General features: G+C 73.2%; 53 protein-coding genes and 2 tRNA genes (1 of these 55 cut by a window edge). 30 read left to right on the forward strand and 25 right to left on the reverse strand.

What is annotated here, in order from left to right; genetic code table 11:
- Positions 1-111: 111 nt before the first annotated feature.
- The 3 genes from ABGB06_RS19200 to ABGB06_RS19210 form a co-directional block, all read right to left on the reverse strand.
- Positions 112-1,566, reverse strand: coding sequence for a TerD family protein (locus ABGB06_RS19200; protein ID WP_347590938.1), 1,455 nt, complete (start codon positions 1,564-1,566; stop codon positions 112-114).
- Positions 1,567-1,613: 47 nt separating this feature from the next.
- Positions 1,614-2,795 carry a low temperature requirement protein A gene (locus ABGB06_RS19205; protein WP_347590940.1) on the reverse strand — a complete coding sequence of 394 codons (1,182 nt, stop codon included), beginning with the start codon at positions 2,793-2,795 and terminating at the stop codon, positions 1,614-1,616.
- A 64-nt stretch (positions 2,796-2,859) separates the two neighbouring features.
- The gene (locus tag ABGB06_RS19210; RefSeq protein ID WP_347590942.1) at positions 2,860-4,500 is read right to left on the reverse strand and encodes a DASS family sodium-coupled anion symporter; all 1,641 of its coding nucleotides are present in this window, start codon (positions 4,498-4,500) and stop codon (positions 2,860-2,862) included.
- Positions 4,501-4,643: 143 nt separating this feature from the next.
- On the opposite strand from ABGB06_RS19210, the gene ABGB06_RS19215 reads away from it, so the two are divergent.
- The 5 genes from ABGB06_RS19215 to ABGB06_RS19235 all read left to right on the forward strand — a co-directional run bounded on the left by ABGB06_RS19215 (position 4,644) and on the right by ABGB06_RS19235 (position 11,059).
- Positions 4,644-5,699 (forward strand): hypothetical protein, encoded by a 1,056-nt coding sequence (locus ABGB06_RS19215; RefSeq protein ID WP_347590944.1) that lies wholly within the window; start codon positions 4,644-4,646, stop codon positions 5,697-5,699.
- A gap of 86 nt (positions 5,700-5,785) precedes the next feature.
- A complete protein-coding gene (locus ABGB06_RS19220; RefSeq protein ID WP_347590946.1) occupies positions 5,786-7,087 on the forward strand; it encodes a pyridoxal phosphate-dependent aminotransferase in 1,302 nt (433 codons plus the stop codon).
- A gap of 246 nt (positions 7,088-7,333) precedes the next feature.
- Positions 7,334-8,590, forward strand: coding sequence for a nucleotide sugar dehydrogenase (locus ABGB06_RS19225; protein WP_347590948.1), 1,257 nt, complete (start codon positions 7,334-7,336; stop codon positions 8,588-8,590).
- On the forward strand, positions 8,587-10,104 hold the full coding sequence (locus ABGB06_RS19230) for a glycosyltransferase (RefSeq protein WP_347590950.1): 1,518 nt from the start codon (positions 8,587-8,589) through the stop codon (positions 10,102-10,104). Before ABGB06_RS19225 ends, ABGB06_RS19230 begins: the two co-directional genes overlap by 4 nt.
- A 148-nt stretch (positions 10,105-10,252) precedes the next feature.
- Positions 10,253-11,059, forward strand: coding sequence for a polysaccharide deacetylase family protein (locus tag ABGB06_RS19235; RefSeq protein WP_347590952.1), 807 nt, complete (start codon positions 10,253-10,255; stop codon positions 11,057-11,059).
- Positions 11,060-11,085: 26 nt separating this feature from the next.
- On the opposite strand, the gene ABGB06_RS19240 is transcribed toward ABGB06_RS19235, so the two are convergent.
- Positions 11,086-12,015 carry a MurR/RpiR family transcriptional regulator gene (locus ABGB06_RS19240; RefSeq protein ID WP_347590954.1) on the reverse strand — a complete coding sequence of 310 codons (930 nt, stop codon included), beginning with the start codon at positions 12,013-12,015 and terminating at the stop codon, positions 11,086-11,088.
- Between the two features lie 137 nt (positions 12,016-12,152).
- On the opposite strand from ABGB06_RS19240, the gene ABGB06_RS19245 reads away from it, so the two are divergent.
- From ABGB06_RS19245 to ABGB06_RS19255, 3 genes are all read left to right on the forward strand, one after another.
- Complete coding sequence (locus ABGB06_RS19245; RefSeq protein ID WP_347590956.1) at positions 12,153-13,667, forward strand: M28 family peptidase; 1,515 nt, start codon at positions 12,153-12,155, stop codon at positions 13,665-13,667.
- Between the two features lie 66 nt (positions 13,668-13,733).
- Positions 13,734-14,030, forward strand: a complete 297-nt coding sequence (locus ABGB06_RS19250; protein ID WP_347590958.1) for a type II toxin-antitoxin system VapB family antitoxin — start codon at positions 13,734-13,736, stop codon at positions 14,028-14,030.
- 100 nt (positions 14,031-14,130) lie between these two features.
- Positions 14,131-14,802 (forward strand): LytR C-terminal domain-containing protein, encoded by a 672-nt coding sequence (locus ABGB06_RS19255; protein WP_347590960.1) that lies wholly within the window; start codon positions 14,131-14,133, stop codon positions 14,800-14,802.
- A gap of 502 nt (positions 14,803-15,304) precedes the next feature.
- Here the strand turns inward: ABGB06_RS19255 and upp are convergent.
- Entirely contained in the window at positions 15,305-15,937 is a 633-nt protein-coding gene (gene upp, locus ABGB06_RS19260) for a uracil phosphoribosyltransferase (protein WP_347590962.1), read from the reverse strand.
- A 233-nt stretch (positions 15,938-16,170) separates the two neighbouring features.
- Between upp and ABGB06_RS19265 the strand changes: the two genes are divergently transcribed.
- From ABGB06_RS19265 to ABGB06_RS19275, 3 genes are all read left to right on the forward strand, one after another.
- Positions 16,171-16,698 carry a hypothetical protein gene (locus ABGB06_RS19265; RefSeq protein WP_347590964.1) on the forward strand — a complete coding sequence of 176 codons (528 nt, stop codon included), beginning with the start codon at positions 16,171-16,173 and terminating at the stop codon, positions 16,696-16,698.
- 112 nt (positions 16,699-16,810) lie between these two features.
- Entirely contained in the window at positions 16,811-17,248 is a 438-nt protein-coding gene (tadA, locus tag ABGB06_RS19270) for a tRNA adenosine(34) deaminase TadA (protein WP_347591074.1), read from the forward strand.
- A 71-nt stretch (positions 17,249-17,319) separates the two neighbouring features.
- Positions 17,320-17,406, forward strand: a tRNA-Ser gene (locus ABGB06_RS19275).
- Between the two features lie 119 nt (positions 17,407-17,525).
- Here the strand turns inward: ABGB06_RS19275 and ABGB06_RS19280 are convergent.
- Complete coding sequence (locus ABGB06_RS19280) at positions 17,526-18,119, reverse strand: tetratricopeptide repeat protein (protein ID WP_347590966.1); 594 nt, start codon at positions 18,117-18,119, stop codon at positions 17,526-17,528.
- A gap of 235 nt (positions 18,120-18,354) precedes the next feature.
- Between ABGB06_RS19280 and ABGB06_RS19285 the strand changes: the two genes are divergently transcribed.
- The 5 genes from ABGB06_RS19285 to ABGB06_RS19305 all read left to right on the forward strand — a co-directional run bounded on the left by ABGB06_RS19285 (position 18,355) and on the right by ABGB06_RS19305 (position 21,940).
- Positions 18,355-19,110, forward strand: a complete 756-nt coding sequence (locus ABGB06_RS19285) for a chitinase (RefSeq protein WP_347590968.1) — start codon at positions 18,355-18,357, stop codon at positions 19,108-19,110.
- A gap of 99 nt (positions 19,111-19,209) precedes the next feature.
- Complete coding sequence (locus tag ABGB06_RS19290) at positions 19,210-19,761, forward strand: DinB family protein (protein ID WP_347590970.1); 552 nt, start codon at positions 19,210-19,212, stop codon at positions 19,759-19,761.
- On the forward strand, positions 19,758-19,928 hold the full coding sequence (locus ABGB06_RS19295) for a hypothetical protein (RefSeq protein WP_347590972.1): 171 nt from the start codon (positions 19,758-19,760) through the stop codon (positions 19,926-19,928). The genes ABGB06_RS19290 and ABGB06_RS19295 overlap by 4 nt, the downstream gene beginning before the upstream one ends.
- A gap of 137 nt (positions 19,929-20,065) precedes the next feature.
- Positions 20,066-20,845 carry an RNA polymerase sigma factor SigF gene (locus ABGB06_RS19300; protein WP_347590974.1) on the forward strand — a complete coding sequence of 260 codons (780 nt, stop codon included), beginning with the start codon at positions 20,066-20,068 and terminating at the stop codon, positions 20,843-20,845.
- 222 nt (positions 20,846-21,067) lie between these two features.
- Positions 21,068-21,940, forward strand: coding sequence for an RNA polymerase sigma factor SigF (locus tag ABGB06_RS19305; protein ID WP_347590976.1), 873 nt, complete (start codon positions 21,068-21,070; stop codon positions 21,938-21,940).
- Between the two features lie 80 nt (positions 21,941-22,020).
- Here ABGB06_RS19305 and ABGB06_RS19310 read toward each other — a convergent pair whose 3' ends face one another.
- The 4 genes from ABGB06_RS19310 to ABGB06_RS19325 form a co-directional block, all read right to left on the reverse strand.
- The gene (locus tag ABGB06_RS19310) at positions 22,021-22,257 is read right to left on the reverse strand and encodes a hypothetical protein (RefSeq protein WP_347590978.1); all 237 of its coding nucleotides are present in this window, start codon (positions 22,255-22,257) and stop codon (positions 22,021-22,023) included.
- 68 nt (positions 22,258-22,325) lie between these two features.
- A complete protein-coding gene (locus ABGB06_RS19315) occupies positions 22,326-22,991 on the reverse strand; it encodes a zf-HC2 domain-containing protein (RefSeq protein WP_347590980.1) in 666 nt (221 codons plus the stop codon).
- A complete protein-coding gene (locus ABGB06_RS19320) occupies positions 22,988-23,509 on the reverse strand; it encodes a sigma-70 family RNA polymerase sigma factor (RefSeq protein ID WP_347590982.1) in 522 nt (173 codons plus the stop codon). Before ABGB06_RS19320 ends, ABGB06_RS19315 begins: the two co-directional genes overlap by 4 nt.
- Entirely contained in the window at positions 23,506-23,916 is a 411-nt protein-coding gene (locus ABGB06_RS19325) for a hypothetical protein (RefSeq protein ID WP_347590984.1), read from the reverse strand. The genes ABGB06_RS19320 and ABGB06_RS19325 overlap by 4 nt, the downstream gene beginning before the upstream one ends.
- Positions 23,917-24,075: 159 nt before the next feature.
- Between ABGB06_RS19325 and ABGB06_RS19330 the strand changes: the two genes are divergently transcribed.
- From ABGB06_RS19330 to ABGB06_RS19340, 3 genes are all read left to right on the forward strand, one after another.
- Complete coding sequence (locus ABGB06_RS19330; protein ID WP_347590986.1) at positions 24,076-24,564, forward strand: Rieske (2Fe-2S) protein; 489 nt, start codon at positions 24,076-24,078, stop codon at positions 24,562-24,564.
- Between the two features lie 64 nt (positions 24,565-24,628).
- Complete coding sequence (locus ABGB06_RS19335) at positions 24,629-25,519, forward strand: LLM class F420-dependent oxidoreductase (RefSeq protein WP_347590988.1); 891 nt, start codon at positions 24,629-24,631, stop codon at positions 25,517-25,519.
- 130 nt (positions 25,520-25,649) lie between these two features.
- Positions 25,650-26,288, forward strand: a complete 639-nt coding sequence (locus ABGB06_RS19340) for a small secreted protein (RefSeq protein ID WP_347590990.1) — start codon at positions 25,650-25,652, stop codon at positions 26,286-26,288.
- Positions 26,289-26,644: 356 nt separating this feature from the next.
- On the opposite strand, the gene ABGB06_RS19345 is transcribed toward ABGB06_RS19340, so the two are convergent.
- Both ABGB06_RS19345 and ABGB06_RS19350 read right to left on the reverse strand, forming a co-directional pair.
- Positions 26,645-27,094, reverse strand: a complete 450-nt coding sequence (locus ABGB06_RS19345) for a DUF2752 domain-containing protein (protein WP_347590992.1) — start codon at positions 27,092-27,094, stop codon at positions 26,645-26,647.
- A 23-nt stretch (positions 27,095-27,117) separates the two neighbouring features.
- The gene (locus ABGB06_RS19350; protein ID WP_347590994.1) at positions 27,118-27,612 is read right to left on the reverse strand and encodes a TM2 domain-containing protein; all 495 of its coding nucleotides are present in this window, start codon (positions 27,610-27,612) and stop codon (positions 27,118-27,120) included.
- Positions 27,613-27,864: 252 nt separating this feature from the next.
- Between ABGB06_RS19350 and topA the strand changes: the two genes are divergently transcribed.
- The 3 genes from topA (at position 27,865) to ABGB06_RS19365 (ending at position 35,436) form a co-directional block, all read left to right on the forward strand.
- Positions 27,865-30,792, forward strand: coding sequence for a type I DNA topoisomerase (gene topA / locus ABGB06_RS19355; RefSeq protein WP_347591076.1), 2,928 nt, complete (start codon positions 27,865-27,867; stop codon positions 30,790-30,792).
- 212 nt (positions 30,793-31,004) lie between these two features.
- The gene (tmk, locus tag ABGB06_RS19360; protein WP_347590996.1) at positions 31,005-33,911 is read left to right on the forward strand and encodes a dTMP kinase; all 2,907 of its coding nucleotides are present in this window, start codon (positions 31,005-31,007) and stop codon (positions 33,909-33,911) included.
- A gap of 766 nt (positions 33,912-34,677) precedes the next feature.
- Positions 34,678-35,436: a murein L,D-transpeptidase gene (locus ABGB06_RS19365; RefSeq protein ID WP_347590998.1), complete on the forward strand. Its 759-nt coding sequence runs from the start codon at positions 34,678-34,680 to the stop codon at positions 35,434-35,436.
- Between the two features lie 111 nt (positions 35,437-35,547).
- Here the strand turns inward: ABGB06_RS19365 and ABGB06_RS19370 are convergent, their stop codons facing one another.
- On the reverse strand, positions 35,548-36,522 hold the full coding sequence (locus tag ABGB06_RS19370) for a choice-of-anchor P family protein (protein WP_347591000.1): 975 nt from the start codon (positions 36,520-36,522) through the stop codon (positions 35,548-35,550).
- A gap of 214 nt (positions 36,523-36,736) precedes the next feature.
- On the opposite strand from ABGB06_RS19370, the gene ABGB06_RS19375 reads away from it, so the two are divergent.
- The gene (locus ABGB06_RS19375; RefSeq protein ID WP_347591002.1) at positions 36,737-37,936 is read left to right on the forward strand and encodes a DNA polymerase III subunit delta'; all 1,200 of its coding nucleotides are present in this window, start codon (positions 36,737-36,739) and stop codon (positions 37,934-37,936) included.
- A 60-nt stretch (positions 37,937-37,996) separates the two neighbouring features.
- Positions 37,997-39,646: an alpha/beta hydrolase gene (locus tag ABGB06_RS19380; protein ID WP_347591004.1), complete on the forward strand. Its 1,650-nt coding sequence runs from the start codon at positions 37,997-37,999 to the stop codon at positions 39,644-39,646.
- A 307-nt stretch (positions 39,647-39,953) separates the two neighbouring features.
- Here ABGB06_RS19380 and ABGB06_RS19385 read toward each other — a convergent pair whose 3' ends face one another.
- The 5 genes from ABGB06_RS19385 to ABGB06_RS19405 form a co-directional block, all read right to left on the reverse strand.
- Positions 39,954-40,577, reverse strand: coding sequence for a hypothetical protein (locus tag ABGB06_RS19385; protein WP_347591006.1), 624 nt, complete (start codon positions 40,575-40,577; stop codon positions 39,954-39,956).
- A 439-nt stretch (positions 40,578-41,016) separates the two neighbouring features.
- The gene (locus ABGB06_RS19390) at positions 41,017-42,336 is read right to left on the reverse strand and encodes an SPFH domain-containing protein (protein WP_347591008.1); all 1,320 of its coding nucleotides are present in this window, start codon (positions 42,334-42,336) and stop codon (positions 41,017-41,019) included.
- The gene (locus ABGB06_RS19395; protein WP_347591010.1) at positions 42,333-43,979 is read right to left on the reverse strand and encodes an SPFH domain-containing protein; all 1,647 of its coding nucleotides are present in this window, start codon (positions 43,977-43,979) and stop codon (positions 42,333-42,335) included. Before ABGB06_RS19395 ends, ABGB06_RS19390 begins: the two co-directional genes overlap by 4 nt.
- Positions 43,980-44,177: 198 nt before the next feature.
- Positions 44,178-44,345, reverse strand: coding sequence for a hypothetical protein (locus tag ABGB06_RS19400; protein ID WP_347591012.1), 168 nt, complete (start codon positions 44,343-44,345; stop codon positions 44,178-44,180).
- 57 nt (positions 44,346-44,402) lie between these two features.
- Positions 44,403-44,876 carry an ATP-binding protein gene (locus tag ABGB06_RS19405; RefSeq protein WP_347591014.1) on the reverse strand — a complete coding sequence of 158 codons (474 nt, stop codon included), beginning with the start codon at positions 44,874-44,876 and terminating at the stop codon, positions 44,403-44,405.
- A 174-nt stretch (positions 44,877-45,050) separates the two neighbouring features.
- On the opposite strand from ABGB06_RS19405, the gene ABGB06_RS19410 reads away from it, so the two are divergent.
- Together ABGB06_RS19410 and ABGB06_RS19415 are read left to right on the forward strand one after the other, a co-directional pair.
- Positions 45,051-45,905 (forward strand): helix-turn-helix transcriptional regulator, encoded by an 855-nt coding sequence (locus tag ABGB06_RS19410; protein ID WP_347591016.1) that lies wholly within the window; start codon positions 45,051-45,053, stop codon positions 45,903-45,905.
- Positions 45,906-45,909: 4 nt separating this feature from the next.
- Positions 45,910-46,155 (forward strand): DUF397 domain-containing protein, encoded by a 246-nt coding sequence (locus ABGB06_RS19415; RefSeq protein WP_347591018.1) that lies wholly within the window; start codon positions 45,910-45,912, stop codon positions 46,153-46,155.
- Here the strand turns inward: ABGB06_RS19415 and ABGB06_RS19420 are convergent.
- Positions 46,082-47,071 carry a hypothetical protein gene (locus ABGB06_RS19420; RefSeq protein WP_347591020.1) on the reverse strand — a complete coding sequence of 330 codons (990 nt, stop codon included), beginning with the start codon at positions 47,069-47,071 and terminating at the stop codon, positions 46,082-46,084. The genes ABGB06_RS19415 and ABGB06_RS19420 overlap by 74 nt on opposite strands.
- A gap of 469 nt (positions 47,072-47,540) precedes the next feature.
- Here ABGB06_RS19420 and ABGB06_RS19425 point away from each other — a divergent pair.
- A tRNA-Thr gene (locus tag ABGB06_RS19425) sits at positions 47,541-47,617 on the forward strand.
- A 566-nt stretch (positions 47,618-48,183) separates the two neighbouring features.
- Here the strand turns inward: ABGB06_RS19425 and ABGB06_RS19430 are convergent.
- On the reverse strand, positions 48,184-48,435 hold the full coding sequence (locus ABGB06_RS19430) for a hypothetical protein (RefSeq protein ID WP_347591022.1): 252 nt from the start codon (positions 48,433-48,435) through the stop codon (positions 48,184-48,186).
- A gap of 577 nt (positions 48,436-49,012) precedes the next feature.
- Between ABGB06_RS19430 and ABGB06_RS19435 the strand changes: the two genes are divergently transcribed.
- Together ABGB06_RS19435 and ABGB06_RS19440 are read left to right on the forward strand one after the other, a co-directional pair.
- Positions 49,013-49,648 (forward strand): GAP family protein, encoded by a 636-nt coding sequence (locus ABGB06_RS19435; protein ID WP_347591024.1) that lies wholly within the window; start codon positions 49,013-49,015, stop codon positions 49,646-49,648.
- Positions 49,649-49,776: 128 nt separating this feature from the next.
- Positions 49,777-50,232: a hypothetical protein gene (locus ABGB06_RS19440; protein WP_347591026.1), complete on the forward strand. Its 456-nt coding sequence runs from the start codon at positions 49,777-49,779 to the stop codon at positions 50,230-50,232.
- Here ABGB06_RS19440 and ABGB06_RS19445 read toward each other — a convergent pair.
- The gene (locus tag ABGB06_RS19445) at positions 50,169-51,113 is read right to left on the reverse strand and encodes an SDR family oxidoreductase (protein ID WP_347591028.1); all 945 of its coding nucleotides are present in this window, start codon (positions 51,111-51,113) and stop codon (positions 50,169-50,171) included. The two genes, ABGB06_RS19440 and ABGB06_RS19445, sit on opposite strands and share 64 nt — an antisense overlap.
- Positions 51,114-51,198: 85 nt before the next feature.
- On the opposite strand from ABGB06_RS19445, the gene ABGB06_RS19450 reads away from it, so the two are divergent.
- Positions 51,199-51,756: a TetR family transcriptional regulator gene (locus ABGB06_RS19450; RefSeq protein ID WP_347591030.1), complete on the forward strand. Its 558-nt coding sequence runs from the start codon at positions 51,199-51,201 to the stop codon at positions 51,754-51,756.
- Here ABGB06_RS19450 and ABGB06_RS19455 read toward each other — a convergent pair.
- The 4 genes in view from ABGB06_RS19455 to ABGB06_RS19470 are tightly spaced (at most 15 nt apart) and all read right to left on the reverse strand, a layout consistent with a single transcriptional unit that may run on beyond the window.
- Positions 51,739-52,386, reverse strand: coding sequence for an ATP/GTP-binding protein (locus ABGB06_RS19455; RefSeq protein WP_347591032.1), 648 nt, complete (start codon positions 52,384-52,386; stop codon positions 51,739-51,741). The genes ABGB06_RS19450 and ABGB06_RS19455 overlap by 18 nt on opposite strands.
- Entirely contained in the window at positions 52,334-52,774 is a 441-nt protein-coding gene (locus tag ABGB06_RS19460; RefSeq protein WP_347591034.1) for a DUF742 domain-containing protein, read from the reverse strand. Before ABGB06_RS19460 ends, ABGB06_RS19455 begins: the two co-directional genes overlap by 53 nt.
- A gap of 15 nt (positions 52,775-52,789) precedes the next feature.
- Positions 52,790-53,278 carry a roadblock/LC7 domain-containing protein gene (locus ABGB06_RS19465; protein ID WP_347591036.1) on the reverse strand — a complete coding sequence of 163 codons (489 nt, stop codon included), beginning with the start codon at positions 53,276-53,278 and terminating at the stop codon, positions 52,790-52,792.
- Positions 53,250-55,411, reverse strand: partial view of an ATP-binding protein gene (locus tag ABGB06_RS19470; RefSeq protein ID WP_347591038.1) — the 3' portion only. The gene runs 289 nt beyond the window's last position; only the last 2,162 of its 2,451 coding nucleotides appear in the window; the start codon falls outside the window, past its right edge — the gene reads right to left on this strand; it ends in the stop codon at positions 53,250-53,252. The genes ABGB06_RS19465 and ABGB06_RS19470 overlap by 29 nt, the downstream gene beginning before the upstream one ends.

Below are 55,411 nucleotides of genomic sequence, written 5' to 3' on the forward strand. Positions count from 1 at the left end.
GCGAGCGGCGAAACGAGCGGCATGGGGGCATCTCCCGGGCCCCCTGGGGCCCGGGAGGGAGGGCCGCGCCGGGCGGTCCTGCCTCAGGGTGTGGCCCGGGCGGCCCGACGCTCACCTCCGGCCCTTGAACTCCACGGGGCCCGCGTTCATCTCGATCGTCCCGTCGGGGTGCAGCACCGGGCGTCGCTCCGTCATCCGGGCGCTGTACGCCTCGATGTGCCGGATGGCCGCGCCGTCCGGATCCGAGAAGTCGACGAGGGCGATCGCCACCCAGTACCGCGTCCGGGTCTTCTCGAACAGCGGCACGGTCACCGTCGAGCCGCGGCCGTCGGTGACCACCACCCTGGCGCCGAAGCTGAGGAACGATCCGAAGCCGTTGCTCAGCGCGGAGTACGCGCAGAGCAGCACGTAGCCCTGCTCGTCCGGGCGGACGATGCGGACCGTCTCCCTGCCGGGGGCGCGGGAGTCGCCGTCCAGCGCGATGAACGGGTCGTGGTGCAACGAGCCGAGGCCGCGGTAGTAGACGACGCCGGCGCTCTTCGCGATCGAGGCCTGCTTCTTGGCCTGCTTCTCCGCCGCGCCGGCCTTGCCCTGCCTGGCGCGGGCGTCCCCGGCCGCCTTGCGCCACGCCTCGGACGCGCGCGCCTGGTCGGGGGTCCACAGCGGGCCGCCCCGCGGCACGTGGCCGGTCGGCACCACGGTCCCGGGCGCCGTCGCGCCGCGCAGCGCGTCGGCGGCGGGCACGAACAGCGCGTACAGGTCGAGGTCGGCGCCGCGCCGCCGCCGGCTGTCGCTGCCGCCGTCCCATTCCAGGGTGGCGGTCACGACCAGTTCCGGGTCCTGTTTGTCGAGGCTGAGCGAGACCGCGCCCTTCTTCTCCAGGCTGATCTCGCCGAGCGGCGCCTTGGTGAGGTCGGGCGGCGGGGCCACGGGCGCGGGCGGCGCCGCGGGGGCGGCCTCGGCCACGGCCCCCGCCATCGCCACGGCCGCGGCGACCTCGGCGGCGTCGCCCGCGCCGGCGACCGGCGCGCCCGCGGCGTCGTCCGAACCGTCGTCCGTCCCGTCGTCGTCGACCGCGATGCCGAAGTCGGTGGCCAGCCCAGCCAGGCCCGAGGCGTAACCCTGGCCCACCGCCCGGACCTTCCACCCCGCGCCCCGCCGGTAGAACTCCAGCAGCACCGCGGCCCGTTCGCCGCCGGTCATGGGCGGCACCCGGAACGCGACCGGTTCGCCGCCGTCCTGCGTGGCGACCACCGCCAGCTCCGTCACCTCGGTGAAGGTGCTGCGCTCGTCCCCCGGATCGCAGCTGGCCACGACGACCACCTGGTGCACGGAGTCCGGCAGCGCGCCGGGCTCCAGCCGCAGCCGCGTCGCGTCGGCCAGCGTCACGGCGCCGCCCTCGGCGCTCGGCTGGTTGAAGAACACCATGTCGCCGTCGGAGCGGACCTTCCCGTCGGCTCCCAGCAGCAGCGCGCTGAGGTCCAGTGACCCGCCCGTGTACCGCAGTTCGGCGCTCACGGCGGAGTCCGCGAGCGGCACGTTGCCACCCTTGGCGAGCTCGACCATCGCGTTTCCCCCCGTCCGACGTCCGTGGACCCGACCGTAACATCGGGCTATTCCTCCGCCCCCGCCCTGAGCACGTGAAACCGCACGCCGAGGGCGATCTGGGCCGCGAGCACGAGGGCCGTCGCCGGAACGGCCGTCGCGGGCCCGGCCGGCGTCGTCGCGAGCACGGCCAACGCCGCGACCGGGTAGGGCAGGCCGTGGCGAGCGCTGAGGTGGTAGGGGCGGACCTGGAGCACCCAGAGGGTCAGCACGAAGAGCGCGACCGGGACGGTGACCGTGGCCGCCGCGGCCGGGGCCGAGACGTGCCCGTGGTGCGTGACGTCGTCGACGGCCACGGCGAGCCCCGCGCCCACCGCCGCGGCCGAGCCGAAGACGAGATAGTGGCCGTAGCCCCACACGAAGGTGGCCGTGTCGGTGGAGGTCAGGAAGGTGTGGGCCGGCTTCGCGAAGTACATCCACCACATCGCGAACACCGTCACCAGCCCGCCGGCCGCGACCGCGTAGAGCTCGCCGCTCGCCTGGTGCGCGTCGACCGCCGTCCGCACCGCGGACGTCGCGGCGAGCACCGACTCGCCCAGCACGATCATCGTGAACAGCCCGTACCGTTCCGCGATGTGGTGCGGATGCCACGGGCTCGCCCCGCGCCGCTCCGCCCACGGCGCGACCGCGAGGTCGAGCGCGGCGAACAGCGGGAAGGCCGGCGTCTGCCAGCTGGGCGGGAGGAACAGCCAGCCCACCCACGCGACCTGGACGACGGCCAGCCCGGCGGCGTACCGGCGGTTCGTCGACCGGTGCGGGGCGTCGGTCGCGGCGGCGCGCAGCCAGAGGCTGATCATCGCCACCCGCATGATGATGTAGCCGGTGACCGCCAGCGCGAAGTCGTCGTCCGCGAACGCCCGGGGCACGCCGGCGGCCAGCACCAGCGCGCCCGCGATGGTGACGAGCGTCGCGAGCCGGTACGGCACGTCGTCCACGTCGTAGGCGGAGGCGAACCAGGAGTAGTTCATCCACGCCCACCAGATGGCGAAGAAGACGGCGAGGTAGCTGCCGAGGGCGTTCCCCGCGTAGCCGTCGGCGAGGTAGTGGTGCAGTTCGGCGGAGACCTGGGCGACGGCCACCACGAAGCACAGGTCGAAGAAGAGCTCCAGCGGGGTGGCGGCCCGGTGCTCCTCGTCGGTGGAGCGGGCGCGCATCGGGCGGTGCCAGACGGGGAAGCGGTCGGTCGTCACCGCTGGATTCTGCGTCGGTGCCGCCCGCCGGCCCCCGTGCGACACGGGCCGGCGGGCGGCCGGGTCAGCCGAGGCCGACGACGCTGATCATCACGGGCAGGAACACGATGATCAGGATGGCGCCGATGATGTCGAAGCTGACGCCGGAGCGGACCATCCTGGTGATCGGGACCAGGCCCGAGCCGTAGGCGATGGCGTTCTGCGGCGTGGACACCGGCAGCATGAAGCCGAAGGACGCCGCGAACGTCGCCGCCAGCGCCGGCTGCAACGGGTCGACGCCCGCGGCCTGGGCGATCGGCAGGATGATCGGCACCACCACCGCGGCCGACGCCGTGTTGCTCGTCGTCTCGGAGACCAGGATGGCCAGCACGACGGCGAACGCGGTGATCGCCAGCACGTCGGTCAGGCCCAGCCAGTCGGACGCGGACGTGCCGATCGTCTCGGCCAGCCCGGTGTCCGCCAGCAGCGTGCCGAAGATGATGCCGGTGCCGAACAGCAGGATGGTGCCCCAGTCGATCTTGGCGGCGTCGCTCCAGTTCAGCGTGGCCTGCCGGCGCTTCCAGTCGGTCGGCAGCAGGAACAGCAGGGACGCGCCGAGGACCGCGACCACGCCCTCGTCGAGCCGGTCGGACACCGTCGTGTACGCGGAGGAGTCCGTGCCGGCGACCAGCGCCACCACCGCCGGCACGATCCACAGCGTCACGGTGACGCCGAAGGCGACCAGCGTGTTCTTCTCGGCGCGCGACATGCGCCCCAGCTCCGCCCGCTGCTGGTGCACGAACTCCTCGACGCCCGTCAGCCGGCGGATCTCCGGCCGGTTCAGCAGCAGCAGGACGACGCAGAGCACGACGAACATCAGGGCGCAGATCGGCAGCGCGGTCGCGGTCCACTCCAGGAACGAGATCTTCTCGCCGGTCACCTCCTCGATGTGCTCGCGCCCGATCAGGTTGGGGGGTGAACCGATCGGGGTGAGCAGGCCGCCGACGCTCGCGCCGTACGCCAGCATCAGCACCAGCGCCGCGCCCACCCGCAGCCGCAGCGGGTCGAAGTCCTGGGCTACGACGCCCCGCTCCTGCATCAGCTTGGCCATCACCGCGAGCATCCCGAGCGCGGTGGGCAACAGCATCGCGACCGTCGCCGTGTTGGAGATGAACGCGGACAGCATGCAGGTGATCGCGCCGAAGGCGATGATGACCCGGAACGTGGACCGGCCGACGCCCGGCAGCGAGAGTATCCGGAAGGCGAACCGGCGGGCCAGCCCGCTGGCCAGCATCGCCTGCGCGATGATGAACGCCCCGATGAACGTGAAGATCGTCGAGGATCCGAAGGGCGCCAGGGCATCGTCCGCCGGCACCACGCCGAGCACCACGATGGCGCCGACGCCGATCAGACCGCCGACCGGGATGGGCACCGGCTCGGTGACCCACAGCACGATCACGCCGAGCAACACGGCGGCCAGCTGTTGCTGCTGGACCTCCATGTCGAGGGGCAGGAAGAGGAAGACGACGGACACCAGCGGGGCCAGCCACAGCCCGGTGGTCTGTCGTGCCTTCTCGAACCGCTCCTCGGCCGGCGTCAGCCGTTGCTCGCCGAGGCTGCGGTAGGTCGAGTGGCCCAGCAGGGCCTTGTCCACATCGGTTCTGACCGGCTCCTTGGCCATGCGGCCCGCGGCCGGCCCTGCCTTGTCCGGCTTGTCTGACGTCATCGGCAGCAGCCCTTCGGATGGAACGGGCGTTCGTGGTGGGTGAGTATTCAACCTCTGCCCACGCCCGTGATTTCGATGCGTGGCACTGCGCGGCCCGAAACGGGGAAAGGGGCAGGGAAGGAAGCGCATGACGGGGGAAGCACATGCAACAGCTCATGTACGAGGACCGGACCAGGAACCCGTTCGTCGCCAACGTCGAGCTCACCGCCGGGCAACTGCGGATCGGCTCGCGGCGGATGCCGGTGACCGAACTGCACGCGCCGGCGATGGCGGACGCGTACCGGCGCGGCAGCTGGTTGGGCGCGGGCGGGGTGGAACGCGCGCTGTCCGAGATACCGGACGGGCCGGGTGTGGTGCCCGTGGTCCGGATCACCGGCGCCGTGTACCCGGTGAAGGTCAGGCGCGCCGCCGAGTTCGTCCGCACCCTGGGCGAGCTGGCCGTCTGGCTGTCCGGCGGCCCGGAGAGCCTGGCCACCATCGTCGCCCAGGCGGAACACGAGGGCGTGCCGCTGTGGATCACCCGGCGGCAGGCGCCGGGCCCGTTGGGGCCGATCACCGTCACCGTCGATCGGCGCCTGGTGCGCGCGGACGTCTGGGGCCCGCAGGCGCCGGTGGTGCGGCTGCGCGGGCCCTACGGCCTGATCGCCGGCCGGGACGCGGTGACGCGGCTGACCGTGACGGTCGGCGAGTCGCCGGCCTTCGTCTGGGTCACCGACGCGGCGCGGAAGTCGCGGCGCTGCGTCGGCGTGCGGTCGCCCCAGGGGCAGTGGGAGCTGTGGCGGCAGGACCACCGCTCCTCCCGGCTGCTGCGTGACGGTCGGGAGGTCGCGCTGCTCGTCCGGCCCGTGCCGGGTGCCGGCCGGGACCTGGTGGTGCTGCCGCTGGCCGAGGTGCGGTTGGCGCACGGCGACCCGCTGGACGCGGTGATGGCGCATTTCTTCGCCGTCTGCTTCGGGCTCGGCGACGGCACGGGACGGATGCGCTTCGGCAGCCAGCGGGCCCAGCCGCATCCGTCGACGCCCGGCGGCTGGGTCCAGCCCTGGCACACCGGGGTGGGCGCGAGCGGATGCGATTCGGGCCCCGGCGCCGGCGGCGACGGCTGGGGCGGCGGCGACGGAGGAGGAGGCGGCGGCGGAGACGGCGGCGGTGGTGGCGGGGGTGGCGACGGCGGCGGCGGAGGCGGTGGCGGCGGGAGCTGACCCCGGCGGTCGGCCGGGCGGTGGGCGGCCCTGCACTCATGCAAATCTCTTTGCTTGGATTCGACGCTTGGCAGAGAATGTTGCGCATGGCTACGCAGACCAGCACGGCGGCCCCGGCCGAGACGGCGCCCATCCGCACGGTTCACTCCCCGACCCTGGCCATCGACGAGGCCGTGCGCGCCCGCCGCGCCGCCGGCGAACGCGTGCTGCACCTTGGCTTCGGCGAGGCCGGACTGCCGGTGCCCGACGGCGTCGCCGCGGTGCTCGCGGGCGCGGCTCGGCTCGGCGGCTACGGGCCGGTCGCCGGCTCCGCGGCGGCGCGCGAGGCCGCGGCGGGCTGGTTCGCCCGCCGCGAGCTGCCGACCCGCCCGGAGCAGGTGATCTTCGCGCCGGGCAGCAAGCCACTGCTCTTCGCGCTGCTCGCCGCCCTTCCGGGCGACGTGGTGCTGCCGCGCCCCGCCTGGGTCAGCTACGCCGCGCAGAGCGCGCTGACCGGCAAGCGGGTCGTCGGCGTGCCCGTGCCGGCCGAGGCCGGCGGCGTGCCGGATCCGGAGCTGCTGGAGCCGGCGCTGCGCGAGGCCCGCGCCGCCGGCGCCGACCCCCGGGTGCTGATCCTCACCGTTCCCGACAACCCGACCGGCACCGTGGCCCGCGCCGAGCACCTGCGGGCGGCGTGCGCGATCGCCGAACGGCACGGGATGGCGGTGATCGCCGACGAGATCTACGCCGAGCTGACGCACGACGGCACCGCCCCGCCGCGCGCCGCCGACCAGCTGCCGGAGCGGACCGTGATCACCGGCGGCCTGAGCAAGTCGATGGCGCTCGGCGGCTGGCGCATCGGCTTCGCCCGGCTGCCGGACGGCCCGTGGGGCGAGCGGCTGCGCGCCGAGCTGACCGGCGTGGCCAGCGAGATCTGGTCGGCGCTCGCCGCGCCGATGCAGGAGGTGGCCGCCCACGTTCTGGGCGACCCGCCCGAGGTGCTCGCGCACATCGCCTCGGCCAGGGCGTTGCACGCCACCGTGGCCCGAGCCGTGCACGCGGAGCTGGTCGCCGCCGGCGCCCGCTGCCGCGCGCCCGAGGCCGGCTTCTACCTCTATCCCGAGCTGCCCGAGTTCCCGGCGCTCCCGGAGCTCCCCGGTCAGCGCCCCGGCGGGGTCGCCGTGGCCGGCGCGCTGCTGGAGCGGCACGGCGTCGGCGTGCTGCCCGGCGCCGCGTTCGGCGACGACCCCGCGGCCCCGCGGGTCCGGGTCGCCACCAGCCTGCTCTACGGGGAGACCGACGAGCAGCGCTGGCAGGCGCTGAGCACCGTCGCGGCCGGCGGCGACCCCGTGGCGCTGCCCTGGATCTCCGACGCGCTGGCCCAGCTGCGCGCCGCACTCGCCCGCTGACCCGCTCCGGGGTGCGCTCCGGGCGTTCGCCCGGCCGGCGACGCCATTGGAGTATGTCAATATGCGCAAATAATTACTTTCACGGATAATCTGCGCATCATGCGAACGTCATCGCCGAGTCTCGCTGCACCGACCCCGGCCCCATCCCCATCCCTGACACCGACACCGACGCCGACGCCGGTCCTCGCCCGAGCCGCCGTCCCGGCCCCGCCACGCCAGCCGACTCCGCCGTCCGGCAGCGTCGCGGTGGTCGGGCTCGGCTACGTCGGCCTGCCGACGGCCCTGGCGTTGCGGGCCGCCGGCCGGTCGGTCATCGGGCTCGACACCAGCGCCGCCCGGCTCGACGCGATCCGCGCCGGCCGCGTTGACCTGCTGCCCGCCGACCGCGAGCGGCTGCGCGCCCACGCCGGACGCCCCGGCTTCGAGCTGACGGGTGATCCGGACCGGCTGCGCGCCGCCGACGCCGTGCTCGTCTGCGTACCCACACCGGTGGACGAGCACCGGGTGCCCGACCTGCGGGCGGTGCGCTCGGCCTGCGCCACCGTGGTGGCCCGCGCGGTGCCGGGACAGACCCTGATCCTCGCCTCCACCAGCTACGTCGGCACCACCAGGGAACTGCTCGCGGACCCGCTCGCCGCCCGCGGCCTGCGCCCCGGTCTCGACGTCTTCGTGGCCTGCGCACCGGAGCGGATCGACCCGGGCCGCGCGGCGCATCCGCAGACCGAGACGCCCCGGGTGGTGGGCGGTCTCGGCCCGGAGGCCGGCCGGCGCGCGGCCGAGGTGCTGGCGCCCACCGCCGCCGGGGTGCACCGGGTCGGCTCGCCCGAGGCCGCCGAGATGACCAAGCTGCTGGAGAACACCTTCCGGGCCGTCAACATCGCGCTGGCCAACGAGGTCGCCACCGCCTGCGGAGACCTCGGCCTCGAGGTCATGGAGGTGGTGCGGGCCGCCGCCACCAAGCGGTTCGGCTTCCAGTCCTTCGTGCCGGGACCCGGCGCCGGCGGCCACTGCATCCCCTGCGATCCGCACTACCTGCTGTGGCAGCTGCGCGCCCGCCGGGTCGCCACGCCGTTGATCGACGCCGCCATGACCGCGCTCGACGCCCGCCCGCGGACCGTGGTCCGCCGCGCCCTGGACGTGCTCGCCGAACGCGGCGTGCCCCGCCGCGGCGCACACGTGCTGGTGGTCGGCGTGGCGTACAAGCCGGGCGTCGCGGACGTCCGGGAGTCGCCCGCGCTGGACATCCTCGCCGACCTGGCCGCGGCCGGCGTGGCCGTCTCCTACACCGACCCGTTGATCCCCTCGCTCACCCTGCCGGGCGCCGCGCCCGGCGAGGCCGGGCGGCGCCTGCGCCACGTGCCGCACCCGGCCACCCACGCCTGGGACCTGGTGCTCGTGCACGTCGCCCATCCGGACCAGGACCTGTCCTGGCTGGCCGACCAGGTGCTGGTGCTCGACGCCACCTACCGGCTCGACGACGTCAAGCACCGGGCCGTCGTATGACCAGGACGACGCTTCCCCCCGACCCTCGCCCGGATCCGGGCCCGGCATCCGACTCCGCTCCCGCTCCCGAACACGACCTTGACCTCGACCACGACCACGACCACGACGCTGAGCCCGTCCCCGAGCCCGACCGGGCCGCGGCGCCGGCCGCGCGCCGGCGCCTGCTGCTGTGGGCGCTGCCGCTGCCGCCGGCGCTGCTGTTCGTCGCCGCCCTGCCGCGGCTGGTCCGCCCGCCGCTCCTGCTGCCGCTCGCCTGCTACGGCCTCCTCGTGCTCGGCCTGACGATCGCCGTCCTGCACCTGGCGTACGGCCGTTACCGGGACCCCGCGACGGACACCCCGCCCCGCCGGCCGCACGGCCTCGACCGCTTCCCGCCGCTGCCCGAACTCCCGCGGGTCAGCTTCCTGCTCGCCGTGAAGGACGAGCGGGACGGCATCGAGGACTGCGTGCGCTCGATGGCCGCCAGCGACTACCCCGCGTTGCGGATCATCGTGGTGGACGACGGCTCCACCGACGGCACCGACGAGGTGCTGCGCCGACTGGCCGGCGAACTGCCGATCCGGGTGCTGTACCTGGAGCGCAACGTCGGCAAGAAACGCGCCCTGGTGCGCGCCGCCGCTCACGCCGACGGAGAGATCCTCGCCTTCACCGACTCGGACTGCGTGCTCGCCCCCGACGCGCTGCGCCGCTGCGTCGCGGCGCTGGTCCGGCACCCCGAACTCGGCGCGGTCAGCGGGCACGCCCGGGTGCGCAACGCGGACGACGGCCTGCTGACCCGGCTGCAGGACGTCTGGTACGAGGGCCAGTTCCGCATCGCCAAGGCCGCGGAGTCCGCCGTCGGCTCGGTGACCTGCGTGTCCGGGCCGCTCGCGGTGTTCCGCCGGGACGCCGTCTACAACTACCTGCCGGCCTGGGCCGACGACCGCTTCTTCGGCGCCGAGTTCCGGTTCGCCACCGACCGGCAGCTCACCGGCTACGTGCTCGGCCAGTTCCGGCACGGCGCCCGGCTCAAGCGGCGGCACCGCCACTCGCCGTTCGTGCGCGGCACCTCCTTTCCCGAACTGCCCTGGCGGGTCGGCTACGTGGCGTCCGCCCGGGTGCTCACCACCGCCCCGGCCCGGCTGCGGCCGTTCCTGCGGCAACAGGTGCGCTGGAAGAAGAGCTTCCTCCGCAACCTCTGCTTCACCGGCGGCTTCATGTGGCGCCGCGGCCCCGGCGCGGCCGCGCTCTTCTACGGGCACGCGCTGCTGGTCCTCGCCGCCCCCGCCATGGTCGTCCGCCATCTGCTGTGGGCGCCGCTGGCCGGGCTGTGGCCGCTGACCGCCCTCTACCTCTCCGGGATCGTGGCGAAGGGCCTGCTGTGGGGCCTCGCCTACCGGCTGGACCACCCACGCTGCCCGCGCTGGCGCCACCGCCCGCTGATGAGCCTGCTCTCCGCGACGCTGCTGTCCTGGCTGCTGCCGTACGCCCTGGTCACCATCCGGCGCGGCGTGTGGTCCAGGAGCCCGCGATGAGGCCTCCGGGTTGGCTGGTCGGATGGGCGCTCGCCGCCCCGCTCTACCTCCTCGTCCTCACCCGCGGCCAGTGGCCGCCGCCCTGGTTCCTCCTCTGATCCCCCGAGCCCCTGTCACCTGGCCCCTGATCGTTTCGGAAGGACGCCCCATGCGACGCCTGTTGTCCGCCCTCGGCTGCCTCGCCGCGCTGACGCTCCAGCCCGCCGCGGCCGCCGCCCCGTCCGACGCGGCCACCGGCGACGCCGGCACCACCGTCGTCAGCCTCACCTTCGACGACGGCACGGCCGACCAGTACGCCAACGCCCGCCCGCTGCTGGCCGAGCACCACCTGCCGGCCACCTTCTACCTCAGCAGCGGACGGCTGGACGCCGCGGGCTACCTGACGGCCGAGCAGGTCCGCGCCCTCGCCGGCGCGGGACACGAGATCGGCGGCCACACCGTGGACCACGACACGTTGACCGAGCTGACCGACGAGGAGCGGCGCCGGCAGGTCTGCCAGGACCGGCAGACCTGGCGGGAGCACGGCTTCCAGGTGTCCAGCTTCGCCTACCCGCACGGCGCCGAGGACGCGGACGCCCAGGACCTGGTCGCGGACTGCGGCTACGACTCCGCCCGCGACGTCGGCGGTCTGGTCTCCCCCGGCACCTGCGACGGCTGCGCCCACGCCGAGACGCTGCCCCCGCGGGAGCGCTACGCCGTGCGCACCCCCGATTCGGTCGACGCCGAGACCGACCTGGCCACGTTGCGGAACTACGTCACCCAGGCCGAGGCGCACGGCGGCGGCTGGGTGCCGCTCGTCTTCCACCACGTCTGCGATCCGTGCGAGACCGCCGCGGACGCCGAACTCGCCGTCACCCCCGACACGTTGGACCGTTTCCTCGGCTGGCTCGCGGACCGCGCCGCCAGCCACGGCACGACGGTGGCCACCGTGCGCGACGCGCTCGCCGACGGCTGACGCGCCTCCCCGACGGACGGGTCGGGTCAGGAGCCCGGCGGATGGTAGACGTGGAACTCGTCGAGCAGTTCCTCCTCGCGCAGCAGCGACGAGCGCGCCCGGTGGCCGAGGCGGGTGGCGACCGCGGTGGCCAGCGCCTGCACCAGCGCGGTGAACGCGGTCAGCGAGCGCAGCACCGAGGGCCCGGCGGCGTCCACGTAGAAGACATGTTCGGCGGACGCGGCCAGCGGCGACGCGGGGTTGTCGGTCAGCGTCACGCACCGCGCGCCGCGCTCCCGCGCCCAGGCCGCGGCGCGCACCGTCTCGGCGCCGTAGCGGTGGATGGACACCGAAACGAAGGCGTCGCCCGGGCGGACCCGGCGGAGCTCGTCGGTGAGGGTGCCGGCCACGCCGGTGAGCGAGGACACGTCCTCCCGCGTCAGCCCCAGCAGGTAGCTCAGCAGGTACGCCGGCGCGTGGCACTTGCGCAGGCCCATCACGTGCACCCGCGGCGCCTCGGCCAGCGTGGCGACCGCGGCGTCCCAGTTCGCCGGGTCGACGCGTGCGAAGGTGCGGGTGAGGTTGGCGCGGTCCAGCGCCACGGCGCGTTCCAGCGGATCGCCGTCCTCCGCGCTGAGCGGCTCCAGGTTCTCGTAGCGCCGCACCAGCTGGGCCTGCTCGCGCAGCCGGTCGCGGCACAGCCGGATCAGGCCCGGATAGCCGGACAGGCCGAGGCTGGAGGCGAACCGCACCACGGTCGCCTCGTTGACGCCGACGGCGGTGGCCAGCTCCGAGACCGTCATGAACGCCACGCCCTCCGGATCCGCCAGGATCCGCTCGGCGACCCTGCGCTGCGCCCGGGTCAGCGTCTCGCCACGCGCGCGGAGCGTGGTCACGAGCGCGTCGAAGGTCCGCGGCGGCGTGGGCTGCTCGGGCTCTGAGGGCTGTGCGGCTTGCGTGGACTGCGAGGGCGCCATGGCCCTGGATTCTCCCTGCCGGGGTGACGGGGGCGCCAGGTGGGTGGGCCTTCGGCCGGAAATCATCATCATTTATGACATTTGTCGCTAGGCTGCGCTGTCATGAGCCCTGCCGCCCGCGCTGCTGTGCGCATGCCATGCGACCCCGTGTTCTGATCGTCGCCGCCCTCGTGCTGCTGCCCGCGCTGGCCAGCACGGCGCCGGACCGCGGACCGGCCGAGCCCGCCGCCGCGGACGGCACGGCGGGGGAGTGGCTGGCCGACCTGCTGGTCGAGGCCACCACCGCCGAGGGAGTGCTGCGGCATCTGGCGGAGTTCCAGCGGATCGCCGACGCCAGCGACGGCACCCGGGCCGCCGGGACCCCGGGGCACGAGCGGTCCGCCCGGTACGCGGGGGAGCTGCTGGACGCCGCCGGATACGACGTCGACTACCAGCGCCTTCCCTTCCGCTACGTCGAGACGCTCACCGAACGGCTCACCCGGCTGGACGCCCCCGCCGACGACCCGGAGGACCCGGAGGACCCCGAAGCGCCGGAGGATCCGGAAGACCCAGAGGATCCGGGGGACATCCCGGTCGACGCGATGACGTACACGCCGAACACCCCGGTGGGCGGGCTGGAGGCCGCGCTCGCCGCCGTGCCCGACACCGGGTGCGCCGCGGCGGACTACGCCTCGGGCGACCACGCCGGGCGGATCGCGCTGGTCGCCCGGGGCGACTGCACCTTCGCCGAGAAACAGGCGCTGGCCGCCGAGGCCGGCGCCCTCGCGGTGCTCGTCCACAACAACGTGCCGGGCCCGCTCGCCGGCACGCTCAGCGATCCGGACAACGCGGTGATCCCCACCGGCGGCATCACCCAGGCCGACGGCGAGGCCCTGGCCGCCGAACTGGCCGCCGGCGAGGAGGTCACCGTCCGGATCGAACTGGAGCAGCTGTCCGAGGAGCGCACCACGGTCAACGTCATCGCCGAGACACCGGGCGGCGACCCGTCGCGGGTGGTGATGGCGGGCGCCCATCTGGACTCGGTGATCGACGGACCCGGCATCAACGACAACGCCTCGGGCGCGGCCGGCATCCTCAACGCCGCACTGCTGTTCGCCGCGCTGGCGCCCGCCGACCACCCGCACACGGTGCGCTTCGCGCTCTGGTCGGCCGAGGAGTTCGGGCTGCTGGGCTCCGAACACTACGTCGAGCGACTGACCCCGACGGAGCGCCAGGACATCGCGCTCTACCTCAACTTCGACATGATCGGCTCGCCCAATCCGGGGTTCTTCGTCTACGACGGCGAGGAGGAGGCCGAGGGCGGCGCCGCCGACCAGGCCGCGCCGCCCGGGTCCGCGGCCATCTCCCGCGACCTCGCCGACTTCCTGCGCTCCCGCGGCGTGGCGCCGGGGACCACGGAGTTCAACGGGCGCAGCGACTACGCCCCGTTCCTGGACGCCGGGATCCCGGTCGGCGGCACCTTCAGCGGCGCCGAGGACGTCAAGACCGAGACCGAGGTGGGCCTGTGGGGCGGCACGGCGGACGCTCCCTACGACGAGTGCTACCACCAGTCCTGCGACGATCTGACGAACGTCGGCGCGGCGGTGCTGGAGACCCACGCGCAGGCGATCGCCCACGCCGTCGGCGCGTACGCGTGGCACGCGCCGGAGTGATCGGCTGGCCGCGCGCTCTCCCGGACGAGGCTGCGGACGGAGCGTCTCGCCCGGTACTCTCTCCGTGTGATCTTCAAGCGCATCGGAAACGGACGACCGTACCCTGACCACGGCCGGGACAACACCCGGCAGTGGGCAGACGTCGCCCCGCGTCCCGTGCGTCTGGACCAGCTGATCACCACGAAGGGCCAGCTCGATCTGGAGACGCTGCTGGCCGAGGACTCCACCTTCTACGGCGACCTTTTCGCACACGTCGTGAAGTGGCAGGGCGACCTGTACCTGGAGGACGGGCTGCACCGGGCGGTGCGCGCGGCGCTCCAGCAGCGGCAGGTGCTGCACGCCCGGGTCCTGGAGCTGGAGTGAGCCGAGCCGGCGCCCCGGCCCGTTGCTGCGTTCGGGGTGCGCGCGGCATTTCAGTTGATCATAAGTAGGCAGGCGGGTTTCCGCTGGCTACGCTGCGGCCATGAGCATGCTGACGCCACCGGGCATGGGCGGCCGCAAGTACCGCATCACGGGGAACCGCTACCCCAGGATGCGCCGTCGCCCGCGCCGCGGCAGGGTCGTCCTCGGCGCCCTGGCCGTCTTCACCCTGATCGGCCTGCTCAGCTACGGCACCCTGCAGCTGGTGGACGTCTTCACCGCGGACGAGGAGTCAGGCGGCGGCCCCGCCACGGCCGCCGGCGCCTCGCGCCCCGGCCCCGACTGCCAACCGGCGGCCGAGCCCGAGCGGACGCTCCCCGAGGAACTGCCCGAGCCGAAGACCATCACGGTCAACGTCTACAACGCCACCAAGCGCACCGGCCTGGCGCAGCAGACCGCCGACGCGCTCGCCGAGCGCGGCTTCGTCATCGGCGAGGTGGACAACGCGCCCGCCTCGCTGGACGGGAAGGTGGCGGAGCCGGGACTGCTCCTGGCCAGCTCCGCGGCGGAGGAGTCCGGCGCGCTGGCGGTCGTCGGCGCCCAACTGGACGGCGCCGAGACCGGTGAACCCAAGCCGAAGGGCGGCGCGGCGGAGATCGACCTGGTGATCGGGTCGGACTTCACGGAACTGCGCACTCCCCGCGAGGCCGACGAACGCCTGGTCGAACTCCAGACGCCCGACGAGACCCCCGCCACCACCCCCGAAACCTGCTGACGCCTTCCCGGCGAAACCCGCGGCCCCGCGCCGGGCCGGCAGCCCTCGCGGCCCCAGGGGTGGCCCGAGTTTGGACCGCCGCCGGACGCTCCCGCGCCTGGGCCGGCCGCCGCCGGGTCGCCTCCCGGCCGTGGACCCCCGCCGCCGGATCGCCCGTGCATTGGCTGGCCGCCGCCGGGCCGCCCCCAGTGTGGATCGCCCGCCGCCCTGGCGCCGCGGCTCTGGTCTCCGCCACCCGCGGCCCACTCAGGGACAGGGCACCTGGGCGACGGGTCCCCAGCCCCATGGCCCGCTCGGGCCATGGGCCCGGTCCGCGGGCGGGCGGACCGGTGCGGGCCCGAGGACTCCTCGGACGAGGGCCGCGCGCATCGTGTGCCGCCCGGGCCGTGGACGCGCCGGCGCGTAGCCGGCCTGGCGGCCGGCCGCACCGCCGCCGGACGAACCGCGAGCCGTCGGGACCAGCCCGCGAACCACCCGCCGTCGTGGTGCAGGTAGCGGGAAGCTACGCCGTGCCGAACATCCGGTCGCCCGCGTCGCCCAGACCGGGGACGATGAAGCCCTGCTCGTTCAGCGCCTCGTCGAGTGCGCCGGTCACCACCGTCACCGGGGCCCCGGCCAGCTCGCCCTCCAGCCGCTCCACACCCTCGGGCGCCGCCAGCAGGCAGATCGCCGTGACGTCCTCCGCGCCCCGGTCGATGAGCTCCTTGATCGCCGCCGCGAGCGTCCCGCCGGTGGCCAGCATCGGGTCGAGCACGAAGACCTGCCGGCCGGCCATGCTCTCCGGCATGCGGTTCGCGTACATCGTGGCCTCGAGCGTGGTCTCGTCCCGTATCAGCCCGAGGAAGCCGACCTCCGCGGTGGGCAGCAGCCGGACCATGCCGTCCAGCATGCCGAGCCCGGCCCGGATGATCGGCACCACCAGGGGGCGCGGATGCGACAGCCGCACGCCCGTGGTCACCGCCACCGGCGTTGTTATGTCGACCACTTCGGTGCGGACGTCCCGGGTGGCCTCGTAGGCCAGCAGGGTGACCAGCTCGTCGGCGAGCCGCCGGAACGTCGGGGAGTCGGTGCGCTCGTCGCGCAGCGTGGTCAGCTTGTGCGCCACCAACGGGTGGTCGACGACGTGGATCCGCATGAGTTCGACACTATCGAACGGCGCCGACACCACCCGGAACGCCCCGGGGCCGAACCCGCCTGCGCCACGCCGCACCGGCGAAGGCAATCCAGGTGGACACGGCGGGTGTCCGTGTGGAGAGTGGTCCGTGCAGGAACGGACATTCCATTGGTGAACTGCCGAGTTACCCGACAGCGCAACCCTTTTCTGCCACGATGCAGGTGGCACTGCCGAACCGAGTGGGGAGAGTCACGGTGTACTTCACCGCACTGCTCGCGCGGACCGATGATGGTTGGGAAGCGAGTGACAGAGAGCTCGATGACGTGGAGAGTCTCGACGAGCTGGCCGAGCTGGCGCGCGAGACCGCTCCCGACGACGAGACCGTTCTCGTCTGCATCGAGCAGGAGGGATCCTGGTTCGGCGTCGTCCGGGTGGACGGCGAGGACGATCCGAGGGTGTTCGTCTCCGACGCCGCGCGGGCGATGCGCAGCGCCTACGGTGAGATCCTTCTGACCGACGAGCTGCTGGGCCGGGAGCCCGAGGACCCGCGGGTCCTGGAGCAGCTGGTGGACCTGGACGGCACCGAGGACGGGGCCGCCGACGGTGACGACGAGCCGGCGGGCGCCGACGACGAGGTGCCCCGAGGTCCGCTCGGCGACGCCGACATCCTGGCCGACCTGGGGATCGACGCGGGGACGGTGCTCAAGCTGACCCCGGACGACGCGCTGAGCGAGATCGCCGACGCGCTGGGCTGCTCCGAGGTGCTGGAGGCGGTCAGGTGACGGCTTCGGGGCCCCGGGAGTGACGGACCCGGTATCCGAACCACCCGCGGAACCGCGGGTCGAGGCCGCCGACCGGGCGCCCGACCCGCTGCGGGACCCGTGGCGGCCCGCGATGCGACGGGCGCTCGCCGAGGCGGGCGCCGCCCTGCCGACCGGAGACGTTCCGGTCGGCGCGCTGGTCCTGGGACCCGGCGGTCCCGACGGCGTGTTGCTGGGGCACGGGCGGAACGAGCGCGAGGCCACGGGCGACCCGACCGCGCACGCCGAGGTGCTGGCGCTGCGCGAGGCCGCCAGACAGCTGGGCAACTGGCGACTGGCCGGCTGCACCCTGGTGGTGACCCTGGAGCCCTGCACCATGTGCGCGGGAGCCAGCGTGCTCTCCCGGATCGACCGGGTGGTGTACGGCGCGCTCGACCCGAAGGCCGGCGCGGCCGGCTCGCTCTGGGACGCGTTGCGCGACCGGCGCCTGAACCACCGCCCCGAGGTGATCGGCGGCGTGCTCGCCGACGACTGCGGCCGGCTGCTGACCGACTTCTTCCGCGCCCGCTGACGGATCCGGGGGGTTCGACCGCCCCCCTTCCCGTTTCTGCGCACCCCCACCCGTGGGATAGGCTTCCTCTCGGTAGCGTGTCCGAGCGGCCTAAGGAGCTCGCCTCGAAAGCGAGTGTGGGGGCAACTCCACCGAGGGTTCAAATCCCTCCGCTACCGCCGCTGAACAGCTCAGACGAGAGGGCGGTCCCCGCGGGGGCCGCCCTCTCGCTTGTGCGGCGCGTCGGGCGAACGGCCGTCGATGAGCCTCGATGAGCCGGTCGACGTGAGACCGTCGCCTACTTGGTCAGGACCCTCAGCCTGCCGCCGCAGTCGGGGCAGGCCCGCACGAACGGCCCGGCCCGGCCGCCCGAAACGCAGGTACTGCAGACGACCGTGTGGCAGTCCGCGCAGGTCCATCCCATCCGGACGGCGCCGACGATGATGTCCGCGTCGGGATTCCTGACCTGGCTGATATGAACCGCTCGGTCGCATGTGCGGCAGTAGTCGGCGCCGATCTTCGGCAGCATGTCGAGTGCCTGCGGGTCGCCGAGCGAGGCGGCCTTCGCGACGTGCTCCGCGGCGTCGTCGAACTGATCCAGGCGACCGAGCGCCATGCCGAGCGCGAGGTGTGCTGCCGCGTGATCGGGCCGCATCGCGAGGCACGCGCGCAGCGGATCGACGGCATCCCGCGAGTCACCCGAATTGAACAGGGAGGCCCCGAGGAGGAACTGCGAGTTCGGCGACTCGGGCGCCAACGCCACCACCTCGCGGAACACGACGGCCGCGGCGGCGTAGCGTCCCGCCGCGAACTCCTGATGCCCCCGCTCGAAGGCCTTCTCGGCCGCGGCAACGCGGTCCTCTCCCGCACCACCGCCTCGTCGACCGAACATCCCGCCTCCTCCACCTCGACGGTGTGGAGGATCAATGATTCCGGACGTGCACGGGGAGCGGTCCCGAGAGCTGGGGGCGCCCAAGGCGGCGGCGTCCGGTGTTCGGCTGGACGTGGCCGAAAATTGGTCCAGACCAAAGTCTTGACCGCCGGGCGTGGCGCTTCTTGAATCAGGCGTGAGCCATTCGCTACCCCCACCGCGCGCCGCGACGGCGCGCTGCGGCGAAAGGAATGACATGAGCATGCAAATCTTCGGACGAGGGCGCAGGACGGTGGGCGCCGTCCTGGCGTCCCTGGTCGTCGCGCTGCTGGCCGTGCTGCCCGGCACCTCCACCGCGGCGGCGACCGGCCCGAACGACAGCGGCGCGGCGCAGGCGTTCGTGGTCTCCGAGGCCCAGTTCAACCAGATGTTCCCGAGCCGGAACTCGTTCTACACGTACAGCGGGCTGACCGCGGCCATGAGCTCCTTCCCCGGCTTCGCCAACACCGGCGACTGGACCGTGCAGCGGCGGGAGGCCGCCGCCTTCCTCGCCAACGTCAGCCACGAGACCGGCGGACTGGTCCACATCAGGGAGCAGAACGAGGCCAACTACCCGCACTACTGCGACGCCAGCCAGCCCTACGGCTGCCCCGCGGGACAGGCCGCCTACTACGGCCGCGGACCGATCCAGCTCAGCTGGAACTTCAACTACAAGGCGGCCGGTGACGCCCTCGGCATCGACCTGCTCAACAACCCCTGGCTGGTGGAGAACGACTCGGCGATCTCCTGGCGCACCGCCCTGTGGTACTGGAACACCCAGAGCGGCCCCGGCACCATGACCCCGCACGACGCCATGGTCAACCAGCGCGGCTTCGGCGAGACCATCCGCAGCATCAACGGCTCGCTGGAGTGCAACGGCGGCAACCCCGGCCAGGTGGAGTCCCGGGTGCAGACCTACCTGCGGTTCACCAGCCTCCTCGGGGTGGACCCCGGCGGCAACCTCTACTGCTGACCCCCGACCGCCCCGCCCACGGTTCCGGTGGGCGGGGCCCGGCGGGCCCGAGGGGGCTACCCCCTTCTTCGTCCCCCTCCGTGCCTCTAGGGTCCTGCCATGGACGGCGACACGCCCCCGGGCGTCGACTGGCCCGCCGAGGCGGTCGAGCAGCTCGACTGGCACTGGCGGAACCTGCTGCGCCCGCGGTTCGACGGGCTCACGGACGAGGAGTACCTCTGGGAGCCGGCCCCCGGCTGCTGGAGCGTGCGGCGGCGCGCCGACGGCACGTTCGGCAGGGACGGCGCACGCCCCGAGCCCGACCCGCCTCCGCTGACCACGATCGCCTGGCGGATCGGCCACCTGGTGGTCGACATTCTCGGCGGGCGCGCCGCCCGACACTTCGGCGGCCCGCCCGTGACGGCCCAGGACTGGTCGTTCGGCGGCACCGCCGCCGCCGGCCTGGGCCAGCTCGACGAGGCGTACGACCGGTGGACGCGCGGCGTCCGGGCGCTCGGCCCCGAGGACTGGGCGCGCCCGTGCGGGCCGGCCGAGCGGTACCACCCCGACGCCCCGATGGCCGCCCTGGTGCTGCACATCAACCGCGAGGCGCTACACCACAGCGCCGAGATCGCCCTGCTGCGCGACCTCTACCGGGCGGGTGCCCGATGACCCTGGTGCAGGCGCGGCGGATCGCGCTCTACGTGGTGGCCGTGGCCGTGCTCTACGCGGTCGTCGCCTCCCCCGACCGGTCCACGGACTTCGTCGGACTCGGCTTCCACGCCGTCTCGGGGGCCGCCGAGGGCGTCGGCGACCTGCTGGCCGAGCTGATCGGCTGACGCGCACCCGCACTGGCGGACACACAACGTCAAGCGGTGCTTGCACACGGTGCTCCTGTCTTGTGATGCTATGACAGCTTTTGCTTTCACCACGAGGAGTGCGAGGAGCCCACAGGGCGTGAAGGGGTGGTCGGCAGGTGGCGGCGGACCAGGGCCGGGGGGTCAGGGCGCGCGCGCTCACGCAGGCCCTCTTCGAGCGGCTGGCCGCGCTGGAGTCGGGTACCGCCGAGCACGCCCGGGTGCGTGGCGCGCTGATCGAGGCGAACCTCCCGCTGGTGCGGTACGTCGCCCGCCGCTTCCGCAGCCGCAACGAGCCGATGGAGGACGTCGTCCAGGTCGGCACCATCGGCCTGATCCACGCCATCGACCGGTTCGACCTGAGCCGCGGTGTGCAGTTCCCCACCTTCGCGATGCCCACCATCATCGGCGAGATCCGGCGCTACTTCCGGGACAACGTCCGCAGCGTGCACGTCCCGCGCCGGCTGCACGAGCGGTGGGCGCAGGTGCGGGCCGCGACCGAGGAGCTCACCGTCGCACTGGGGCGCACCCCCAGCGCGAAGGAGATCGCCGAGCGCCTGGGGATCCCCGAGGAGGAGGTGCTGGCCAGCCACGACGCCGGCCGCGCCTACCGGGTCGCCTCACTGGAGGCGGCGCAGGAGCGGGACGACATGCCGGGCCTGATCGACCGGATCGGCTACGAGGACCCGGGCCTGGCCGGCGTGGAGCACCGGGCGCTGGTGCGGCACCTGATGGTGCAGCTGCCCGAGCGCGAGCGGCGCATCCTGCTGCTGCGCTACTACCGCAACCTGACCCAGTCGCAGATCAGCGCTGAGCTGGGCGTTTCCCAGATGCACATCTCCCGGCTGCTGGCCCGCAGCGTCACCCGGCTTCGTACCGGAAATCCGAACGAGAGCTAACCCGGAAGATGGACCCCAACTCCGGGAACTCGCGCATCAGCTGTGCCGTTTTATCGACAAGAAGCTACATCGTGTTGACGACCTGTGACATTCTGCTAGAACCGCGTTTGCCGCAGCGGCAGCTCCGGTATCCACGAGAGGGCGCTTCCTCTCGTGGGGGCTCATCCGAGTCCCACCGGGGGGTGCGCCGCCGCGACCCGTCCACGACCTCAAGGGGGTGGCATGTCCGTAGAACTGGGCAGCTCCAAGGTGCTCACCACGAACGGCACGCCGCATGTACCCGAGCAGCAGACACCCTCGCTGCCGCCCGAACCTCCCGCGGAAACCGACAATCTCGACACCCGCACCCTCTCGCGCTCGCTGTTCCAGCGGCTCGCCGGCCTGGACCCGGACAGCGCGGAGCGTACGTACGTCCGGGACACCCTCATCGAGCTCAACCTGCCTCTGGTGCGCTACGCGGCGGCCCGGTTCCGCAGCCGGAACGAGCCCATGGAAGACATCGTCCAGGTGGGCACCATCGGCCTGATCAAGGCCATCGACCGCTTCGACTGCGAACGCGGCGTGGAGTTCCCCACGTTCGCCATGCCGACCGTGGTCGGCGAGATCAAGCGCTTCTTCCGCGACACCTCGTGGTCCGTGCGCGTCCCGCGCCGGCTCCAGGAGCTGCGGCTGGCGCTGACCAAGGCGAGCGACGAGCTGTCCCAGCGTCTCGACCGTTCCCCCACGGTCGCCGAACTCGCCGCGTGCCTCGGCGTGTCGGAGGACGAGGTGGTGGACGGGCTGGCCGTGGGCAACGCCTACACCGCCAGCTCGCTCGACTCCCCCTCACCGGAGGAGGACGGCGGGGAGGGCTCGCTCGCCGACCGCCTGGGATACGAGGACACCGCCCTGGAGGGCGTGGAGTACCGCGAGTCCCTCAAGCCGCTGCTGGCCCGCCTGCCGGCCAGGGAGCGGCGGATCATCATGCTGCGGTTCTTCGGGAACATGACCCAGTCGCAGATCGGCGAGGAGGTCGGCATCTCGCAGATGCACGTCTCCCGGCTGCTGACCCGCACACTGGCGCAGCTGCGCGATGGCCTCACGGCCGAGGAGTGACGCAAGCCCGGACCGGCGGCCGGCCGCCGGTCCGGGACAGGAGAGACCAGGGCGCTTGCGGCGCGAGCCGGGCCGTTCGGTCAGCCCAACGCCAGCCAGGCCACCGCGGCCAGCACGGCGATGCCCAGCACCACGCCCAGGATCAGGCCGAGTCGTGGACCGGAGGAGGGCGCGGGAGCCGGCGCGGCCGGCATGGGCGAGGACGAGGGCGAGGGCCGAGTCCCGCCGGACGCCTCGCCGTTGACGAACGCCTGGAACATCTGGGTGCTGGCCGCCGGGTCGGGCTCTTGCGGTGTCTGAGGGTGACTGTGCGACATGCCTGCCGACCCTAGCGAACTCCCGCCATCGTTGGGGATCTCCGCGTTGGGGTTGTTCCGCGCGACCTTCACGCCGGGTCCGTCACGTCCGCCCGCAGGGTGGGGTACCCCTGGGCGCTGCGGACCTCCAGCGTCGTGATCTCCTCCCGGGGCAGCCCGGTCACCACGCTCATCGACACGTCGCGGTCCGGCACCGCGTACCAGCTGGCCAACTCCTCGGCGTCACCGTCACGAGTGATCGCCACCAGCACGTACTCCTTCGCCTCCTCGATCCCGTAGAGGCAGTGCATGTCCACCCGGGTGCCCCAGGAGGCGCTCGACAGGCTCACGCTCGCCTCCACCGGAAAGTCGACCAGCGAGGTCATCGCGATCGGCTGCGCGCCCGCCCCGTCCTCCTGATCCGACGGCACGAACACCAGCAGCACCAGCGCCAGGCAGGCGGCCAGCACCATCCCGGTCACGGTCAGCCCGACCGCGCGCCGCCGGCGCCGCCGCTCATCGGCCACCCGCGCCAGCAGTCCCGGCAGCAGCTGGGCGGGCGGTTCGCCGGCCGGCACCCCGGGGAGGCCCTGCGCCTGGCCGAGCAGCCCCGGCATGCCCGCCAGTTCCCGCACGGCGCGCGCGCACTCTCCGCACTCCCGCAGGTGCGCCTCGTACGCCGCGCGGTCCTGCGGAGACAGCGCCCCGAGCACGTAGGCCGCGTCATAGGTGGCGAAGCGATCCCGCTCGTTCATTGCGTGACGCCCTTCTCTTCGAGCACCAGGCGCAACGAACGGAGGGCGTAGTGCGTGCGTGACTTGACGGTGCCCTCGGCCACGCCGAGGCGCGCCGCCGCCTCGGCGACGGAGAGCCCGCCGTAGTAGCAGAGAGCGAGCACCTCACGGTGCCTGGGGGAGAGTTCGGCCAGCGCGTCGGCGACCAGCCAGCCCTGCACCGCCCGTTCGATGTCGTCGGGCGCGACCTGCTCCGGCGGCTGGTCGGTGCTGATCTCCGACCGGGACGCGGCGGAGCGCCAGCCGTCGATGACGATCCGGCGGGCCACGGTGAAGAGCCAGGACCTGGCCGAACGCGTGGACTGGTCGAAAACCCCGGGGTGGCGCCAGGCGCGCAACAGCGTCTCCTGCGCCACGTCCTCGGCGCGGGCCCGGTCGCCGCCCGTCAGGTGCAGGGCGAAGGACCACAGCGCGGCGGCGTGCTCGTCGTGCAGGGCGCGCATCAACTGAGCTTCAGCCGAACCGTCGCCGTCGGTCATGCCGTCTGTCCGCCCTCCCGCTGCGGGAGACGCAGCGGCCGGAACCGAAGGAACCTCAGTGCCAGGAGCATAGCCCCGAAGACGACGCATCCTCCCTCCGTGATGACGCCCCACAGCTCCTCGTCCGTGCGGAACTGTTCCTTGACGCCGAAGAGGCCGACGGTCAGGGAGAGGAGATAGGCGCCCAACGTGGCCGCGCCGTAGCCGACCGCGGCCAGCTCCGGCAGCCAGTGCCGGCGCCACAGCAGCACGGCCAGCGCCAGCGGGGGGCCGGCGAAGACGTTGACGAGGAAGAGCGGACCGATCTCGTCGTCGTACCGCGCCCAGTCCTCCCACACCACCCAGTGCACCCACGCCGAGCCGAGGAGCCCGAGCGCCACGAGAACCCGCAGTGTCCAGCTGATCATGTCCCTCCATACGAGACGCGGGCCCCCGAGGTTCACCCCGCGGCCGCCCCGAGGCCCGAGAACCGTGGGGAGGAGGGACCGCGCGGCCAGCTGCCGACCGTGAAGTCCGGGGGTGTGGTGAACCCGATCGGCCCCATCCTCGTTTGCTCGGGTATGACGATGACCCCATCAAGCCGCCGGGCCCTGCTGGCGACCGCCGCCGGGACGGCCGGCGCGCTCGCGCTCACGGGCTGCGGCAGCGACAGCGAGGACAGCGGCAGCGACTCCGGGGACGAGGCGGGCTCGACCTCCGGCTCCGGCAGCGACGACTCCGGCGGCTCCGGGGACTCCGAGGACTCGGGGGACGCCGGGAGCGCGGGAGCGATCGCCTCACTCGACGAGGTGCCGGTCGGCGAGGCCACCGCGGTCACCATCGACGGCGAGGAGGCGATGATCTTCCGCCCCGACGAGACCACCGTGGCCGCGTTCAGCGCGATCTGCACCCACAGCGGGTGCACCATCGCGCCCGAGGAGGCGACCGGGCTGCGCTGCCCGTGCCACCAGTCCCTGTTCGACGCCGCGACCGGCGAGGTGCTGGAGGGCCCGGCACCCGAGCCCTTGCCGTCGATCTCCGTGCGGATCGAGGGCGACCAGATCGTCAGCGGTTGACCCGAACCGGTGAACCGCGCTCGACACCGGAATAGCCCCGGCCGGCCGGCCCGTTCTCGCCTCCATGGCACACGATCGACGCCGGCTGGCCGGGGAGCTCGGCCGCATCGGCATCTGGACCGTCGCCCTGCGCGGCACCGACCCCGCGACACGCCGGGACGTCGCGGAGGCCGCGGCGGAGCTCGACCGGCTCGGCTACGGCACGGTGTGGCTGGGCGGTAGCCCGAGCGTCGCCGACGCCGAGCCACTGCTCGCCGCCACGTCGCGGATCACCGTGGCCACCGGCATCCTCAGCATCTGGGAGCATCCGGCGGCCGACGTCGCCACCGCCTACGCGGCCGCCGCGGCGGCGCACCGCGACCGCTTCCTGCTCGGCCTGGGCGTCAGCCACCGCGCGCTCACCGGCGACCGCTACGAGCGGCCGTACTCCGCGATGCGCCGGTACCTCACCGAGCTGGACGAGGCGCCGACGCCGGTGCCGGCCGGCCGCCGGGTGCTGGCCGCGCTCGGCCCGCGGATGCTGGAGCTGGCCAGGGACCGGGCCGGCGGCGCGCACCCGTACCTGGTCACGGCCGAGCACACGGCGCTGGCCAGGGAGTTGCTGGGCGCCGACGCGGTGCTGGCGCCCGAGCTGAAGGTGGTGCTCGACGAGGACCCGGCGCGCGCCCGGACCACGGCGCGCGGGTACCTCGACGGCTACCTCCAGCTGCCGAACTACACGAACAACCTGCGCCGGCTCGGCTTCACGGACGACGACTTCCCCGGCGGCGGCAGCGACCGGCTGCTCGACGCGGTCTTCGCGCTCGGCGACGCGGAGGCGGTGCGCCGCAAGGTGGCCGACTTCGTGGACGCGGGGGCCGACCACGTCGCCCTCCAGGTGGTGACCGACGACCCGCGCCACGCCCTTCCGCTGCCCGCGTGGCGGGCGCTCGCCGAGGCGCTGCCGCTCCGCTGAGCTGGGGCCGGGCCGCGCCGGGCCTGAGTCGAATGGCTGTAATACCGGCCGACAGTCGTCCGAGTAACTCGGATGAGGGACTGTCGGCGTGTAAGTTCCCGTCCTGGCAGCACGAAGGGACGGGACAACGGTGAAGAGCAAGCTCGGGATTGCGCTGGCCGGATGCGCGGCGCTGACAGTCACGCTGTCAGGGTGCGGAAACGACGACAACAGCGAGGAGACCGAGGCGTGGGCCAGGCAGGTCTGCGACCAGCTGCAGCCGCAGGTCGAGAAGATCCAGGACGCCAGCGCCGCGATCACCGAGGCGAGCGAGGGTGACAAGTCCCCCGAGGAGGTGCAGGAGGCCGACTCGGCGGCGTTCGGCGACATCTCCGACGCCTACGCGGCCCTCGCCAGCACGGTCCAGGACGCCGGCGAACCGCCGGTGGAGGACGGCGCGCGGCTGCGCCGCGAGGCGGTCAACGAGCTCACCGACATCTCCGACTCCTACGGCGAGCTGCAGGACACCATCGACGGCCTCGACACGTCGGACCGGTCCGAGTTCGCGGACGGGCTGACCGGCATCGCCGACCGGCTCGCCGAACTGGGCGAGAGCGGGGACGAGGCGCTCAGCGAGCTGCAGTCCGGCGATCTGGGGGAGGCGATGGCGGAGCAGCCCGACTGCCAGTCCCCGAGCCCTGGCCAGGGCGACGGGAACGACGGCGGCGACCAGACGGAGGGCCCGGACAGCGAGGACGGCTCCCGCGAGGAGTCGCCCGACTCGGAGTGAACCGCGCGGTGCGCCTTCCCGGCGCGCACGCCCGTTGGGGCGGGCGTCGGTGGCGGCCTCGGCGCGCACACGTCGTACTACCCCCGGGACGGGATCGGTGGCGGGCCCGGAGCGGCCGACCTCGCCGGGGCACGGGGCGGCCACGCGCCCGTCCGGCTGGAGGCGATTGCTCCGGAGCGTTCGGGCACCAGACCGTCTCGCGGTCGGAGTTTCGCGTCCCCGGTGCTGATCGATCGGACGCCGGTCGATGCCGGACGCGGGGACAGCGGGCGATGCGGCGGAGCACGGCCCAGACGCAGGTGTGGGTTCGGGGCCGGTGACGCCGGCCGCGCAGGCCCTCGCGACGGGGCGCGGGGTCAGCCGGTGAGGTTGCGGAGCAGTGCCCAGCCGAGCGCGGTGCCCAGCATCACGGCGGCGCCCCAGCCGCGGATCCGGGGCCGGTAACGCCGGCCGCGCAGGCCCTCGTAGAGCCAGCGCCCGCCCAGCCACGCCGCCAGCGGCACGCCGAGCAGCAGCAGCGCCGCGTTGTCGTGCCAGGCGGCCAGCAGGTCGCCGTGCAGTGCGTCGTAGGCCATTCGGGTGCCGCCGCAGGCCGGGCAGTCGAGACCGGTCGCCCAGTTGAACGGGCAGCGCGGCAGCGGGCCCCCGCCGTCGTGCGGGTTGGTGCCCCACAGGTAGGCGGCCCCCGCCAGGCCGGCGCCCAGGGTGGCGAGCGGCGGCAGCGCGGGATGGCCCAGCCATCCGGCGCGGCGCAGCAGGCGGCGGAACCAGCTGCGTCGCGCCGGATGGCTGGTGGACGTGCTCATCGCGGGCACGGTGATCGCCGTGCTCAGCTCCGCAGCGGTCGTCCGCTGGCGTCCGTGCGGTCGTCCTTCACGAGGAAGAGGATGCCGTCCACCAGCGCCCAGACGCCGAGGCCGCCGCAGGTGAGCAGTTGCGCCACGGCCATGCCGGTGTGACCGGTGTACCACCGTCCGGCGCCGACGCCCCCGACGAGGAGCTGCAGCACACCGGCGATGATCTTGGACTTGTTCGAGTACGGCCGGCCGTACGGATCGAAGCCGTAGGGAGCGCTCGGGTCGGCCCCGTACATCGGACCGGGAGCGCCCGGAGCGCCCGGGGCGCCCGGAGCACCGGGCGCGCCGGGGTATCCGCCCTGCTGCGGATAGCCGGACTGAGGTGCACCCTGGTAGGGCTGCTGCGGGTATCCCTGCTGCTGGCCAGGCGGCGGGCCCTGGGGCGGGCCCTGGGGGTAGCCGTAGCCTGGCTGCCCCTGAGGTGGCTGCTGGCCGGAAGCATTCTGGTAGGGATTGGAATCTGACATCTTCCCCCCTTGTTACGAGCGGTTGGGTGTTCGATGTGTGGCCTGATTTGACTGACGGGCCACGGACATCCTGCCAGAGCACCAGTCGGCGTGAGTGCGGGCTTCGGGTTACCGTTCCAAGGCTGAGGGCTTTTCCCGTTTGACACGCAGGCGGGAGGTACCGTCACACTCCGCACCATGAGCACGTTCCCTGGCAGCGCCGCGCCGGGACCCCAGCGACGAGACCCTGACCGGAGAGAAGAGCGAGAAGAAGTGGCCCCGACCAGCGAGACCGCGAACGGCGGACGCCGACTCGTCATCGTCGAGTCGCCCGCCAAGGCGAAGACGATCAAGGGCTACCTCGGCCCCGGCTACGTGGTCGAGGCCAGCGTCGGGCACATCCGCGACCTCCCCAACGGCGCCGCCGAGGTGCCGGCCAAGTACAAGGGCCAGCCCTGGGCCCGGCTCGGCGTCAACGTGGACGAGGGCTTCCAGCCGCTGTACGTGGTCAACAGCGACAAGAAGGACCAGGTCAGAAAGCTGAAGGAGCTGCTGGCCGACTCCGACGAGCTCTTTCTCGCGACGGACGAGGACCGTGAGGGCGAGGCCATCGCCTGGCACCTGAAGGAGGTGCTCAAGCCCACCGTCCCGGTCCGCCGGATGGTCTTCCACGAGATCACCAGGGACGCCATCCGCGCGGCGGTCAACAATCCGCGCGAGCTGAACCAGCTCCTCGTCGACGCCCAGGAGACCCGTCGCATCCTGGACCGGCTCTACGGCTACGAGGTCTCCCCCGTGCTGTGGAAGAAGGTCATGCCCCGGCTGTCCGCCGGCCGGGTGCAGTCGGTGGCCACCCGCCTCGTCGTGGAGCGCGAACGGGAGCGCATCGCCTTCCGCTCCGCCGAGTACTGGGACCTCACCGGCACCTTCGCGACCGTCCCCGAGGACGGCACCTTCGACGCCCGGCTGGCCTCGGTCGCCGGCCGGCGGGTCGCCCAGGGCCGCGACTTCGGCCCGGACGGCCGGCTGAAGAACCCCGACCAGGTCGAACACCTCAGCGAGGAGTCCGCCAGGGCGCTGGCCGCCGCGCTCGCCGGCACGTCGTTCGCCGTCCGCTCGGTCGAGTCCAAGCCCTACCGCCGGTCCCCGTACGCGCCGTTCCGCACCACGACGCTCCAGCAGGAGGCGTCGCGCAAGCTCGGCATGGGCGCGAAGTCCACCATGCAGGTGGCCCAGCGGCTGTACGAGAACGGCTTCATCACCTACATGCGGACCGACTCCACCACCCTGTCGGACACCGCGGTCTCCGCCGCGCGGGCCCAGGTCGCACAGTTGTACGGTGCTGACTACGTGCCGGACCGACCCCGCGTCTACGCGAGCAAGGTGAAGAACGCCCAGGAGGCGCACGAGGCGATCCGCCCGTCGGGCGACCGGTTCCGCACCCCCGCCGAGACCGGTCTGACGGGTGACCAGTTCCGGCTCTACGAGCTGATCTGGAAGCGCACCGTCGCCTCGCAGATGAAGGACGCGGTCGGCCAGTCCGTCGTGGTCCGGGTCGGCGGCACCGCCGCGGACGGCCGGGACTGCGAGTTCAGCGCCACCGGCAAGGTCATCACGTTCCACGGCTTCCTCAAGGCCTACGTGGAGGGCTCCGACGACCCCGCGGCCGAGCTGGACGACCGGGAGCGGCGGCTGCCGCGGGTCGCCGAGGGCGACCGGCTGGACGCCCGGGCGATGTCCGTCGACGGCCACGCCACCAAGCCGCCCGCCAGGTACACCGAGGCGACGCTCGTCAAGGAGCTGGAGGAGCGGGAGATCGGCCGCCCGTCCACCTACGCGTCGATCATCGGCACCATCCTCGACCGCGGGTACGTATTCAAGAAGGGCACCGCGCTGGTCCCCTCCTTCCTCTCCTTCGCGGTCACCAACCTGCTGGAACAGCACTTCGGCCGGCTGGTCGACTACGACTTCACCGCGAAGATGGAGGACGACCTGGACCGCATCGCCACCGGCGACGCCCAGGCCGTGCCGTGGCTGCGCCGCTTCTACTTCGGGGACGCGATCGAGGGCGCCGGCGACGTCTCCGTGGAGGCGGCGGGAGAGGCCTCGGGCGACGGCGGCGACCATCTGGCGGGGCTGAAGGAGCTGGTCACCGACCTGGGCGCGATCGACGCCCGGGAGATCTCGTCGTTCCCGGTGGGCGACGGCATCGTGCTGCGCGTCGGCCGCTACGGGCCGTACGTCGAGGGGCCCGCGGAGCCGGCGGCCGAGGGCGCGGACACGGGCGAGGGCGGCGCGGCCGGGCAGACCGGCGAGGGCGGCACCAGGGAGGCCAAGCGCGCCGACGTGCCGGCCGACCTGCCGCCCGACGAGCTGACCGTGGAACTCGCCAGGGAACTGCTGGCCAAGCCGAGCGGCGACTTCGAACTGGGCACCGACCCGGCGACCGGCCACCAGATCGTGGCCCGCGACGGCCGGTACGGCCCCTACGTCACCGAGGTGCTGCCGGAGCCCGAGGGCGCGGCCAAGGGCGGCCGCGGCCGGACCGCCAAGGCCGGCAAGGGCGCCGCCAAGCCGCGCACCGCCTCGCTGCTGAAGTCGATGTCGCTGGACAGCGTCACCCTGGACGACGCGCTGCGGCTGCTCGCGCTGCCCCGCGTGGTGGGCACCGACCCCGAGTCGGGCCAGGAGATCACCGCGCAGAACGGCCGCTACGGCCCGTACCTGAAGCGGGGCACCGACTCCCGCTCGCTGGAGCGCGAGGAGCAGCTCTTCACCGTCACCCTGGAGGAGGCGCTGAGGCTCTACGCCCAGCCCAAGGCCCGGGGCCGCGCCGCCGCCAAACCGCCGCTGAAGGAGCTCGGCGACGATCCGGTCACCGGCCGGCCCGTGGTGGTGAAGGACGGCCGCTTCGGCCCGTACGTCACCGACGGCGAGACCAACGCCACGCTGCGCCGCGACGACGATCCGGAGACGATCACCGCCGAGCGCGGCTACGAGCTGCTGGCCGAGAAGCGCGCCAAGGGCCCGGCCAAGAAGACCGCCAAGAAGGCCCCGGCGAAGAAGGCCGCGGCGAAGACGGCGGCCAAGAAGAGCACCGCGAAGTCGGCGGCCAAGAAGACGACCTCGAAGACCGCGGCCAAGAAGAGCCCGGCGAAGAAGACCTCCGCGCGGAAGTCCTCCGGTCCCTCGGACGAGTAGTCCGCCCGGTAGTCCACCTGGTCCGATCGGCGGCGGCCCGCGGGCGGCGCGAAGAACGGCGCAAAGGGCGCCGACGCCCTGAACGGCCAGAACACGCCGCGGAACGGCGGCGCGCCGAAAACGGAGTAACCCCACCCGTAACAGCACCCGTTCGCCGGGCAAATGTTCGGGTGGCGCGTCATGCCCGCCCCGGCCTTGGTTACGCTGGCCGAATGACGAGTGCGGAGCAACCCAAGGTCGCTGACCCCGCCGACGGCGCCACCGACGAGGCGCTCGCGGCGGACTCCCGTGAGCGCGCCCGGCGGGCGCTGCTCCAGGTGCCCGAGCTGCGTCGGCTCTGGGAGGCACAGTTCACCGGCGGCGTCGGCGACGCCCTGTCCGTGCTGGTGCTCATCCTGCTGGGCGTCCAGGCGGCGCTCCACGTGCAGCCCGACGGCGACCAGCTGTTCGGCGGCGAGTACCGGGGCGTGGGCCTGGCCGTCGCCTGCGTCATCGGCGTCCGCCTGCTGGCCACCCTGCTGGCCGGCGCCGTGCTGCTCGGCCCGGTCTCCGGCCTGCTGGCCCCCTCCGGGCCGCTGGACCGCCGCTGGACCATGATCGGCGCCGACGGACTGCGCGCGGCCCTGCTGATCGTGGCCCCGCTGTGGATCGACTGGGTGCCCGAGAGCGCGTTCGTCTACCTGCTCCTCACCGTGCTGCTGATCGGCCTGGCCGAACGGGTCTGGGTCGCCGCCCGGGACAGCGTGGCGCCCGCCCTGCTGCCCCCGCCGCCGCCCGAGGGCGCCGCCGTCCGCCCGCTGCCCGACCACCACGAGGCGCTGCGCCGGCTGTGGCAGCGAGGCGCGTTCCTCGCGCTGCCCGCGGCCGCCGCCGTGCTCGTCGCCGTCACCCTGCTGGGGAACCTGCTGGCCACCGGCGTCGACTGGTTCGGCGACCACCAGGCCGCGCTCGCCTCGTACGTCGCCGCCGGCTGCTTCGCCGCCGCGATCTCCGTGCTGTACTTCCTGCCGCTGCCGGCCACCGAGTCCCGCCGCCCGCTCTCCCCGCTGGAGGGCCTGCGCCGCCCGTCCGCCGGCACCGCTCCCGAGAAGGGCCGCACCGGCGCGATCCCGGTGCTGGTGCTCGGCTGCGCCGCGCTCGCGGCCGGCATCGCCGCGGCCGTCGCGCTCGCCGCGCTGCACGCCGGCGACCTGGGCGGCGGCCCGGTCACGTTCGGCCTGCTGGTGCTCGGGCTGACCGGCGGCGTCGCGGGCGGCGTCAGGCTCGCGCCGCGCACGCTGCCCGGACTGTCCCGGCGCCGGCTCTTCGCCCTCACGCTGGCGCTGACCGGGCTCGGGATCTTCGGCGTCGGGCTGATCTCCGACCCGGCCACCGTGCAGTTCACCGCGCTGGCCACCGGCCTGGTGGCCGGCATCGCCGCGCACACCGGGCACACCCTGCTCGACCAGGAGACCGAGGACTTCCGCCGGCCGCGCCTGACCCAGCACCTGCACGCGGTGCTGCGGGTCGCCGTCGCCCTGGCGGCGCTGGCCGCACCGCTGGCCGCCGCGCTCATCGGCCCGCACCGGGTGGACCGCGGCGACTTCACCATCGAGCACGGCGGCGCCGGCTTCACCCTGATGATCACCGGCGTGCTGCTGCTGCCGGTGGCCGCGTTCGTGCTCGGCCGCACCGACGACCGCCGCGGCGTGTCGCTGCGTCAGGACCTGGGCCAGGCGGTGCGAAACATCGAACCGGAGACCGCCCCGGCCGCCACCGGCTTCTTCATCGCCGTCGAGGGCGGCGACGGCGCCGGCAAGTCCACCCAGGTGGAGGCGCTGGCCGAGTGGATCCGCGGCAAGGGCCACGAGGTCGTCGTCACCCGGGAGCCCGGCGCCACGCCCGTGGGCCAGCGGCTGCGCGCCATACTGCTCGACGTCGAGGCCACCGGCCTCTCGCACCACGCCGAGGCGCTGCTCTACGCGGCCGACCGCGCCGAGCACGTGGCCACCGTCATCCGCCCGGCCCTGGAGCGGGGCGCGATCGTCATCTCCGACCGGTACACCGACTCGTCCGTGGCCTACCAGGGCGCCGGACGCGACCTGGCGCCGACCGAGGTGGCCCGGATCTCCCGCTGGGCCACCGACGGCCTGGTGCCGCACCTGACCCTGCTGCTCGACGTCTCGCCGGAGACGGCGCGGGAGCGCTTCACCGAGGCCCCGGACCGGCTGGAGTCGGAGCCCAGCGAGTTCCACCAGCGGGTGCGGGCCGGTTTCCTGGCGCTGGCCGCCGCCGACCCGACCCGTTATCTCGTGATCGACGCCGGCCAGGACCCCGAGTCCGTCACCACCGCCGCCCGGCACCGGCTCGACCAGATGCTGCCGCTCTCCGAGGCCGAGGTGCGCGCCCAGGAGGAGGCGCGCCGCCGGGCCGAGGAGGAGCGCAAGCGGCGCGAGGAGGAGGAACGGAAGCGGCGCGAGGAGGAGGAACGCCGGGAGCGCGAGCGCCAGGCGGAACTGGCCCGGCTGCGCGCCGAGGAGGAGGAGCGCAGGCGCCGCGAGGAGGAAGAGCGCCGGCGCGCCGAGGAGGCGCGTAAGGCCGAGGAGGCGCGGCGTAAGGCCGAGGAGGCCCGCCGGCGCGCCGAGGAGGAGCGGCTGCGCCGCGAGGCCGAGGAACGGGCTCGCCGGGAGGAGCAGGAGCGGCTCCGCCGGGAGGCCGAGGAGGAGGCCCGGCTGCGCGCCCAGGCCGAGGAGCGCCGTCGGGAGAAGCAGCGGAAGGCCGAGGAGGCGCTGCTCCGCGCCGAACAGGCGCGGATGGCGGCGGAGGACCACACGGACACGGTGCAGCTGCCGCAGGTCAAGCAGGGCGAGCCGGCGCCGCCGACGGCGGACGACGAGACGGCGGAGATCCCGATGGGCCACCCGGGCCGTGGCCCCGACGCGGTGGACGAGACCAAGCCGCTGCCGAAGGTGCGCGACGAGGACTCGGGCCCGCCGCCCGCCGAGCCGCGAGGCCGGCGCTCGCGCCCGGAATGGGCCGAGGAGACGCCGCTGGACGACGTGCCGACACTGGCCGACGAGCTCTTGGGCCCGCGCCCCGAGGACGACGAGGACGACGGCCCACCCCGCGGCCGACGCTGAGGGCTTGCCGCCCGGGTTGGGGCTGACCGGCTGAGCCCGACACGAGGCGTCCAGGGCCGGCACCTGGGGCTTGCCGCCCGGGTTGGGGCTGGCCTGCCCCCGCCGGGGTTGGGGCAGCCGCCCCCGGCGCGGCGTCGCCCCGGCCGGCGCGGGCCTCCACCAGGCGTGCCCGGCCGCGACGCCGTGCCAGCGGTGCCTGGCTGTCTGGCCCTCCGCGCCCTCGCGCGCGAAGGATGGCCAGGGACGTCCCGGGGTGGTGGGGCCGGGTACCCGTGCTGGGTGAGCTTCTGTGCCAGCGGTGCCGGCTGTCCAGCCTTGTGCGCCCTCTCGCGCGAGGCGCGGTCAGGGGACGCTCTGGGGTGGTGGGGCTCGATGGGCCCGCCGCGCGCCCGTGCCTCCGTGCCAGCGGTGCCGGCTGTCCGGTCTTGTGCGCCCTCCCGTGCGAGGCGCGGTCAGGGGACGGCCCATGCCACCGGGCGCGCCAATGCACCAGGTGCGGGCGAGCCGGTGCCGGCCAAGGCCCGCCGGTGCCGTGCCGTGCAGCGCTTCGCCGAGGTGTGTCCCGCGCGAAGCGGTGGGCGCGACGCGTGGTCGAGGGCGCGGGCCGGGCGGGCCCGCGTGCCGAGCTGACGGCTCGCGGGACGGTGGCGTTCCGGACGCCGCGCCGGCCCGTCGCGCGGGGTGCGTTCGCCCGTTCGTGCGGTGGCCTTCGCTCGTACGCGCCGCCCGGGGGGCCGTTGATCCGCGGGCGTCGTAGGAAGACAGCGTGAGGAGTGGACCGACACGGAAGTACGCGACGCGCGCGGCGGCCTGGCTGCTGCCCGCCCTCGCGCTGCCGCTGGCGCCGACGCTGCCCGCCGGGCCGGCGTGGGGCGTCCCGTCCGCCGGCTGTGACGCCGGCACCGGCCCGTACCAGCGGGAACTGGAGACCCACCTGGGCCTCGACGTGGACGGCGTGCAGTCCGAGGCGGACTGCGAGGCGATCAGGTCGTTCCAACTGCGCGCCGACGTCGAGCCGGCCGACGGCTACGCGGGCGTCCCGGCCTACCGCGCCATGCTCGTCGTCGAGGTCCGGGAGGACCCCAACGAGCGGGGCGAGTGCCCGGTCGTCGACCACAAGGTGATCTGCGTGGACCTGACCCGCCAGCTGTTGTGGGTGCAGGAGGGCTGGGAGGGACGGGTGATCTTCGACCCGGTGCCGATCCGCGGCGGGCACGACGGGTTGGTCACCGGTGGCGGCTGGCACCGGGTGTACCAGCGCGAGGACGACCATTTCGCGACGATCAGGGACGGGGAGGCGGAGTTCGCGGGCACCTACGAGGAACTGCTGGCGAGCGGCGCCGGCGGCTGCGTCACCCTGCGGGACGAGGACGCGCGGCGGCTGTGGCGGGTGCTGGCCGAGGGCGACTGGGTCTACGTCTTCGGCACCGAACCCGAGCCGCCCACCCAGGCCGAGCTGATCGCCGAGGGCTTCGGGGCCGACGAGATCACGCCTTCCTGGCACCCCGACGATCCGGTCGGCTAGGTCCGGGTCCGGGTCCGGGTCCGGGTCCGGGTCCAGGCGTGGGCGGCCGGCAGCCGTGTCGCCGCCCCGGGCCGGCGAAGGGGGAGTGGCGGCCCGGGGCGGCGGCCCGGGTCAGCAGGAGTCGTCGCCCGCCTCGCGGTCGTCGGGCTCCGTGACGCAGACCCGGTAGGGGCTGGTGGCCGCGCCGGCGGCGTCGTTCGTCAGCTCTCCGGTGTCGTCACCCGCGTCGTCACCCGTGTCGTCGCCGGTGTCGTCACCGTCGCCGCCAGAGATGCCGCTGCCCGGGGCGTCGCGCAGGTTCCGCCGAACCGACGAGTCCCGCATCGAGTCCCGTCCCGCGTCGCGCATCGAGTCGCGCATCGGATCCGCACCGCTCGTGTCGTCCTCCTCGCCCGGGGCGCAGTTGACGGAGCCGACGATGATCTGGCCGGCGTGTTCGCCCGCCGCCTCGTCGAGCATGATGTGCATCGCGTTGACCGTCAGCGAGTCGTTCGGCTGGACGTGCTGCTCGTTGAGGATGATCTGGCCGAGGTCGTTGGGCAGCGGGATGACCGTGCCCGGCTTCGGCGCCTCGTCGAACCGGACGTCGAGCATCCCCGGCACGCTGAGCACCGCGTCGGTGATCGACGTCGAGCCGCTCGGCATCATGCCCGGCACGGCCGCGCAGGCCGCCCGCACCTCGCCGCTGGTGATCGCGGCCACGGCGAGGTCCAGGTCCAGTTCGGCGACGCCGGCGTCGGCCTCCGTCTGCCCGGCGTTCTCGTCGCCGCTCGCGTACGCGCCGACGCCCGTCGCCGTTCCCGCGGTGCCGACCTCCACCGTGTCCAGCCGGTCCTCCTCGGGACCGTCCGGGTGGACGGCGAGCGTCTCCGACTGGATGACCGTCTGGCTGGTGTCCGCGCCGAACTCGGCGTAGAGACCCCGGGCGATGCTGTAGCCGCTCTCGTAGGCCTTCAGCCCGCTCTGCCGCTGCTGCACGTTGTTCTGCTCGGGGGCGGCCTGGGCGGCGCCGGGGACGGCGGCCAGTGCGCCGCCGGCCAGCACCGCGGCGAGGGCCGCCCGCTGCATGAGCATCATGTTGATCATGTGGCAAACATCCCATATGACCGATACGGGCATGGTGGCGTGCCGCGGTCCGCCGCGCCGCGTCCCGTCGAGTTCCACCGAACGGCCCCGCGCCCTCCGGCGGCACCCGGCGGGCCGTCGTTGTCGGTGCCGTGCCGCACAATGGGTCGCACCGTCCGGAAGAGCCGGCGGGGCCACCGGATAACGGGCAACGGGGAACGGGAGGTGCGGCGCGATGGCCGTCTGGGACGACCTCGTCGGGCAGAGCGCCGTCGTGGCGCAGCTGTCCGCCGCCGCGCGCGACGCGGACGCGTACGTGACCGCCGCCGAGCGCGGCGAGCAGCTCGCCGTGGCCGGTTCGGCGATGACCCACGCCTGGCTTTTCACCGGCCCGCCGGGCTCCGGCCGGTCCACCGCCGCCCGGGCCTTCGCCGCCGCGCTCCAGTGCCGCAGCCCGGACCGCGCGCTGGGCGGCCAGCCCGGCTGCGGATTCTGCGAGGGCTGCCACACCGCCCTCGTCGGCACCCACGCCGACGTCGAGGTCGTCCGCACCGAGCTGCTCACCATCGGCGTCAAGGAGACGAGGGAGCTGGTCCGCCGCGCCCAGCTCTCGCCGGCCGGCGGCCGTTGGCAGGCCATCGTCATGGAGGACGCCGACCGTCTCACCGAGGGCGCGGGGAACGTGCTGCTGAAGGCCGTCGAGGAGCCCGCCCCCCGCACCGTGTGGCTGCTGTGCGCGCCGTCCACCGAGGACGTGCTGCCCACCATCCGCTCCCGTTGCCGGCAGCTCGCGCTCCGCACCCCGCCCGTTCCGGCCGTCGCCGACGTCCTGGTGCGCCGCGACGGCATCGAGCCCGACGTCGCGCTGGCCGCGGCCCGGGCCACCCAGGGCCACATAGGGCGTGCCAAGCGGCTGGCCACCGACGAGCGGGCGCGCGCCCGCCGCGCCACCGTGCTGCGGCTGCCCGAGCGGGTCGCCGACGTCGGCGGCTGCCTGCGCGCCGCCCAGGAGCTGGTCGACGCCGCCGCGGAGGACGCCAGGCAGCTCGCCGAGGAGCTGGACGCCAAGGAGACCGAGGAGTTGCGCGCCGCGCTCGGCGCCGCCGAGGGCAAGCGGCTGCCGCGCGGCACCGCGGGCGCCATGAAGGAGCTGGAGGACCGTCAGAAGCGGCGCGCCACCCGCACCCAGCGGGACGCGCTCGACCTGGCGCTCACCGATCTGACCGGCTTCTACCGGGACGTGCTGGCCCGTCAGTTCGGCTCCGAGATCGCTCTGGCGGGGGACGCCGCGAGCGCCGTGGAGCGGGTGGCCGTCGCCTCCAGCCCCGAGCGGACGCTGCTCCGGATGGAGGCCGTTCTCGACTGCCGCGCCGCCCTGGACCGGAACGTCGCGCCGTTGCTCGCGGTGGAGGCCATGACCATGGCCCTGCGCTGATCCAGTGGGCGAACGGCTACGCTCACCCGAGACGCGCACACCCGCACCCCCGGGGGACTCATGCAGCCCGTTCGTTCGATCCGACGCCCCACACGTCGTTCCACCCGCCGCCTCACCCTCGCCCTCTCCGCGGCCGCCCTCGTGGCGGCCTCCGTCTCCGGCTGCGGCTCGGACGACGAGCGCCCGACCGACCGGGATCCCTCGGCGAGCGAGAGCCAGGGTGGTGAGGAGCAGGACGACCGGGCCGTCCCCGACGCCCCGCCGTTGGAGGCCCTCCCGGAGGACATCCCGGCCGACCTCCAGTCGTACTACGACCAGGAGCTCGACTGGGGCAGCTGCTCCGGCGGGGGCGCGGCCGGCTTCGAATGCGCCACGCTGACCGTTCCGCTGGACTACGAGAACCCCGACCAGGCGTCCGACCTGGAGCTGGCCGTCACCCGCTCGGAGGCCACGGGCCCCGGCAGCCGGGCCGGCTCCCTGCTGATGAACCCGGGCGGCCCCGGCGCCTCCGCCGTGGACTTCACGCAGAGCACCGCGTCGTACCTCTTCCCGCCCGAGATCCTCGCCACCTACGACATGGTCGCCTTCGACGCCCGCGGCACCGGGGCGAGTCACCCGATAGAGTGCCTGTCAGGGCCGGAGATGGACGAGCACACCGAGACCGACCGCACCCCCGACGACTCCCGCGAGATCGACGCGCTGCAGGCCGCCATGGAGGAGTTCGGCGAGGGCTGCCAGGAGAGCGCGGGCGAGCTGCTGGAACACATCTCCACGGTCGAGGCCGCGCGCGACATGGACGTGCTGCGCGCCGCGCTCGGCGACGAGCAGCTCACCTACGTCGGCTTCTCCTACGGCACCAAGCTCGGCTCGTACTACGCGGGGCTGTTCCCGCAGCGCGTCGGCCGGCTGGTGCTGGACGCCGCCATCGACCCGCGGCTGCCCACCGTCGACACCGACCGCGAGCAGGCGGGCGGCTTCGAGACGGCCTTCCGCTCGTTCGCCGAGGACTGCTCGGGACACGCCGACTGCCCGCTGGGCACGGAGGGCGCCGACGCGGCGTCCGAGGCGCTGAGCCAGCTCTTCGCCGACGTGGACGCCGAACCGCTGCCGACCGGCGACGGCGAGCGCCCGTTGACCGAGTCCCTGGCCAGCACCGGCGTGGCCCAGGCGCTGTACTCCGAGTCGCTGTGGCCGCAGCTGCGCGACGCCCTGACCGCCGCGCAGAACGGCGACGGCGCGGGTCTGCTGGAGCTTGCCGACTCGTACAACGAGCGTGGTACGGACGGCAGTTACGGCACCATCATGTTCGCCTTCCCGTCCATCAGCTGCCTGGACAGCCCGGCCGGCACCGGGACCCCGCAGGAGGTGCAGGACGTCGTCGACGAGTACGAGGAGGCGTCCCCGACCTTCGGCGCGGACTTCGCCTGGGCCACCCTGCAGTGCGGCGTCTGGCCGGTCGAGCCCTCCGGACACCCGGTGACCATCGAGGCGGCCGGCGCGCAGGACATCCTGGTCGTCGGCACCCTCCGCGACCCGGCCACCCCGTACGAGTGGGCCGAGGGCCTGGCCGACCAGCTCGAGTCCGGCATCCTCCTCACCAACGACGGCGACGGCCACGGCGCCTACGCGATGGGCAACTCCTGCATCGACGACGCGGTCAACGCCTACCTCCTCAACGGCACCAGCCCGGAGGACGGCACCAGCTGCTGAACCCACACGCGCCACGGCCCCTGACCCGCACCCGCGGGGCAGGGGCCGTGGCGCCTGGTCCCCTCAGTCCTCTCCCGGGTCGATCGGGTCGATCCGGGTCGGTCCCGGCCACGTGTGTCCAGCCGCTGCCGAACCTCATGACGGAGACGCCGTCGGGGCAGGCGGCGCACAGCGCGCCCACCGGCTCCCGCACCCTGAGCTCCTCGCCGGGAGGCGCCGCGTGCCCGCCCCCGCACACGAAGGCGGCCCAGGGTCGGCGAGAGCCGACCTGGGCCGCCTTCTCAGTCCTGCGCGTGGACCCGTCGGGTCACATCGACGCGGCGCTCTCGTCGGCGAGGTACTCCTGCTCCGTGCCGTCGTCCCAGGTGACGATCAGGGCGTCGCCCTCGATCTCCAGCGTGGCGGTCATCGAGGTCCACTCGACCTCGCCGTAGACGGTGCACTCCGTCAGCTCCATGGAGCCCTCGGTCACCGTGCCGTAGCAGAGGTCGCCCTCCGCGACCCAGTCCTCGGCGAAGAAAACCTCGCCGTTCGTGAAGTCCAGGGTCGCGTCCTCCAACTCGGGGCCCGTGTACCAGTGTCCCTCGAGCTCCTCGACAGTGGCGGGGGTCCGCTCGTCGCCACCCACGAGGTCCTCCAGCTCGTCCCACGGGATGAGACCTCCCAGATCCTCGGGAAAGAGGTCCTCCAGGTCCTGGGGCGTGACGTTCCCCGGCAGGCTCTGCGGCTCGATCTCGGACACGTTCTCCGGCTTCGGGCCCTCCGAGGCGATGTTCTCCGACCCGCCGCCCTGTTCCTCACCGCCCTGTCCGGCGCCCTCGCTCGCCCCGTCACCCGCGGGTGCCGCTTCCTCGTCCCCGTTGCAAGCCGTCAGCACCAGCGCCGCCGCGACCGCCACGGCCGGCAGCGCGGCCCGTATCCCCCTACGCATGACTTCCACTCCTGTCCTTGAGCACTGGATGAGAGGAGGTTAGCTTCGGCCTCCCGGCCCCTGGTTCGGCTGTTACGGCCCTGTTCCGTCCGCGTGCGGAACGGGTACACACGTCACCGGCAGGTGGCCGTGCCGAGACGACGAGCAGCCCCCGCCGATGGCGGCGAGGGCTGCTGCCGGGAGTGGCTCCGGGCGAAGTCCGGATCGGCCGTGAGGACGCTCACGAGCGGACGGGTGGTCCGTCACCCGTCGTGCTCCGGGCGCGTGCGCCGTTCTGGGCTCGACTGACGGCGCCGCGCCACAACCTCCGTTCCTCCACCTCGAACAGCGCGGCGCGGGCGTCGGCGTAGGCCCGGGCCGGCGGAGGGCCGGCCCGGGCCGTCGTGGTTCGCCCGGCGGGGTTCGGCGCCGCCCGGAGGAGGCGGTGCCGCGGGACGACCTACGCGCCGTCGTCGGTGGCCCGGGTGGGGGCCTCCGCGGACGGCAGGGCGGACAGCCTCGGCAGCAGCTGGGCGGTGAGGAGCGTGGCGAGGGCGGAGGTGTCGCCGCCCGCGCCGTCCGTGCGGACCACCACCGGCCGCGGGGCCTTCCCGGCCAGCGTGGCGCCGACCTCCAGCCGACGGCGCGCCAACTCGTACTGGAGCACGGCGCGGTTGTCCCGGTACGCCTGCGCGAGGCGCCGCTGGGCGCGGGCCTCGTTCTCCGCCGCGATGAGCCCGCTGCGGCCGCGCGTCTCGATCTCGAACCGCACCCGCTGCGCGTTGGTCTCCTGCTGCTCCAGGAGCTGGGCGACCTCCTCGCGGGCCCGGTTCAGCGCCGCCTTCACCTCGACGATGCGCGCGTCCCTGACCTTCTTGGCTCGTTCGATGTCCATCTGGAGGCTGTCGACGCGTCGCTTGCGGGTCAGGCCCCACTCCTGGTCGTAGGCGGCGCGTTCCTTCGCGACGCGTTCCCGGGTGGCGAGGTGCTGCTGGTACTGGGCCGGCAGCTGCACGTCCGGAATGTTGCTCCCGGTGATGCGCACGCCGTAGCGGGACAGCTGGTGGTTGAGCAGTTCCTGCATGTCGGCCACGTCCGAGCCCCGCAGGTCGTAGGCGCGCTCCGTCTGCACCTTCCTGGCGCGCTGCCGGATGGCGTCCTGCACGGCGCTGGAGAGCACGATGTCGAAGTTGCCCGCGCCGATGATGCGCACGAACAGCACCGGCTCGATGATGCGGAACTTCAGGAAGAACTCGATCGACCGCAGCGGCACGTTCTCCCGGGTCGGGCAGGCCATCACGGGGGCCGAATACGGGATCTCGGTGGAGGTGTCCACGACGAAGTCCACGCGCGACCACGGGTGCCACAGGTAGTGCCGGCCGGGATCCAGGGTCCGGGTCACAGCCCCGTAGCGGGTGAGGACGCCGTTGGTGCCCTGCTCGATCTCCACGATGGAGGAACGCCACCACCACAGCGCGCCGACCAGCAGCAGAAGCCCGCCGAAACCGTAGGCGAGCCCCGCCAGAGCGTCGTAGGCGATGTCGGATGCCTCAGATGTCGACGCCTCGTCCGCGCCCCGGACCGTCGCCATCACGCCGGTCAGCACGGCGAACACGCCGAGCCACAGCGGCACCATCCACCACAGCCTGCGACGATGGCGGGGAATGATCACGGGGACCAGGGTGCCCGCCTCGCCGCCGCGCAGCAGTTGGGCGACGTCGCTCCAGGGCGCGACCGCCTCCGATATGACCGACCTGCGCTTCGTGGACACGGCGCTCACCTCTCGACTCCCTCGGTCTCGTCGGTGCCCTCGGCACGCAGCGCGGCCGCCGCCACGACGGTTCGCGGTTCGGCGTCGAGCAGGGCGTCGATCTCCTGCTGGCGCTCGGCGATACGGTCCGACACCTCCCGCAACCGGGCGCGGACGGCGGCCATGTCGGTGTCCGTGAACAGCTCCGCGCCACGCTCACCGACGAGTTCCCTGGCCAACTGAAGGAAGTCGACCCCGGCGCCGTCGTCGCCGTCGGAGCCGCCGATCCGTACCAGCCTCGGCAGGTGGTCGGCCGCCCGCTCCAACGTGTCCAGGATCTGCTGCTGGTAGCGGTACTCCAGGATCTCCGGGGCCTCGGCGGCGGTCACCGCCCGAATGTCGAGAGCCTGGGCCTCCAGAAGCGCCGCGTTGGCCTTGGCCTCCGACTCGGCCTGCACATAACGCTGCCGGGCCAGGGCCTCGGCCCGGTTGGTCTCCCGCTCCACCGCCGTGTCCATCTGCGCCTGGTACTGGGCGATGTCGGCCTGGATGGCGGACAGGGTCTCCTGGCGGGACGCCAGCTCCTTGCTCAGGTCACCCTCGTCCTGCTCCTTGCGCAGCTGAAGGGCGTACTCGTGGCTGTAGGCCTCCTTGGCGACCCGCACCATCTCGGGCGCGGCCAGGTCCATCCGGTAGCCGCGGTCAGCGGGCTCGGCGTGGGTGATGTTGGCGTTGGTCAGCTCCACGGCCGGTTCGAACTGCGCGTTGAGCTGATCGAGCAGGCGGCCGGTGTCCTCGCCGACCATGTCGTAGATGTCGGCGGCCTCCTGTTCGTAGATGAGGCTGCGGATCGTCTCGCTGACCGCGTTGCTCAACTTCTCCTCGAAGCCGCGCACCGCGCCCAGCGTGTAGACGAACTCCACCGGGTCGGTGATCCGGAACTGGATGAACAGGTCGATGGACGCCTTCACGCCCCCCTTGGTGGGGGCCTCGCGCACCGGCGCGTTGAACGGGTACTCGCGGGTGGTGTTGATGATGTAGGACACCCGCTTCCACGGGTTCAGCAGGACCACGCGGCCGGGGCCGACCACCTGCTCCAGCTTCCCGAAGCGCGTGATCAGCGCGGCGCAGCCGTCGGGCACCATCACCATGCCCTGCCGCCACCAGACGAAGACCACGGCCAGCAGGGCGAGCGCCCAACTGTGAGCTCCGAACAGCGGGTTCGTCACCACGTCCGAGGACGCCGCCCCCACGGCGAGCGTTCCCACCGCGACCGCCGCGAGCAGCATCAGCACCGGCAGCATGCTCAGGAACGAACGCCCGCGCGGCAGGACCATCGGGCAGATGGCGTGCACCGCCCGACCACCGTCCCGCCGCTGGTCGCTGCGGTTGAGTGCCTCCCCCGCCTCGTCCAGCGGCACGGCCTGCTGCTCCATGACGGTCTCGATGCTGCCGCCCTGCTCCCGCGCCGGCGGGAAGTCGGCGGGGTCCATCGTGCCGTCCCCGCCCGTGACCTCGCCTCCGGCCTCGCGCTCCGGACCGGGTTCCCCCGACGCCCCGGCGTCACCGCTCCCGCCGCGCCCCCCACGCAGCCGTTGCTCCGCCATCGCCCGCGGATCGGCCCCGCCGGCCACCTCCCGCGCCACTCTGCGTAGGCTCTCTGCTCGCGACATGCTTCCCCCTCCTCGCGTCGTGCGTGAATGCCTGTTCGGCCATCCCACACCAACCGCGTCACCGGGGGACGGTTCCGTGGGGGATCGTTACACCGTTACAACGGCGAACGGTCGCGCGGGCTCCGAAGGCAGAGCAGAGGGCCCCGGCCGTGGACCACGGGGCGGCGCACGGGCGGGGCTGGGGATTCTCGGGCGAGGCTACGCGTCGTCTGAGGGCTTGGGGGCGGGTGGGCGTGGGGCCTCGGGGGGCATCGGGCCTCCGTCGTGCTTACCGGCGTCCATGCTCGGGTGCGCGAACGGCACGCCGCGCCAGCCGTCAGCGTCGGGCGTACGGGACTCGTACGTCTCGACGGCCAGTTCGGTCATGAAGGGGCTTCTCCTTCTCTCGTCGTTGTTGGGAACCCACCGCTGGTTGGGTGGGAGTCAGGCGGCCACGGCGGCGGCAGGCGTCGCCGGCGGCTCTCGGTCGTGGACCAGCAGCTCGAACCACATGCTCTTGCCGCCAGGACCCCACGGCCCGTCATCGATGGCGCAGCCGCCCCACCGGTCGGCCAGGGCCTCCAGCAGGAAAAGCCCTCTGCCGCCGTCGGAGTCGGACGCCGGGTCGGTGCCGGGAGGGCCGGGCAGCTTCGGGCTCGCGTCCCAGACGGTGACGCGGAGCGCCGGGTGAAGCCAGGCGAGGGTTACGGAGGCGGGCCCGGAGGTGTGGCGCAGCGAGTTGGTCGTCAGCTCCGAGGCCAGCACCTCGGCCCGCTCGGCGAGTTCGCCGAGCCCGTGGCAGGCCAGCACGGCACGCAACGTCACCCGCGCGATCCTCGGCCCGCGCGGATCACGGGGGAGCCGGAGCTCGTAGGACCAGTTCTCGGTGAACGGGATGGGGGCCGGGTCTCGGCACATGTGCACCTCCTGCGACGCGTGGACCTCCGGGCGAAGCCCGGTGACGTCCTGGAGAGACTAGACCGATCCGACTCACATGTGAGTCAATCTCCACGAAAGAGTGAGTTGATGACTGACTCACTAGACTGTGCGCTGACGTGCTGCCAGACCGGCGGCGCCGGGAAGCGAGGCGAGATGGCCCAGCGAAGCGTGCCGACGGGTCGTCAGCGGCGACTGGCGACCGAGATGCGACGCATGCGCGAGCACGCTGATGTCTCGGTGCAGGAAGCCGCCAGGATGCTCGGCGCGGATCGCACGATGGTTTCGAACATCGAAGCGGGACGCACGGGCGTCAGCGAGGAGCGCGTGCGGCAGCTCGCCTGTCTCTACCAGTGCCCCGACCAGAAGCTTGTGGATGCCCTCGCGGAGATGGTCTCAGCGAGGAAGACCAAGTACTGGTGGGACGAGTACCGAGGAAAGCTGCCTGATGGCTTCCTGGACGTCTCCGAGGTGGAACATCACGCGACGGCTATCCGGACGGCGCAGACGGTCCACCTTCCCGGACTCTTCCAGACCGAGGAACACGCCCGAGCCCTCTTCGACCTCGTGGTGCCGGAGCTGCCACGCCTGCAGGTCGAGTTGGGCGTCGCTCACCGCCTCGGCCGCCAGCGCGTCCTGGAGGGTGACGGAGCCCGTCCCTACGTCGGCATCATCCACGAGGCCGCCCTGCGGATGCGGTTCGGCGGTCGGGATGTGGCACGTAGGCAACTGGAGCGCCTGGTCGAGGCGTCTCATCGTGACAACGTCACTCTCCTGGTCATCCCCTTCAGCGCGGGCAGTTTCCATGGTGCCGGGCAGTCCGTGCTGTACGCCGAAGGCCCGGTGCCACAGCTCGACACCGTGCAACTGGACACGGCCTACGGCGCTCACTTCGTGGATGCCCCCACCCCGCTGGCCAACTACCGCACCCTGCTGGGCCTGATGGAACGCTCCGCGCTGTCCGCCGCAGAATCGCGGCAACTCATCCGATCGATCGCACGCGAGGTGTGAGGCTATGGAGAACGGGAAGCTCGGCTGGCGGCGTTCGTCGTTCTGCGGTGGTGGCGGCAACAACTGCGTCGAGGTCGCCGCCACGGCTGACCAAGGCGTCCTGATTCGCGAGAGCGAGGAGCCCGACCGGATCATCGCGGCGGATGGTGCGACGTTCGGTGCGCTCATATCCGCGGTCAAGGCTGGCCGAGTTCCACTCGCTGCCAGGGGCCGTACGGGCCGCCCGTCAGCAGTCCGCGGAGGTCGTTGAGGACCTCCTCCGGCTGGTCCCTGACCATCGCCGGGGTCGCGGCCAGGACCATCAGGCCGGTGCGGGTGATCCGGTTCCGGCGCGCCATCGTTCGCTGGTGTTCGGCGAGTCCGAGGTGGTAGCGCAGCGAGTCCACCTCGAACAACACCCCGTGCCGTGGCCAGTACGCGTCCGGGTCGGCGAGCCACTCGCCGTCCAGCAGCAGCCGCGCGTTCCACACGGGGGTCGGCAGCCCCTCCGCGCCGTCGATCAGTCGCCGGGCCCGGGCCTCCGCCGGGGACCGGACGCCGACCCGTAGATCGGCCACCGCGTCCCGTACCCACGCGCGGCCGGTCAGACGCTCCGCGCGGAGCTCCGCAGCCATCGCCTCGGGCGCCACGCGGCCGTTCTGCACCACCTCGTACAGCGCGCCCTCCGCCTCGGGCGCCCCCCGCCGTACGGCGTCGGCCACGGCGCGGGCCGGCGGAGCGGTGGGCAGGCGGGGGTCGATCCACCGCGGCGGGTGCGGCAGCCGCCGGGTGCGCAGCACCCGAACCGAACCTCGCGACGGGACGTTGCGATGCGCGGGCACCAGTACGTCGATCTCGCGAACGTCCTCGGGTGAGGGCGCCGCGTGCAGGCGGTGCAGGGCGAGGGCGGCGGTGCCGGTGATCAGTGCCCCGGGCCAGCGGCCGCTGGCCGGATCGTCGCGGCCAGCCGCGTACAGCAGGGCGGCCCAGTACCGCTGCGCCACGCTGAGCGGGCCGTTGTGCAGCACCACGACGCGGGGGTAGGGGTTCTGCCACGGCCCGCCGGGAGAACAGCGGCGCCAGAGCGTGCTGTTGGGGACGTCGAGCGCGGTGAGTTGCGACGCGGTCAGTACCTGCTGCTGCCGCCGGGCGAGACCGCGCAGCCGCCGGTTGTCGAGTCGGACCATGCCGCCGCCATCCCCACCGTGGCGAACGGAGACACTTTCTGTGACGGTGCTGTCGCAGAGGGGTTACTTCGTGCGCGAGGAGTCCCGTTCACCGGGACTGTACGCGCACGATGTGCCAGTGTCCCGGACTGGTTTCGAAGGGTGCTTGAACCGCGGAGATGCCGGAGAAGACCGCGGGCCCCTGTCCGCCGATGACAGCTACGGCAACAGCGCCGCCAACCTCTCCCCGGTCTCCCTGGACTCCGGCATGGTCTTCGGCGACGGTCACGACCTCCAACTCGCCACCATGGCCGGCAACGCGGCCGACGGGTTCACGCGCGACCCTCCGGATCGCCGTCTGAGCGCGAGGGCGGCCCGCGGCCGAACCGGACGAGACGCGGCAGAAGCGGAGAAATCGCAGGTCAGAATAGGGAGGCAAGCCGGTTCCCAGCGCCATGTAGACTAACCACGGCCCTTCGGGAGCCATGTTGCCGCCTTAGCTCAGTCGGCCAGAGCGACGCACTCGTAATGCGTAGGTCAAGGGTTCGATTCCCTTAGGCGGCTCCAGTCAGGCCCAGGTCAGTATTTCGCTGACCTGGGCCATTGTTCTTCTGCGATCTGTGGGCGCCTCCCTGTTGTCCCTCCCGGGCCACTCGGGGGAGAGCCGTCGGTGGACAACCGTGCATGAGCAGTGCACCGGGGTGGCCAGTGGCGCGATGAGAGGCAGACGACGGCATTGCGGAAAACCGGACGATTCATCTTTGCCGTCCTCGAACATGCGTGTCGAGGCCTTGAAGCCGGTGACGACCGCGGGGTTATCCGGTCGTCGTCCAGGCCGAGGAAGCCGGGATCGCCAGGGCGCCGTTACCCGGGGGCGCGGTAGCGGGGGAGTTCGCCCGCGGTCGACTCGGTGACCGGGGCATAGCCCTCGGCGCGGGTGCGGCGAGCGGGGGCGAGTTCGGCGGGCAGGGCCGGGTCATGGCCGTGGAGGACGCGGCGTATCGAGGCGACGCGCGTCGGCCGTGGCGGCGCCCCGGCGTCCTGGGCGCGGCGGATGGAGGCGAGAGGCGATCGGACAGGGGGAAGACCCCGCTGGAGCGCGGGGTCTTCCGCCGGGCGAGTGCCGCTGTCTGCTACCGGCCAGACGATGCGCCGGTGAGGCAGTCGATCAGTGCGGCCTCGGGCGCGATGGGCGCACCGGCCGCGTCCACGAGGCAGCCGGCCACCAGGACGGGGTCGATCTCGGTGACCGATTCGAGCGTGATCGTGATGGTGGAGTCGATGGGCTTCTCCTCGGGCTGTTCGGCCGCGGTCGCGGTGGCTGCGCCACCGAAGGTCACAGCGAGGGTCAGCGCGGCCAGAGGCAGGGCGGATCGAAGGCTCACGACGAGGTCCCCCTTGAAGGAATGGGAGGCAGATGAAATGACTGGCTGACCATATGAGCACGGCATGGTCGGGGTGGCGGCTCGGCGCCTTTCTCACTCGAAGGGGTTAAGTGATCAGAGGATCGGTTTGGCCTTCACACGCGGGAGTCGTGATGATTCGGGAGAGCTGTCAATCGTTGGTCGCGCAGAGGTATAGCTGCCGAGTTGCCTGGGCCGATGCTCGCGCTGGGCGAAACGTCCCGCGCTGCGCAGCGTGGATCGTTGATCGCCCCTGATCCGTTCTCGCCGCCGGATCGCCTGGCGCGGGTCGGGGTGCGTGTCGATCCTCGGGATGTCCCGGGACGGGCTGCGGGTGACGATGGCCGGGGGGACGTCGAACGGACCGCGGAGGGAGGGAGAGGGACATGTACGAGCCGTGTCGGTGCCTGGTCCCTCCCCGAGCCGACGAGGAGCCCCGCGGGTCCGGGGGGAGGGGGCGGCGGTCGAGCGCGGGGTCCACCGGACTCGCGGCGGCGTGACCAAGGAACGGTCCGGGCCGGCCGCGCCGCGATCCTCCACCGAACGGCGGGGCTGAGTCGTGGAACTGCCGATCCTGCCGTTGGCCGTCACCATGATGGCGGGGCCTCAGATCATCTCGGCGATCATCCTCGTCACCACGCCCCGCGCCGTTCGCGCCTCGCTGGCGTTTCTCGGCGGTGTGGCCGTGGCGGTCGTCGTCGGGGTGCTGGTGATGCTGGGGGTCGGCGAGTTGCTGGGCAGCGCCGTCGATCTGGGGAACGAGTCCGACGGCGGTTCGGTCGGAAACATCATCAAGTACGTCCTGGTGGGTCTGCTGGCGCTCCTGGCCCTGAGGAACTGGCGCCGCCGGGCCGACGCCGAACCCCCGAAGTGGCTGGGCACCCTCATGACCGCCGGCCCCGGTCGGGCGTTCCGCGTCGGCCTGGTGGTGATCGCGTTCATGCCCTCCGATCTCGTGATCCTGCTGACCGTCGGCGTTCACCTGGCGCAGAACGACGACGGTTTCGTCAACGCGTTGCCCTTCGTCGGGCTCACGGTCCTGATCGCCGCGCTCCCGCTGCTGACCCGGCTGCTCTTCCATCACCGGGCCGAGGCCGCCATGCCGCGCGTCCGCGACTGGATCAACGGCCACAGCTGGCTCGTCAACATCCTCGTCTGCGTGCTCTTCATCGTGATCATCGCCTCCGGCGCCTGAGCCGGCCGCCCCCGGGGGACACCCGAACGGCGTAGTTGGGTGGGCGCCGTGGGGCGGGTGGGCCCACGGTCGAGGCAGGGCCCGTGGTCGGGGGCGGGCAGTCGAGAGGGCGAAGGGAAGGGAATCCGATGGCTCCGCACACCACCACAGGACACGCGGCGGGAGGGGCCGGGGGCGCGCCGAGGGTGCACGGGGGTGGGGTTCTGGCCACGGGGCTCGTCCTGTTCGCCGCGGCGATGCTGATCGTCGGCGGGATCATGGACGTCTTCCGGGGCATCATGGGCATCGCCGAGGACGACGTCTTCGTGGCGACCCAGAACTACGTCTTCCAGTTCAACCTCAGCGCCTGGGGCTGGATCCACCTGGTCCTCGGCGCGATCGCGATCGCCGTGGGGCTCGGCCTGTTCCAGGCCGCGCTGTGGGCGCGGATCGCCGGCGTCGTCATCGCCGCGCTGATGATGATCGCCGCCTTCGCCTCCATCCCCTACTACCCGGTCTGGTCGATCGTGCTGATCGCGATCTACGGCTTCGTCATCTGGGCGTTGTGCGTCGCGGAGCCCGAGCCCGGGTCCGGGAGGGCGTAGGCGCCGGCGGCGATGTCGTCGAGGAGGGTGGGGCCCGTCGGCGACCAGCCGAGCAGGGATCGGGTGCGGGCGTTGGCCGCGGTGATGTCCATGGACCAGAAGTGGGCGAGCCAGCCGAAGTGGGCCTCGGCGTCCTCCGGTGCGATCGACGCCGTCGGCAGGTTCAGGTGGTCGGCGAGGGCGCCAGCGATGTCGCGGGAGGGGAGGCCGGGCTCGGCCACCGCGTGCAGCCGTGCGCCGGCCGGGGCCCGTTCCAGCGCGAGCCGGACCATGCGCGCGGCGTCCGAGCGGTGCACGGCCGGCCAGCGGTTCGAGCCGTCGCCGAGGTAGCCGGCCACGCCGCGTTCCCCCGCGATCCGCGCCAGCGTCGCGACGAAGCCCGGGTCGCCGGTGCCGTGCACCGAGGCGGCGAAGCGCAGCGCGACCGGGCGGACGCCGCGGTCCGCGTACTCCAGGGCGAGGTTCTCGCTGCCGCCGCGCATCGAGTCGGCGCCGTGGTACGGCGCGGCGTCGTCCTCGGTCAACGGTCGTCCGGTGATGTCGGAGGCCAGTCCCGAGGCGAGGAGGAAGGGCCGGTCGGTGCCCTGGAGCGTGTCGAGCATCCGTTGGACGGCGGCGCGCTCGGCGCGGCCGGCGCCGGCGTAGTCGGTGAAGTCGTGCTTGAAGGCGAGGTGGATGACGCCGTCGGCGGACGCGGCGCCGGCGGCGAGGCTGTCGAGGTCGTCGAGGTCGCCGCCGTGGGCGGCGGCGCCCTTGTCCTTGAGGGCGGTGGCCGCCTCGTGGGAGCGGGCGAGGCCGACCACGTCGTGGCCGTGGGCGAGGAGTTCGTCGGTGACGGCGGAGCCGATCCAGCCGGAGGCACCGGTGACGAAGACGCGCATACGAGGCACCCTTCACGAGCATGTCAGTGACTGACATCGAGAGTAGCGCACCATGTCAGGGACTGTCATCACTAGACTTCTCGGCATGGGTCGCTGGGAGCCGGACGCGCGGGGGCGGATGATCCGCGCCGCGATGGACCTCTTCGCCGAACGCGGTTTCGAGCAGACCACCGCGGGTGACATCGCCGAACGCGCGGGCGTGACGGAGCGCACCTTCTTCCGGCACTTCGCCGACAAGCGCGAGGTCCTCTTCGACGGCTCCGGGACCATGGAGCGGACGGCGTACGACGCGATCCTGGCGGCGCCGGCCGACGGGTCGCCGCTCGACGCGGCCCTGGTCGGGATGGTGGCCAGTGGGGGCCTGCTGGCGGACCGGCGCGACCACGCCACGAGGCGTTCCCGGATCGTCGAGGCCAACCCCGGTCTGCGGGAACGCGAGCTGCTCAAGCTCGCGGCGTTGGCCGACGCGGCGGCCGGCGCGCTCCGCGAGCGCGGCGTGCCCGAGCCCACCGCCAGCCTGGCCGCGCACAGCGCGGTGACCGTCTTCCGCGTCGCGTTCGCGCGCTGGGTCTCGGCGGACGGGCCGCCCGACCTCGCCGGCCGCATCGCGGAGGCGGCGGCGGCGCTACGTGCTCTGGGATGAGTGGGCTGAGGTGGCCGTCGTGGTCGCCTCGGCGCGGGAGAGGGCGAGGTCGAGGACGACGAGGAGGGCGTCCCTGACGGAGCCGGTGTCGCGGGCGTCGAAGACGATCAACGGTGTGCCGTCGGCGATGTCGAGCGCCCACCTGACCTCGTTCAGGTCGTGCTCGACCTGGCCGTCGAACGCGTTGACGGCGACCGCGAACGGGACCTCGCGGTGCTCGAAGTAGTCCACCGCCGCGTAGCACTCGTCCAGCCGGCGGGTGTCCACGATCACCAGGCCGCCGATGGAACCCTCGACGATGTCGTCCCACATGAAGCCGAAACGGTCCTGGCCCGGCGTGCCGAACAGGTACAGCTTCAACGTCGGGTCGAGGGTGATGCAGCCGAAGTCCATGGCGACCGTCGTGGTGGACTTGCCGGGCGTGTGGCTCAGGTCGTCCACGCCCGCCGCGACCTCCGTGATCGCGGCCTCGGTGGTGAGCGGCCGGATCTCGGAGATCGCGCCCACGGCCGTGGTCTTGCCGACGCCGAAGCCGCCGGCGATGACCATCTTGACGGGCAGCGGCAGCGGTGGATCCTCAGCTGCTGCTGCGGAGTGTGCCCCCTGAGTCGGGGACGGCACGGAGACCATCGATAACCCTTCGCAGTACGGAGACGTCCTGGACTGTGTCGCTGTCCGGCCGGTGGACCGCCAGGTGCCCGGCGACGCACAGGTCCCCGGCCAGCACGCGGACCACGTTCAGGTGCAGTCGGAGCTGGGCGGCCAGCTCCGCCACCGACTGCGGCCGGCGGCAGGCGGCGACGAGGTCGTGCTGCTCGAACGTGAGCGAGGGCAGGGCCGCGAGCCCCGCCGCCGTCGACACGATCTGGGTCTCCAACGGGAGCGGCGGCCCGGCGTCGCTCCCCGAGACCCGGCCGGCGGTGAGCAGGAACGGGCGGATCGCCGGTGCGCGGCCGGTGGGCTCCTCGGCGGCGTTCTCGGCGTGCTCCTCGTCCGGCGCTGATCCGCCGACGGCCATCAACGATCCTTCCGGTCAGCCGGCCGGCGTGGCGCCGACGCTCTTCTTGAGCTCCAGCACCAGTTGCGGGGTGAGCGCGGTCCCCGCGCGGTTGGCGAACAGCGTCATCTCGTAGGCGATGTTGCCGAGCTTCGCCTCCTTGGTCGCCACCACGCCGAGAACGGCGCCGCATCCGATGGCCGACACCAGCAGATGGCCGCCCTCCAGGTCGATGATGACCTTGTTGAGGCCGCCCAGGCCGTAGTTGCCGGAGGCGCCCGCGGCGAGGCTGGTGAGTCCCGAGACGATCGCGGCGAGCCGCTCCGAGTCGGCCTTCTCCCGCTGTTGGGAGACGGCTATCAGCAGGCCGTCGGACGAGACGGCGATGGCGTCGACGACGCCCGCGGTCTCGTTGGCGAAACGGTCGAGCAGCCAGGTGAAGTCGGCCGCGGCGGCTCGCAGGTCGGTGGCGGGCTCCGCCACCTCGGGAGCGCTGTCACCTGTCGGCGTGGTCGGCGTGGTCACTTCCCGACTCCTCCTGTTCTCGGGGCGGCGATGGTGCGTCCTCGGTCGTGGGCGCGGCACTGTCCTGCTGTGCCCTGCGTACGGCCGATTCGAGCTCCTCGATCTCGGCGCGGACGGCGTCGGCGTCGGCGGGCGGCCGCGCGGCCGGGGCCTCTCGGTCCGCCGACGTGGCCGGCGGCGTGGTGGTGGCGAGCGTCGCGCCCTTCACCCGACGTTTCAGGGGCTGGGGGGTGTCCGTCGGTGTCGGCGTCGGTGAAACGGCGTCGGCCGGCGTCGTGGTGGAGGGTCGGCGAGCCTCGGCGGCGGGCGCCGCGGTCCTGGCCGGGAGCACCGCCGTGGCGGCGCCGGCCGGGCCCGAGCCGGGACCCGCGGCCGGGCCCGTGGCGGGGGCCGGTGCCGGCGCGGTGTCGTCTGGGGTCTCCTCCGGCGCGTCCAGCAGGAGCGTCGCGGGGATCCAGACGGTGCCGGTGACGCCGCCGCCCGGCGTACGGCTCAGGGTGACCCGCACGCCCCAGCGCCGGGCGAGGCTGCCGACGACGAAGAGACCGAGCACCCTGGTCGGGACGAGGTCGAGCCGCTCGCGGCGGATCAGCCGGGCGTTCTCCTCGTCGAGCCGTTCCGCGCTCATGCCGAGGCCGTGGTCGATGACCTCGACCAGGGCGCCGCCGTCCGCGGTGACGTCGGTGCCGGGCCGGACGACCACCTCCACGGGGGAGCGGGCCGGGGAGAAGGAGGCGGCGTTCTCCAGCAGTTCGGCGAGCATCAGCGTCAGGTCGCCGGTGATGTCGGGGAGGACGGTGAACTCGGTCTCGGACCTGAGGGACACCCGCTGGTATCCCTCGATCTGGCTGAGCGCCGCGCGGATGACGTTGGCCAGGGCGGTCGGCCGGGCGTCGACGCCGGTCTCCCGGGTGCCGGCGAGCAGCATCAGGCTGTCGGCGTTGCGCTGCAGGCGGACCGCGATGTGGTCGATGCGGTAGAGCCGCTCCAGCAGGTCGGCGTCGGTCTCCTCGCGCTCGACGGCGTCGATGAGGGTGAGCTGGCGGGTCACCAGGTTGCTCACCCGGCGCCCGACGTTGCCGAACATCTCGGCGACGTTGCGCCGGCTCAGCACCTGACGCTCCAGCAGCGCGCCGGCGGTGACCTGCACCTCGTTGAACGTCTCGGCGAGCCGGCCGATCTCGTCGCGGACCGGGACCGGGATGGGCCGCGGCCGCAGCGGTGTCGCTTCGGCGTCGGCGGACTCGTCGTCCGCCACCCGGGCGAGTTCCTGCCCCGCCACGTCCACCACCTGCTGGGCGGCCGCGGTCAGCGCGGTGAGGGGGCGGACGACCGAGCGGCGCACCGAGACCGTGAAGGCGATCCAGACGGCGAAGCCGAGCAGGATCAGGGCCAGCATCAGCAGCGCCTGGCGCAGGGCGGCCGCGGAGGCGTCGTCGGCCTGGGCGGCGATGTCCTCGATCAGCGACCGGGTGATGGCCAGGCGGTCGTCGGCCTGCTCCGCCCCGGCGGCCATGCTGGCGCGCAACTCGTCGGGCGTCTGGGTCTGCAGGGAACTGGGGTCGACCTGGAGCCCGGCGAACCGGGACTCGATGCCGTGCTCCTCGGACCCTCGTTCGATGCCGCTGAGCGTCAGGATCTGGTCCGGCGTGGCCATCCCGTAGAACCGCTCCGCCTGGCGCTCGTACAGCTCGTGGGCGCCGACCGCGCGGCTGTACTCGGTGAGGGCGTTGGCGTCCCGGGTCTGGGCGGAGAACACGGCGCTCTCGAACGCCGCGTGGGCGGCGTCGGCGCGGAGCACCGCGTCGAGCAGCATGACCATCGAGGAGGAGTTCGAGCCCCCGTGGCGGTGCTCGAGTCCGATGCCGTCGATCAGGTAGTCGACGGCGGACGAGTACGCGGGGTCGATGTTGGCGCTGGCGACGTGGCCCCGTTCCAGCCGCTCGCGCAGCACGGAGAGGCCGTCGAGGTAGTCGAGCGCGTGCGCCACGTTGTGCGGCAGGTCGGAGCCGAACGCGGACCGCACGGCCTCGGCGCGTGCGTCGGTCCTCCGCTGCGCCTCGCGGTAGTCGCTGAACGAGGGCAGCGGGTCGGCGGGATCGGCCGACTCGTACGCCACGGACAGCACGATCG

The organism is Streptomyces sp. B6B3 (assembly GCF_039871525.1).
Lineage (GTDB): Bacteria > Actinomycetota > Actinomycetes > Streptomycetales > Streptomycetaceae > Streptomyces.

Bases quoted from the DNA above. Each gene is read 5' to 3' on its own strand.
- ABGB06_RS19200 (WP_347590938.1), bottom strand. From the start codon at position 1,566: ATGGTCGAGCTCGCCAAGGGTGGCAACGTGCCGCTCGCGGACTCCGCC.
- ABGB06_RS19295 (WP_347590972.1), top strand. From the start codon at position 19,758: ATGACCCTGGTGCAGGCGCGGCGGATCGCGCTCTACGTGGTGGCCGTG.
- ABGB06_RS19290 (WP_347590970.1), top strand. From the start codon at position 19,210: ATGGACGGCGACACGCCCCCGGGCGTCGACTGGCCCGCCGAGGCGGTC.
- ABGB06_RS19230 (WP_347590950.1), top strand. From the start codon at position 8,587: ATGACCAGGACGACGCTTCCCCCCGACCCTCGCCCGGATCCGGGCCCG.
- ABGB06_RS19450 (WP_347591030.1), top strand. From the start codon at position 51,199: ATGGGTCGCTGGGAGCCGGACGCGCGGGGGCGGATGATCCGCGCCGCG.
- ABGB06_RS19370 (WP_347591000.1), bottom strand. From the start codon at position 36,522: ATGATCAACATGATGCTCATGCAGCGGGCGGCCCTCGCCGCGGTGCTG.
- ABGB06_RS19280 (WP_347590966.1), bottom strand. From the start codon at position 18,119: ATGTTCGGTCGACGAGGCGGTGGTGCGGGAGAGGACCGCGTTGCCGCG.
- ABGB06_RS19400 (WP_347591012.1), bottom strand. From the start codon at position 44,345: ATGACCGAACTGGCCGTCGAGACGTACGAGTCCCGTACGCCCGACGCT.
- ABGB06_RS19455 (WP_347591032.1), bottom strand. From the start codon at position 52,386: ATGGTCTCCGTGCCGTCCCCGACTCAGGGGGCACACTCCGCAGCAGCA.
- ABGB06_RS19405 (WP_347591014.1), bottom strand. From the start codon at position 44,876: ATGTGCCGAGACCCGGCCCCCATCCCGTTCACCGAGAACTGGTCCTAC.
- ABGB06_RS19380 (WP_347591004.1), top strand. From the start codon at position 37,997: ATGCAGCCCGTTCGTTCGATCCGACGCCCCACACGTCGTTCCACCCGC.
- ABGB06_RS19315 (WP_347590980.1), bottom strand. From the start codon at position 22,991: ATGAACGAGCGGGATCGCTTCGCCACCTATGACGCGGCCTACGTGCTC.
- ABGB06_RS19310 (WP_347590978.1), bottom strand. From the start codon at position 22,257: ATGTCGCACAGTCACCCTCAGACACCGCAAGAGCCCGACCCGGCGGCC.
- ABGB06_RS19235 (WP_347590952.1), top strand. From the start codon at position 10,253: ATGCGACGCCTGTTGTCCGCCCTCGGCTGCCTCGCCGCGCTGACGCTC.
- ABGB06_RS19335 (WP_347590988.1), top strand. From the start codon at position 24,629: ATGGCACACGATCGACGCCGGCTGGCCGGGGAGCTCGGCCGCATCGGC.
- ABGB06_RS19350 (WP_347590994.1), bottom strand. From the start codon at position 27,612: ATGTCAGATTCCAATCCCTACCAGAATGCTTCCGGCCAGCAGCCACCT.
- tadA (WP_347591074.1), top strand. From the start codon at position 16,811: ATGCGACGGGCGCTCGCCGAGGCGGGCGCCGCCCTGCCGACCGGAGAC.
- ABGB06_RS19410 (WP_347591016.1), top strand. From the start codon at position 45,051: ATGGCCCAGCGAAGCGTGCCGACGGGTCGTCAGCGGCGACTGGCGACC.
- ABGB06_RS19395 (WP_347591010.1), bottom strand. From the start codon at position 43,979: ATGTCGCGAGCAGAGAGCCTACGCAGAGTGGCGCGGGAGGTGGCCGGC.
- ABGB06_RS19255 (WP_347590960.1), top strand. From the start codon at position 14,131: ATGAGCATGCTGACGCCACCGGGCATGGGCGGCCGCAAGTACCGCATC.
- ABGB06_RS19305 (WP_347590976.1), top strand. From the start codon at position 21,068: ATGTCCGTAGAACTGGGCAGCTCCAAGGTGCTCACCACGAACGGCACG.
- ABGB06_RS19245 (WP_347590956.1), top strand. From the start codon at position 12,153: ATGCGACCCCGTGTTCTGATCGTCGCCGCCCTCGTGCTGCTGCCCGCG.
- ABGB06_RS19320 (WP_347590982.1), bottom strand. From the start codon at position 23,509: ATGACCGACGGCGACGGTTCGGCTGAAGCTCAGTTGATGCGCGCCCTG.
- ABGB06_RS19285 (WP_347590968.1), top strand. From the start codon at position 18,355: ATGAGCATGCAAATCTTCGGACGAGGGCGCAGGACGGTGGGCGCCGTC.
- ABGB06_RS19440 (WP_347591026.1), top strand. From the start codon at position 49,777: ATGGCTCCGCACACCACCACAGGACACGCGGCGGGAGGGGCCGGGGGC.
- tmk (WP_347590996.1), top strand. From the start codon at position 31,005: ATGACGAGTGCGGAGCAACCCAAGGTCGCTGACCCCGCCGACGGCGCC.
- ABGB06_RS19445 (WP_347591028.1), bottom strand. From the start codon at position 51,113: ATGCGCGTCTTCGTCACCGGTGCCTCCGGCTGGATCGGCTCCGCCGTC.
- ABGB06_RS19345 (WP_347590992.1), bottom strand. From the start codon at position 27,094: ATGAGCACGTCCACCAGCCATCCGGCGCGACGCAGCTGGTTCCGCCGC.
- ABGB06_RS19375 (WP_347591002.1), top strand. From the start codon at position 36,737: ATGGCCGTCTGGGACGACCTCGTCGGGCAGAGCGCCGTCGTGGCGCAG.
- ABGB06_RS19420 (WP_347591020.1), bottom strand. From the start codon at position 47,071: ATGGTCCGACTCGACAACCGGCGGCTGCGCGGTCTCGCCCGGCGGCAG.
- ABGB06_RS19460 (WP_347591034.1), bottom strand. From the start codon at position 52,774: ATGGCCGTCGGCGGATCAGCGCCGGACGAGGAGCACGCCGAGAACGCC.
- ABGB06_RS19415 (WP_347591018.1), top strand. From the start codon at position 45,910: ATGGAGAACGGGAAGCTCGGCTGGCGGCGTTCGTCGTTCTGCGGTGGT.
- upp (WP_347590962.1), bottom strand. From the start codon at position 15,937: ATGCGGATCCACGTCGTCGACCACCCGTTGGTGGCGCACAAGCTGACC.
- ABGB06_RS19385 (WP_347591006.1), bottom strand. From the start codon at position 40,577: ATGCGTAGGGGGATACGGGCCGCGCTGCCGGCCGTGGCGGTCGCGGCG.
- ABGB06_RS19330 (WP_347590986.1), top strand. From the start codon at position 24,076: ATGACCCCATCAAGCCGCCGGGCCCTGCTGGCGACCGCCGCCGGGACG.
- ABGB06_RS19215 (WP_347590944.1), top strand. From the start codon at position 4,644: ATGCAACAGCTCATGTACGAGGACCGGACCAGGAACCCGTTCGTCGCC.
- ABGB06_RS19240 (WP_347590954.1), bottom strand. From the start codon at position 12,015: ATGGCGCCCTCGCAGTCCACGCAAGCCGCACAGCCCTCAGAGCCCGAG.
- ABGB06_RS19210 (WP_347590942.1), bottom strand. From the start codon at position 4,500: ATGACGTCAGACAAGCCGGACAAGGCAGGGCCGGCCGCGGGCCGCATG.
- ABGB06_RS19325 (WP_347590984.1), bottom strand. From the start codon at position 23,916: ATGATCAGCTGGACACTGCGGGTTCTCGTGGCGCTCGGGCTCCTCGGC.
- ABGB06_RS19220 (WP_347590946.1), top strand. From the start codon at position 5,786: ATGGCTACGCAGACCAGCACGGCGGCCCCGGCCGAGACGGCGCCCATC.